A 56669-nucleotide genomic window follows, 5' to 3' on the forward strand; every position below is an offset into this window, starting at 1 on the left:
GGCAGCAATGTCATAGCCGAGTGATACTAATAATCCGTATAGCTTAGTGCACTTCCCCGGTAGCAATACCGGGGAGGAACAACCTAAAGCTCCATTAATTACTCCAAGTGTTTTCTTATATTTTTACTTTCCAAATATGTCAACTTATTAGGAGTAGGATCGATTAGATGCCTGCTCAACGATTTAAGGTGGTTATAGCAACGGGGCTCACCTCTTCCCATTCCGAACAGAGAAGTTAAGCCCGTTAGCGCAGATGGTACTGCATCCCGTGGGAGAGTATGTCGCCGCCTTTTTTTTAAAGCCTCTACAGCAATGTAGAGGCTTTTTTTATACCCTAAACTTTGGATCTGAAACCAAATCTCAGCTCCCCTTCCTTCCAGGGAGGGTGTCCGAAGGACGGGGAGGGTTTCTCGAAAATAGTCAACCTGAAAAGATCTCATTCTCCCTTTTACCTTATATAAACATACTGCCCGGTATTGGATATAAAAGCCGTATCGTCATCTTCTGTGATGGTTATATCCTCAGTAAAATCCAAAATCAAGGTGTTTTTTGTCAATTCAACAATGGTCATCTCTTTTTCCGATGCGACGGCATAAGCCCCTGGGGTTGAAGTTCCCTGAAAGTTGGTAATATCTATTGTCTTTCCCGATACTTTGTAATTTCCACTGGAAGTGTAACTTAGGCCTCTGTAAGGAATTGTCATTCCTTCGCCTTTCAGGATAACGTCATAAACTCCCTCTGATTCAAATGTTCCGTTTGAGTGAAAAGTTAAACTGGCATTGATGTTTTCTGCTATACCTTGGTAATCCGCCCGCATACTCATTCCATCAATATTGGATTCTGAGAATCCAGTATATTCAAATTCTGTTAGATTCCATTGACCTGTTAATGATCCTGAGGTTTCTCCATTTGTACCTTCATCTTTTGAGCAGGAAATTAGCGTCACAAAGAAAATTCCGAGTAAACTTAATCTGATTATATTCATCCTTTAAATATTTGGTGGTTACGCTATTAAAGGAAAGAATTGGTAGGGTGGTGACTGGAAGTCGCTATCTTTCTGAAAATAAGATAGTAAAAAGATTAAGCGGTAAAGTCTAACTTTTTATAAAATCGCTGAAATCGTTAAAAAACTCCTCCATGAGCGTCATTTTTTGATATAAAAAGTCTTTTACCAACGGCCAGTCCTTTTTATTGTAAATGCTCACCTTATCCTTTTGAGTATAAATACGAGATATGATTTTGCCTTCGGGGAGTTCATATTCCCGGTCAAAAATGGCCTCCGGTAAATATTCAGATTCCAAAATAGTCTTTAGAGATTCCAGTTTTTCAAAGTAGTATTCTCTTATCAAAGGATCTTCAGCAACTATATCTATAGATACCTGGGCATATTTGCGTTCAAAAGTAAATTTCAGCTGAATTTCTTTAACCCTGGTATTATAAAGCAACCATTTTTGTGGATACTCTTTTCCAAAGCTGGTCCAGAATTCCTGTCTTAATTTTTTCGCTTCTTCTTTACTAAACATGATTAAAGTAGATAAGCCAGAATTATTCCGCCAATTACCACTCCCAGTTTTGAAGCGTTAAAAGTATGATTCTTTGAAGCCTCAAAAAGTATGGTAGTTGAAACGTGAAGAAAGATCCCTATCACAACGGCATTAATGAAGATCGCGTATTCCTCAAGGAATTCAAAGTTATTATGCAACCAGCTCCCGAAAGGTGTCATGATCGCGAAAAGGGTTAAAAATAAAATGATCTTTGCTTTTCCTATTTTTGAGTGAAGCAGGAATGTAGAAAGTATTGCTGCGACAGGTATTTTATGGATCACTACGCCATGAAGGAGGTCTTCGTTTTGTGTCAAAGGGAATCCTTCCAAAAGTGAATGCAAAGAGAGACTCAGCAGTAAAAGTAACGGGAATTTTCCACTTTTTCCATGATGCATATGTCCGTGTTCCACACCTTTTGAAAGAAATTCAAGAAAGATCTGTATTAAAAGTCCGGCCATTATAAATAAACCGACTCTTTCATTTCCACCCGAATATACTTCGGGAAGCAATTCAAAGACAGTGACCGAAAGTAAAAAAGCCCCGCTAAAAGATAGTAGCAATTGAAACCCTGTAGAAGAAGATGGTTTTATATAAAGGGATATAACAAAACCGATTATAACAGCGAGTAAAGGAAGAAAGTAGATCATTAATTAAATACAAGGATTAATCGGTCAGAAGTGTGCTCATTAAATTCTTCGAGTTGATAATTTCCGAAGGTATGCAGTAAATTGATCCCGGCCTTCTCGAAATAAGCATGAAAGCCTTCCAAAGTCAACGCTTTTACTTTTTCAGTGTATGAAAATTCTTCTTCTTCGTCAAAGAAATTAATATCCTTTAAAATAAAACCATTCTGTACCCTTCTGGAAATATTAAAATCTATCCCTTTTACCGTCTTCACTTCTGAAGGAACCAGGTTTTTGATCACCTTTTTAACGTTCATAAAATCAATTACACCATAACCTCCAGGTAAGATCTCTTTTTTGATCGCCTGAATAGATCTTAAATTATCTTCTTCATGGTCAAAATACCCGAAGCTTGTAAAAAGATTGAAGACCGCATCAAATTGTTCATTTACCGGCTCACACATGCAATGCTCCCTGAACCGAAGTGTGGGATTTTCAAATTTTTTGGCGTAAGAAATACTGTTTTCCGAAAGGTCGACACCGGTAACATCAAATCCCAGTTCATTCAAAAATATTGAATGCCTTCCCTTTCCGCAGGCAAGATCCAGAATCTTCGATCCTTGCGGAAGCTTTAGGAAACCAACAAGATTTCGCATGAATTCACGCGCTTCAATATCATTGCGATCCTTGTACAAAATATGATAGTAGGGAGTATCAAACCAAGATGTAAACCAGTTGGGCTGTGCTAATTCCATATCGCCAAAATTAATGTATTTTTGCCTCTCACAGAAAATAACAAATGGGAAATAATTTTAAAATGGTGGCCAAGACCTTATTTGGCTTTGAACCTTTACTGGCAAAGGAATTAAGGAATCTTGGAGCGATGGATGTTAAGGAAGGAGTAAGGTCTGTTTCTTTTGTAGGCGATAAAGGATTCATGTACAAGGCGAATTTATCGCTGCGGACGGCTATTAAAGTTTTAAAACCCATCGAAACCTTCAAGGTTTTTTCTGAAGAAGATCTCTATAAGCAGATATATAAGATCGACTGGGAAAATTATTTAGACGCGCATGAAACTCTTGCAATTGATGCAACAGTTCATTCTGAAAAATTCACCCATTCCAAGTATGTAGCGTTAAAATCTAAAGATGCTATTGTTGACAGGTTTAGAGAGAAGTTTGGAAAGAGACCGGGTGTTGACCTGGATTACCCAACTTTACGCATCAATATTCATATTGAAAAGGAGAATTGTACGGTTTCCCTTGATAGTTCCGGTCAATCTCTGCATAAGAGAGGGTATAAAACGGCTACGAACATTGCACCTATAAACGAGGTTTTAGCAGCAGGTTTGTTACTTCATTCCGGATGGGACGGGCAATGTGATTTTCTTGATCCTATGTGTGGGAGTGGAACCATACTTATAGAAGCGGCAATGATCGCGTGCAACATTCCGCCGAACCTTAATAAAAAAGAATTCGGATTTGAGAGATGGAAGGATTGGGATGAAGATCTTTTCGAGATGATCGAAGCTTCGGTTTTAAAGAAGGTGAGGGATTTCCATTTTACGATAAAAGGTTATGACAAGGCTCCTTCCGCAGTGCATAAAGCCAAGGATAATATTGATAATGCCAATTTATCTGAATTTATCACGGTAGAGCACGAAGATTTCTTTAAGACCGAAAAACAAACTGAACGTCATCTTCATATGGTCTTTAACCCTCCTTATGGAGAAAGGTTGAATATTGATATGCCTGAATTCTATAAGTCAATTGGGGATACTCTGAAACAAAGTTACCCCGATACAGATGCCTGGTTCATCACTTCGAACCTGGAATCTATTAAACATGTAGGATTACGACCTTCCAGGAAGATCAAACTTTTCAACGGTTCCCTGGAATCGAAATTATTGAAATACGAGATCTACGCGGGTAGTAAAAAAGCAAAAAAGCAGTAGAATACTACTTCTTATAAATAGGGATCAAATAGGAAATAGAATAACCGTAACCCACTCCCCAGGTGCTTTCGTCGTACGTACGATTGAATCCGGGGATGAACAGGTTGTCGAAATTACCGGGTTTGGTATGGGAAACCCTTCTTTTCAACTGAAGGTGGGTTCCTAAAAAGACATTATTGAGCACTTCTACCTTTATCCCTAACTGAAGTTCTATCCAGCTTGCGGTCAGGTTGTTGAATTCTTGTGCATCAGTCCGAATATCGGGGTCAAAGTAGTTATCCTTGGTGTAAATGGAATACTCCTGAAGCTCTGAGGAAAACGTCGCAAATCCGTATCTAAGTCCTGCAAAGATCAGGTTTTCCATTCCTTTCCAATTCTCGTAAGCGTTGTAGTTGGCTCCCAGTTTTATATAGCTTCCCTTAGCCATGGCGGTAACATTGGCTTCAGAAATGGTATTTTTCTCATTCCCTATTTCTCCCGCTAAATAATAGTTTCGGTAAAGCCTGTAATCACCTTTTATCTCAAAGCCCTGGTATTCCTCTTCCAGCAATGTGCGAAGCGGCTTGGAAAGATCCACTCCGAGTCTTAACCCGTATTTTTCCTTGTATTCCAGGGAATCTGCCGGGATATCTTCCTGCGCGAAGATCACAGAAGGAAACAGAAGGGAAAGACTAATGAATAATAGAAATATGTGCTTCTGTTTCATTTTCTACGTTTTCTTGTAATACAATTTCTGAAAGGATCCAATTGTCTTCGTCCTGTTGGGTATTTACATCAATGTTGGTGAAATTGACCTTAAAACCACACGCACGATTCAAATATTCGGATTGAGGATCATAGCTGAAGCTAATAAGATCTTCGTTCTCTAAAGGGCTATTATTATTGGCTGTAAAGCTGTATTCGGTAACTCCCTCATCTGTCTTCAACGGAATACTTATAGAATTCGTTGTAACCGGCCCCAAAAACACTTCTTTTCCGGCTGCTTTTACCACTAAGTTCTGAACGGCTTTCAGTCGGGAAGGATCTTCCGCGTCATAAAACTCAATAACAAGTAGGGGAGTAGTCTCAGTTCCTTCCGGACAGATATCATCTTTTTGACATCCCAGAGTTAGGGCACTAAAGACTGCTAAAAAAAGCCATTTTTGGATCTGGTTCATTTATTTTCTTCTTTCTAAACATACCACGTTCTCCACGTGAAAAGTTTGAGGGAACATATCTACTGCCTGGGTTTTGGTCACCTTATAATGCTCATCCAAAAGGGCAAGATCCCTTGCCTGGGTAGCAGAATTACAGCTCACATAGACAATTCGTTCCGGCAAGATACCAATTATTTGTTCAACTACATCCTTGTGCATCCCATCCCGTGGCGGATCTGTAATGATCACATCCGGGTGCCCGTGTTGTTTTATAAATTCCTCGGTAAATACCTTTTTCATGTCTCCCGCGAAAAATTCGGTATTCTCGATGCCATTATTTCTGGCATTTTCTTTGGCATCGGCGATCGCTTCGGGAACAGCTTCCACACCTACCACTTTTTTAGCCTTGGCAGCTACGAACTGGGCAATGGTACCGGTTCCGGTATAAAGGTCATACACAAGTTCATTTCCGGTTAGGCCGGCAAAATCACGAGTGATCTTATAAAGCTCATATGCCTGGGCAGAATTTGTTTGGTAAAAGGACTTAGCGTTTATCTTGAATTTCAGGCCTTCCATTTCCTCGAAGATATGGTCGTTGCCTTTATAGCAGATCACTTCCTGGTCATAGATGGTGTCGTTCCCTTTGGAATTGATCACGTACTGAAGAGAAGTGATCGCTGGAAATTCTTCGGCTATATGATCCAGCAGTAACTCCCTTTTTTCTTTATCATCTTCAAAGAACTGAACCAATACCATGATCTCTCCGGTAGATGAAGTTCGGATCATAAGTGTTCTCAGCATGCCTTTTTGCTCTCTTGTATTGAAGAACGGAATTTCATTTTGAATAGCGAATTCCTTCACGCTGTTCCTAATTCCGTTACTGGGAGCCTGCTGTAAATGGCATTCTTTAATATCCAGGATCTTATCCCACATCCCGGGAATGTGAAAACCAAGTGCATTCCGGTCCTGGATGTCCTTACCACTCTGGATCTCCTCCTGGGTAAGCCAGCGACTGTCGCTAAACGAGAATTCCATTTTATTACGGTAGAAGTAGATCTCCTTACTTCCCAGGATAGGGGTAACTTCAGGAAGTTCAATCTTACCCAAACGGGTTAAATTATTGGTAACCTCCTTTTGTTTGTAAAATAGCTGGTGTTCATATCCCATGAACTGCCACTTACAGCCACCGCACACACTAAAGTGAATACAGGGCGGGTCTACCCGTTTATCTGAAAACTCATGGATCTTTGTTGCCGTACCTTCATAATAGGCTTTCTTTTTACGGGTAGTTTGTACATCGATCACATCTCCCGGAACAGCATTTCCAATAAATATTACTTTCCCGTCTGGTGCCTTTGCGATGCTCTTTCCTTTAGCACCTGCATCGATCACCTCTAGGTTCTTAAATTCCTTATTTCTATTCTTTCTTCCCATGCCGCAAAAATAGGATAAATGCTAAGATTATTGGGCTCAGGATTGAAAATTTCGGGAAACATTTAGTAATTTGCGACTTCTGAATTCAGGATGATTTCTCTCCTCAAATTACCGGTGAAACCGGTAATTCCGAAAAGCAGGAATTGAGTTTTAATAACAAGTAAAATTTTAAAAAATGTCGATTTCAGAAAAAATTTCTTCAGAAGAAGCAATCCAATTAGAAGACAGATATGGAGCCCATAATTACCACCCGTTGCCTGTAGTATTGGAAAAAGGTGAAGGTGTACATGTTTGGGATGTGGAAGGGAAGAAATATTATGATTTCTTATCTGCTTATTCCGCGGTTAACCAGGGTCATTGTCATCCAAAAATTGTAGGAGCCATGCATGAGCAGGCTCAAAAATTAACCTTGACCTCAAGGGCTTTCCACAATGATATTTTAGGAAAGTACGAGAAGTTCGCGACAGAATATTTCGGTTTTGATAAGCTGTTACCGATGAACACAGGTGCAGAAGCAGTTGAAACGGCCATTAAGATCGCCAGAAAATGGGCGTATGAGAAAAAAGGGGTTAAAGAAACCGAGGCAGAGATCATAGTTTGTGAGAATAACTTCCACGGAAGAACTACCACGATCATTTCATTCTCAAATGATGAGGGAGCTCGTAAAAACTTTGGACCATATACTCCAGGGTTCCACAAGATCCCTTATGATGATACCGAAGCATTGGAAGAGGCTTTAAAGAGCAATGATAATATCGCAGGTTTTCTGGTTGAACCTATCCAGGGGGAAGCTGGGGTATATGTTCCTTCGGAAGGATACCTGAAGCGTGCTAAAGCTTTGTGTGAAAAATATAATGTTCTTTTCATTGCCGATGAAGTACAGACAGGAATTGCCCGTACCGGAAAATTACTGGCAGTAGATCATGAAGAGGTTAAGCCTGATGTATTGATCCTTGGAAAAGCAATTTCCGGAGGTGTTTACCCGGTGTCAGCCGTTTTAGCGAATGATAACGTGATGAACGTTATTCAGCCCGGTCAACACGGTTCTACCTTTGGTGGGAACCCGGTTGCCTGTGCGGTGGCGATGGCAGCCCTTACAGTTATCAAAGATGAGAAACTTGCCGAAAATGCTGAAGAATTAGGTAACCTTTTCAGAAGAAAACTGAACGATTATATAAGAAGTTCAAATATCGTAAATCTTGTTAGAGGTAAAGGATTATTGAATGCGATCGTGATCAATGATTCAGAAGATAGTTCTACGGCCTGGGATATTTGTATGAAGCTGAGAGATAACGGGCTTCTTGCAAAGCCAACACATGGTAATATCATTCGTTTTGCACCGCCTTTGGTGATGAACGAAGAACAACTATTGGACTGTGTTGATATTATCTCTAAAACACTTAAGGAGTTCGAAAAATAGCATTTTTGCAATCCTTATAAAAAGAGGTTGTCCAATTTGGACAACCTCTTTTTTTTTGGACAGGGTAAAATCAATTCTTACAAGTGCCTCCTGGTGTTTAAGATCATTACTTTCTTCCTGATGACTGAATTATTCGAATCGGTTACCTTCACGATGTAAACTGCGTTCGAGAAATTCTGGGTGTTGATACTGACTGATCTGCGGTTACCAAAATTACTTCGGAAAAATATTCTTTTTCCCTGCAGATCAAAAATCCCTACAGAGCGAACCGAAGCCTGGTCGGTGCTCATAATCTCCAACTCCCCTAAATAATTATTCTGAAAAATAGAGAATTCAGTATGCTTTTCTTCAACCTCAGGCACCAACGCAATAGGCAGATCGATATCTGCCATTTTTTGGTTAAAGGTCAGATGGAATCTTCCGTTATAATTTCCCGGTTCCAGTACTATTTCAAAAGATTGGTACTTAATACTGTGGTAGGTGTTCTTTTCAGAATCTAAAATATAGATGTTATTCAGTTCGAAATTATCCCATCCGGAAAGGGTGATATTATAGGTCGCTTTGTGGTCTTCCACAATAACAGCTAAAGGAATTTCATCGGTTTCCTTAAACGGCCGAACATCGATCACATATAGGTCCTCATTTTGTAGCCATCCAATATCGGCATGTGCCCTGTCATATGCCATGGCATCCATCCCAATATCAATTTCTGAAGTAGCGGTAGGCCAAAAACCCAAACTGAGTCCTCTCACATATTCATCATTAATTATAACCTCCAGCTTTACTTTTGGTATTACCGTGGGTTCAAATGAAGAAGCTTTTTCAGCCATTTTCAAGCCATTTGTAGATTTGTCATTTCTGAATATGCGGTGAGAATTTTTAAATTCTACAACTCCGCCATTTGCACCCTGTACCATAAACCCCTGGCCAATTGGTAAAAACCTTCTGTCCTGATCTTTTCCTTTTTCACCGGTAGATCTATCCTTAGTGCCGTAAGATTTAAATATGGGCGGCTCATAAATTCCTGAGGTGCAAGGATCAATCGGACTAAAAGCTCCATAACCACCTATGTAATCCTCAAGATAATGAGAGCTTCCGTTTTCTACAGAGTCCCAAAAATATGCAATTCCGGTGGTGGTACTTTTTCTGTTAATAGTACCGTAGCAACCCGTATTTAAAGTTCCTTCTCCCGAGTTTTCCATTAGAAATAAACTTAGATATAAACTCGACGGGTATGGATTACCTACAAGGGCTATTTCATCAGGGTCAATTTGAATTTCGATAAGTCCGGAATTTGGTCTTCCTCTGAAATCATACCGCTGGGCGTTACCCTGGTTATTTGGTTGGGAATCCACGAGAGTTAGATCAGTTCCGTCCACACCTTTCATGCTGAATCCGTAGCCTGCAGGAATTTGGGTTGCTGAGCCCATATAGTGCCAGCCTAAATAATCAAAACCTGTAAAAGTGTATATCCACCGATTGGAGATACTAAGCGGATTTGAAGTACCGTTCAAACTACCGGTATTTGCTGCGGGGCTGCTGTAGGTTTCGGTCTTCGCGGCATACAACATAGTAATCCCAAAAAGGCCGTTTTTCCCGACACTATTTCCAACGGGAGCAGCCCAGTAGTCATAATCATATGCATTGCTGGTTCCGGTTTGAAATACCGAGATTAATCCGTTCCCGGTGTTAGCCGATTTCTGATTTTTTCCCTGGATAAGTTGAGCGCCGTTTCTAAGATAGATATTCGCTTCTGTTGCAGGCTGTATATTCTTGTTCAGGTGGATGTCTTCTGCGACATATAAAACAGTTTCCTTCGCGAAAATGTAATGATCTGTGTTGTTTTTGATAGAAGGACCAACAGATAATTGCGAAAAGGAGGTAATGCTCACAAATAATAAAGCCGTTAAAGAGTAAATTCTTTTCATTTTCCCGAAATTTGCCGCAGCAGTGAATACATCTATTGAAGATATTATATTTTTAAACATGTATGCATCTGATAAACAAATAATTATGAAGAAAAATAATTCTCAGCTAATAAATTTTCTGTTGATCGCCATAGGCGGTATTTTACTCATTTTTGAGATCTCAGGTGAAAAGGAGAACGTTTACTTTTTGATCATAGGGATCATACTTTTGATGTTCGGACTTTACAGGGCAACTAACCACTGGGTGTATACTAAAGATGATCACAAGTTGGATAAAGACGATCAAAAAGACCAAAACTCATAGGGATGTTTAGTCCGGGAGATAAAATAGCGGTTTTGGATGAGGACCTGGAAGGAAAGGTGATCTCTATAAACGGATCTGTAGTTGAAATAGAAACTACGGAAGGTTTCCACCTTCACTTTGATGAAAAGGAACTGATCAAGATAGGTTCGGGTTTACCAGATGTACTGCCCTATGATGTAGAAGATCTTTCCGAAGTGATCAAACAAAAAGAATCGTTTAAAAAACCGCGTTCCCGCAGGGTGAAACCGAAGGAACGAAATGTGCCGCCAATGGAGGTCGATCTCCATATTCATAAACTGGTGCCTAGGACAGGCGGACTCAGTAATTATGATATACTCACCATTCAAACGGATACCGCGAAAAGGCAATTAGAGTTTGCCATGAAAAAAAGGATCCAAAAAGTGGTTTTCATCCATGGAGTTGGGGAAGGAGTATTGAAAGCTGAGCTGGAGACCCTTTTTAACCGATATGAAAACCTGAAATTCTACGATGCCGACTATCAGAAGTACGGCCTCGGCGCTACAGAAGTCTATATTTTACAGAATTACTGACCTTCTTCTGAAGTTCCTGAAGGCTCAATAGTGATCTGCTCACTTGGGGAATCGTAATATCCCAGTTCATAATTTTCAAGTCTGATCTGTTCGCCGTCCCCGCCTTGTTTCGATAACGTAAGATTTTCTACAGTTACCAAATATCGGAAACCTCTGGAAATTATATTTTCCCTGCTTGTCGTCACCTCAAATGAATCTGTGATGGCAGGGTTCAGGTAATGAGCTAAACCATCTTCATTGCGATCATCAGCCGGATTGTTGTTTAAATTCCAGTCCTCATTTCGGGTTGGAGTATTGTCATTATCATCATCTGCGTCCAGGAAATCGGCGGTGCCATCATTGTCTGAATCGGGAAAGTTATTTACCGAATTATCTGCTGTTACTTCAATTTCCACACGGGTAAGAATGTTGTCCCCGTCATCATCAATATCCAAATAATCTGGAATTCCATCTTCGTCTGTATCTCTTTCCGAAGTTATCCCTTCCTGAGTAGAAAGTACCCCGTCTCCGTCATGGTCAGTATTGTTTAAAAGGGTAGTGGTGATAAGCACTTCTCCACCGCTGGTAGTGCGATACTCTTCCACCACTTTTGGGGAAACCGGAGGGATCGCGTTACAGAAATAAGAACTTTCAACTTCCCCGTCAAAAACCCTGTAAATGATCTGGTTTGCAGAAGAGAGAGGAATGGTAGTCTCACCTTCTTCAGTAGTTAAAAATTGAGCAGTTTCATTATTTAGTGTAAACCGGAAAGCGATCGCTTCATGAACCTGGTCATTGTTCAGGTTAAAAAGCACCTGTGAATCACTGTCTTCACACCATTGCAATTTTTTGTTGTCGAAATTGAAATCAGTCACGATCAGATCCCCGTCATCACACGAAATCAGTAAAAAGGCAACAAATACAAGGCAAAAAACATTTTTCATATTCCGGGTTTTCAGCAAAATTAAAAGTAATATATAATTTAAACAGAGTCTTCTTTAATTTTATTTTAAATCCTTTAATTTTGTAGACCATGAAACAAGTCTACTTTGATAATGCCGCTACTACTCAAATTAGGGAAGAAGTGGTGAACAGGATGGCAGAGGTGATGAAAAATGTGTACGGGAACCCGTCTTCTACACATGCCTTTGGCCGTTCAGCGAAAACACTTATTGAGCAAGCCCGTAAAACCGTGGCTAAAATTTTAAATGTAGCTCCTTCTGAGATCATTTTCACTTCTGGTGGGACCGAGGCAGATAACCTGGTCTTGAACAGTGCCGTGAGAGATCTTGGTGTAAAAAGGATCATCACTTCTAAGATCGAGCATCATGCAGTGCTTTACACGTTGAATAAGCTTCATGAGGTGTTTGATACAAAGTTTGATTACGTGAATCTTGATGACTGCGGAAGGGTGGATCTTAACCACCTGGAAGAATTGCTTTCTTCATCTGATGAGAAGACCTTGGTTAGCCTTATGCACGTAAACAACGAAGTAGGGAATCTTTTAGACATTAAGAAAGCAGGCGGGATCTGCAAGGCTCACAATGCCCTTTTTCATTCAGATATGGTTCAGTCTATTGGACATTATGATCTGGATCTTTCTGAGATTCCGGTTGATTTTACCGCGGTTAGTGCTCACAAATTTCACGGACCCAAGGGTGTCGGCTTCGCTTATATAAGAAAGAATAGTGGTTTACAGCCTTTGATCTTCGGGGGAGAGCAGGAGCGTGGTTTTAGGGCGGGAACCGAATCTGTTCACAATATCGTAGGACTTGAAGAAGCTTTGAAACTGGCCTATGAGCACCTGGATGAAGAGCAGGAATATATTTCTTCTCTTAAAACCTATTTTATAGAGCAGCTTAAAAAGGAGATCCCGGGAGCAAAATTCAATGGGGAATGCGATGATTTTGAGAACAGCACGTATACACTTATAAATGTTTGTTTACCTGTTTCTCCGGAAAAATCTTTAATGTTATTATTCCAGTTGGATCTAAACGGAATTGCCTGTTCAAAAGGAAGTGCCTGTCAAAGCGGATCTGACAAAGGATCTCACGTTCTCAGCGCATTTCTTTCTGAAGAAGACCTTAAAAAACCATCTTTGCGATTCTCTTTTTCCATGTACAATACAAAAGAGGAAGTTGATTACGTAGTGAAGGTTTTGAAGGAATTTATAGAGCAATAAAAATCAAGGTTAAAGCTTTAATCCAAGTTTCAGGTTGAAAACTCTTGGTGTAAGGTAGTTAGGGACCGCGTACTGGACCCTTGTGTAAACATCTCTTACGAAAGTATTTGTGATGGAGTTTTGGGTGTCAAAAATGTTGAAAATTTCAAATCCTACTGAAACCTCCTTAAAAGAACGGAACCATTTAAAACTTGTTTCAGAATTTCCATTTTTGAGAATGTAGGATAATCCAAGATCGGCCCGGCGGTAGTCGGGAAGTCGGGATTGGTAGAGGTAAGGATCAGCATAAGCAGGTGAGCCTCCGGGAAGGCCGGTATTGTAAACCAGGTTCAGATACATTTTCAAATCTGGCACTTTAGGTACATAATCCTGGAATAATAATCCGAATTTTAAACGCTGATCTGTTGGGCGGGCAATAAAGCCTTTTTCTTCTATGTTCTCTTCCGTTTTTAAATAACCAAAACTTAGCCAGCTTTCTGTTCCGGGAACAAATTCGCCATTCAGTCTCAGGTCAAGTCCGTAGGCGTAAGCTTCGGCATTATTTTCTGCAGCGTAACGTATTCTAACATTTTCCAGGGTGTATGGATTCACTTTCGAGATGTCTTTATAATAGATCTCTGAAGTGAGCTTAAAAGGCCTGGAATACATTCTGAAGCTGTAATCATGACCAAGGACAAGGTGCAAAGCTCGTTGTGCTTCGACTTCCGGATTGAGGTTTCCGTTGAAATCCCTGAATTCCCTGTAAAACGGTGGTTGGTGGTAAACCCCTCCTGAGATCCTGAAAACCATATCAGGTTTCCAATCGGGCTTGATCGCAAACTGCGCCCTGGGACTAAAAACGATCTCTGAATTTGTAGCAGGCGGAGCATCGAGGTTCCAGAAATTACTTCTTAGTCCCGCGTTGGTCCAGGTTTCATGATTTCCGATCTTTCCCCTTTTACTCCATTGTAAAAACGCCTGCACCCGATTGATCCGGGTTTCATTAAAGGCTCTTATAGAGCGATATGGCACAAGTGGAGCCTCAAAAGGTTCGTAGGGCTCATTCTTTTGAAAGTCGGGCAGGGGAGGCCTGATGGAAAACCCTGCGGAGTCAATGATCTCATATTCCCGAATGCGGTCCCTGATATCTTCATGAGTAAATTTGATGCCGTAGTCAAATTGGTGGGTGTTTATTTTGTAACTGCCTTTATGTTCCGCATTGAGGATCAAGGCATCCAATTTATTTCGGGCATGGGTAAGTTGACCTCCAACGGCTTCAGAATATTCCACATTTCCGAAATTCTCACCGGCCACGTCAGTATTTACCTCTCCCAGGCGATAGGCGGCAATTATATCAAAATATTCCTGCTCCAGGGTGTTGTATGCGGAAAGTATGAAATGGGTGGTGTAATTCTCATTCACCACGTAAGAGGCTTTTGTTGCCCCAAACCAGGTTCTGTAGCGATCTTCCTCCTGGCCGGTATAGTAGATCAGTAGAGCTTTAGGGTCCTGCACCGTACCAAAATTGGTTTGCCGGGTCTTAGGTTCGTAATCGTATACATTTAGAGAGATATTTCCTAAGAAGCTCAATTCCAGCTTGTCTGAGAACTGGTAGGTGAGATTTGTCTGGGCATCGGCAAAACGAGGACGAAAATTCGTTTCAGTCTGTTTTGCCTTTACAAAAAGGCTGTTGTCGCGGTATCTTAAACCGGTTAGGTAGGTGAATTTCTTATTTTTCGAGATCCCTTCCGAAGAAATATTTGCTCCTAAAAATCCCGCATCTATGGTGATTCCAAAATCTACAGGGCGCCTGTAAGTTATATCTAAAACTGATGAAAGCTTATCGCCGTATTTTGCCTGGAATCCTCCTGCGGAAAAGTGGACGTTTCTTACAAGGTCAGGATTGACAAAGCTAAGCCCCTCCTGTTGGCCAGACCTCACGAGAAATGGTCTGTAGACTTCAATACCGTTAACGTAAACCAGGTTCTCGTCATAATTACCACCCCGAACGGAATACTGCGTACTCAGCTCATTATTGGAACTCACCCCGGGAAGTGTTTTCAAGAGATTCTCCACTCCGGCGTTTGCTCCCGGAATATTCCGGATGGTTTCAGGTTGTAAAACAGTAATTCCTCTTACATTTTCAAGTTCTTCCGAAGAAATTATTACTTCCTCGATCTGCTCATTTCCCACTTTTAAAATGGGATTGAATTCGAGAGTTTCTCCCGGCGATAGTAATACCGCGAAAGTGATCTTGCCGTAACTTAGGTGGGAAAGGCTGATATTGATCTTCTTTCCTGCCGGAAGCTCAAGTCTGTAAAATCCATTTTTATTAGACCTGGTTCCAAGACCTTCATTAGTAAAAAGGTTAACATCTTCAACAGGTTCCTGCGACTCATTTAAGATCACTCCTTCGAGGATAGCGGTCTGGGGAAATAGATCACTCCAGAATAACAGGCCTAAAAAGAGAAATAAATGAGATGCTTTCAACCGGGGTTATTTTCTGAAAAACGTACTCTCAAATATAGTGGTATTTCCTACATTATCAATTACTTCTATTTTCAGATGATTTTCAGTCTCAGTAACTACCCCGTCAGAGAAATCATGGGTCAGCAAGTTCTTCTTATATTCATATTCCATCAGGATGAATTTTCCGTTCACCGTAGCCCTGTAACTTTTGATTCCTGAAAGGTCGTCGGTTATCTTCACTTTCAGGTCTTTATTGTTGGAGATCCACTGACCATCTTTAAAGTTCAGGGGAAGGATCTTGGGAGCTTCATTGTCCGTTGCCAAGGTAAAGGTTCCGAAGTTCCGGGTCTTGGTAGTGAATCTGTCCCCTTCTTTATAAGTGGTAGAATAGGAGGGTTTTCCTCGTTCGTTAAGATTTGCAATAAAGAGTCCCTGCCTGTCTTCGGGCTTGTATTTACTTACATCAAAACCAATAGTGACACTGTTTTGAAGGGGGACGATATCTTTGTGTAGCTGGATCTTCTCATCTTCAAAAACAATATCCAGGTGGGTGTCCTCGTACAAAGTATTTTTTGGGATAGACACGTCAATCCCTTTTTCCTCAAAATGAGATGCTTCGGAAGCCGGCGCGAAAAATGGTGTTTTCAGATCTTCTTTCGGACTAATGTTTTCGACCATTTTCCCTTCTACAGGAACTCTAACCACACATTCGTTCCCTTCAAAGTCTGTGATCTTGACCATATAATCGTAAGAAAGACTGTCTTTCACATTTAAGAAACCGTCATTGCTAAGATTGCTGTAAATACTAAGCGGATTGGTTGGCTCAACGAACAATTTCTGAATTCGGTTTTTATTTTGAGTGTAGTAACCGTAATCGATGAGTTTGTTGAGGTGACGGGTTTCGGCAAAAGAGAATTTTTCGAAATTCGCCTGAAACAACTGACTTCCGTTTGCTGCGGCCTCGATCCTGAAAACTCCGTTCTGGTTCCAGGCATCATCCTGCTGGTCAATGGTAGTGACTCCAAAACCTATTTCCCCGCAAGCGTTGATTTTTTCAGTTTTAAAAGTGCCGTCTCCAAGCGGGATAAGTTGTAGTTTTTGTCTTTTTGCAGATCCGTTTACGTGAGCTTCTTCTCCCATGGGATAGACGTATACGCCTTTTAAGATAGGTGATCTGGTGTCTTTTATCTTCACCCCAAACATTAATGGGTTCATAGGACGTTGCTGTTCATCACGTATCTCATAGTGCAGGTGAGGTCCACCGCTGCCACCTGTATTTCCGCTACTCGCGATGATCTCACCACGTTCTATTGGCAAGGTTTCGGGCGAAGGGAAAACCTCTACTTCGTAGCTTTCCTTTTGATACTGTTGTTCTTTAATGAATTTTTCGATCTTAGGAGAGAAATTCTTCAGGTGGGCATATACAGTTGTGTATCCGTTAGGATGTTGAATATAAAGAGCCTTTCCGTAGCCATAATGAGAAATATTGATGCGGCTTACATATCCTTCCGCAGCAGTTTGCACAGCAAGTCCTTCCCGCTGCTGTGTTTTGATATCGAGTCCACTATGAAAGTGATTTGAGCGTAATTCGCCAAAAGTTCCTGCAAGCACTAGGGGCACCTGGAGAGGATCATCAAAATAATCTTCCGGAAGGTTGTATTGAGCGTTAGAAAATAAGGGGAAAAGTAGGCATAAGGCGACATGGGTCCATTTCATGGTCAAAGAAAATTTTACTTTTTAATAGCGGTTAAATATAGTAAAACGTGATGAAAAAATTAAAGTCTTATTTTAGAGGGAGTTAAAATTATTTTAATTGGGCATATCAAAATAGAGTTCAAATTATTGGGATATTTCGGATGGTATGTTAACTTTGTAGAGGTAAGCAGCAGAGGAATAGCTTAAATGAGTGATTTAACAGAAATAGTTGATAACCTTGAAAATAGGATTGTAAAATTGCTCCGGAATTATAAAGTCCTGGAGCAAAGGCAAGAAAGTTTACAAGCGGAATTAGCGAATTTGAAGACTGAAAAAATGGAATTACAGAACAGTCTTCAGGCTTCTGAAAATCGAATAAAGACTCTTAAAGCTGCTAATGCGCTGCTTGGCAGTAATGATTATACTAAAGAAACCAAGCTGAAGATTAACGGCTTGATCAGAGAGATCGATCAATGTATTGTTCAACTTTCTGAATAGAACGATAATATGTCAAATCAGCTAAAGATCAAAATTTCTATTGCAGACCGGGTTTATCCCCTCACCATTCAACCTCAGCAGGAAGAAGGTTTAAGAAAAGCTGCCAAGAAAATAGAAGCCATGATCAAGCAATTTGAACAAAGTTATGCCGTTAGGGATAAGCAAGATGTGTTGGCAATGTGTGCTTTACAGTTTGCAGCCCAAACTGAGCAAAGTACAATTGATAACGAAAGCGAAATTCATTTGGCTGAAGATAAATTGAAAGCTTTGAATGCTTTGCTTGATAAGCATTTGGTATAACTGTTCTTTGAATTAAAAATATAAAGGTTACTGCCTGTATTAGTTATTTTTTTTGATAAACTCAACACCAATTCTTTAAAAAGGGTGAGTTTAAGTTGTAAAAGTGCGCCGTCTTTGAACGGATTCTTGATCAGCTTGTTAGCCCTAAACGTGATTTTAAAGAGTTTATACAAAACCACTACTAATACAGGCTTTTTTTTTACATAAAACGAACAAATGGAAACACTAATATCGGTTATTTTATCAGTGGTTGTTGGCCTGGCAATAGGTTATGGAATCGCTAAATTCCTGGAAAGGAAAAATGCTTCCAAAGTGATCCAAAGAGCTAAAAAATCTGCAGCCGGAATCCTTAAGGAGGCCAAGCAGGAAGCCGAAGGGATCAAAAAGGACAAAATACTTCAAGCAAAAGAAAAGTTCATTGAACTAAAATCTGAACATGAAAAAGTAATCCTTGCCCGTGATAAAAAGATCGCAGATGCCGAAAAGCGTACCAGAGATAAAGAATCTCAGGTTTCAAGCGAACTGGCAAAGAACAAGAATCTGAATAAGGATCTGGAAGAAAAGATTGCAGATTATGATCACCGCAACGAGATCCTTGAGAAAAAACAGGAAGAAGTTGATAAGCTTCACGCAAGTAAGGTGCAGCAGTTAGAGGTGATCTCAGGACTTTCTGCAGATGAGGCAAAGGCTCAACTGGTAGAATCTTTGAAAGAAACTGCAAAAGCCGATGCTATGGCCCTCGTGCAGGAGACCATTGAAGAAGCCAAGTTAACTGCACAACAGGAAGCCAAAAAGATCATTATTAACACCATTCAACGAATTGGGACCGAAGAGGCAGTTGATAACTGTGTTTCTGTGTTCAACCTGGAAAGTGATGATGTCAAAGGACGTATTATTGGTAGGGAAGGACGAAACATTCGTGCGATCGAAGCTGCAACAGGAGTTGAGATCATCGTGGATGATACTCCGGAAGCGATCATTCTTTCATGTTTTGACTCGGTTCGAAGAGAGGTAGCTCGTTTATCACTGCATAAATTGGTGACCGATGGTAGGATCCACCCTGCCAGAATTGAGGAAGTTGTGAAAAAGACGACCAAGCAAATTGAAGAAGAGATCATTGAAGTTGGTAAGAGAACGGTTATAGACCTTGGTATTCATGGATTGCACCCTGAATTGATCAGGATCGTTGGTAGAATGAAGTATCGTTCTTCTTACGGTCAAAACCTGTTACAGCACTCCAGAGAGGTAGCTAAATTATGCGGCGTGATGGCTGCGGAACTTGGATTGAATCCGAAACTTGCCAAACGTGCCGGACTGTTACACGATATAGGTAAAGTGCCAGATTCAGAAACTGAAGTTCCTCATGCGATCCTGGGGATGCAGTGGGCTGAAAAATACGGTGAAAAACCTGATGTTTGTAATGCCATTGGAGCTCACCATGACGAAATTGAAATGAACTCACTATTATCGCCAATCGTTCAGGTTTGTGATGCCATTAGTGGAGCAAGGCCTGGAGCGAGACGCCAGGTATTAGACTCATATATTCAAAGACTGAAAGATCTTGAGGATATCGCGTTTGGATTCAACGGAGTGAAGAAAGCTTACGCTATCCAGGCGGGTAGAGAGCTTCGTGTGATCGTTGAAAGTGAAAAGGTGAGTGATGATAAAGCTTCAAACCTTTCATTTGAGATCTCTCAAAAGATCCAGACAGATATGACTTACCCGGGACAAGTTAAGGTAACCGTGATCAGGGAGACCAGGGCGGTTAATATCGCAAAATAGAAACTGAAAATATAGATTTTAAAACTCCTGCCTTTGGCGGGAGTTTTTGTTTTAGAAAAATGACCTGGCTTTTTCGTAACTTTAAGAAGCTATGAATAAGAAAGTTGTAATAAGGTTCCTGGTAATATTGACCTTGATTTATCCCGCTTATATGCTATTTAGGGCAGATGAAATTCTTGGGGTATCGGCAATACAGGAGACTGAAAAGGCGATCCTGAATTACCAGGTTAGTATCTGGATTAACTGGGTGGTTCTGGCATCCTTTGCTGTTTATTTCAAATGGACTGAGAAAAGGAACACCTTTTTTAATTTCACCTACGGTTTTATTATCGTCACTTTCATTTTATACGGGTTCCTATACCAAAGTTACGTTACCGCCTATGATCTTCCTTCCTCCTTTAGCGACAATTATACCTTAGGAGTTCTTATGGCTGTACAAAATATTGTGGTTTCAGGAATTTTGACCGGAATTTTACAGGGTGCCGTATGGTGGTTTACCCGTAGATGGCATAGAAGATATACCTGATCGTCATTAATTACAGATATTCAGAATTTATAATTTTCCCACCCTTTTCCAGGATGTCTTTTTTGATATTCTCAAAATCTTCAGGATCCAGTGGAACTGCTCCGTCTTCTATAAGCGTGGCTGAAAAACCTAGTCTTAGAGCATCTAAAAGTGTATAATAGACACATATATCAGCAGCTAGTCCGCAAAAGTAAAGATCCTCAGTGCCTTTGTCTTTCAAATAACCTGCAAGTCCGGTACTTTTTCGGTGTCCGTTATCATAAAAGCCGCTGTAGCTGTCGATTTCCACATCCATTCCTTTTCGGAAAATTGCTTCCACGGGTTTTGCGTTTAATTCAGCATGAAATTCTGCGCCTGGTGACCCCTGAATACAATGTGGAGGCCAAAGCTTTTGTTCCAGTCCGTTAAGGTCAATTACCTCGAACTCTGATTTCCCCTGGTGGTTGATCGCAAAACTTTTGTGATCTTCCGGATGCCAATCCTGGGTAGCGACTACCAAATCAAATTTTGAAAGTATATTATTGATCACCGGAATTATCTGATCTCCGCCTTTTACTTCCAGGGCGCCTCCAGGCATAAAATCGATCTGCGCGTCAACAATTATTAAGGTTTTCATAGGATTATTTCATTTTATGTTCCTCGATCAATCGATCCCTTTCTTCCTTTAATTTTCTACTAAGTCCCACTTTATAAATATGCGGGTTAAAAAAGCGCTTGTATTCCTGAGGTAATTTCTTAAGTCTTTCATTGCTGTATTTTGCAATTTCTGATAGATCCAGGGCAGGAGAGAGGATCTCGCCGTTCTCCATCACAGGCTTTAATAGTGCTTCTTTCTCCTGTCCTTCTACGGATTTGAATTTTAGGGGATCGTAGGGATGAATCATCCAATCGATGTTTTCCTCATCAAACAAACAAATAACATCAGATCCAGTAAAATCTCCTTTTTCATCCAGCATCCTGTAAACCTGTTTTTTATGAGGTAGAGTAATTTTAGCTATGGTTTCCGAAAGTTTTATTCTGGGTTCATCCATGAAGTAAGCCAGTTTGTAAACACCATCTAAAGCGGCATCTGGTTGCCCGGTCACCAAACTGGTACCCACTCCAAAAATGTCGATAGGAGCACCTTGATCCAGTAAACTTTTGATCAAGTGTTCATCCAGTTGGTTTGAAGCCGCGATCTTAACGTAATCCAGGCCTGCGTTATCCAGCATTTCACGGGACTTTCTGGCCAAGTAGGCGAGATCCCCACTGTCCAGTCGAATTCCTTTTAATTTATGGCCACGGGTCTTCATTTCCTTTCCAACCTTTATCGCATTGGGAATACCACTTTTCAGGGTGTCATAAGTGTCTACGAGTAATACGGTATTATCGGGATGTGATTCGGAAAAATCGCGAAAGGCCGTAAGCTCGTCTTCATAACTTTGAATAAAGGAATGAGCCATGGTACCCGAAACGGGGATCCCAAAATCTCTTCCTGCACGGGTGTTGCTGGTAGCTTCAAATCCACCGATGATAGCTGCTCTGCTAGCGTAATACCCACCGGGACCTTGGGCACGTCTGAGTCCAAAATCTATCAGTTTTCCACCTTTTGCCTGTTCCTTCATTCGGCTGGCTTTGGTGGCAATAAGGGTTTGAAAATTCAGAATATTCAGCAGTAAAGTTTCGATGATCTGAGCTTCAATAATACTGGCTTCGATTCGTATAATGGGTTCTCCCGGAAATACTACTTCTCCTTCGCGAACACTATATACTTTTCCCGAAAATCGGAAATCCTTCAGATAATTTAAATACTCCGCATTGAGACCTATCTCTTTTAGGAAAGCAAGATCTTTTTCATTAAATCTCAGATCTTTCAGGGTTTCCAGTAAATTCTGTAATCCGGCAAAAATTGCGTATCCTCCGTTGAAAGGTGCTTTTCTGAAAAAATAATCGAAAATTGCCGTATGATGAGAATGGCCTTTTAAAAAGTAGACCTGTCCCATGGTAAGTTGGTATTGATCTGTATAGGTGCCAGTGATATCCAACATCTTATAAAAAATTTTAATTAAGGTCCTTTCGATTGTTCGAAGGACCACGTACTAATTTACAAATTAAAGTAATTGCCTATTTGGTAAGATCCTCGGCACGTTCCAGGAACTGGTCCTGCTTGTGCCAATCCAGCCTATATGATAAACCTAGAGAGACTTCCCAGCGGGAAGGAGTATCCTTAAAATTTAGCAAGCCTGAGAGATCGGCCTGCATATCATCATGGAAAAGATAAGCGACTCCTCCTCTTACTATTTCATCACTGTAGACATCACTTACAATTCCTTGAAATTCAGTAAAGGCAACAAATTTTGGATTAAAAGCATGTGTAAGGGTCGCAATACCCGAATAAGTAGGATAGGTTTGTCCAAGCTTATCTGCGATTATGTTGAGAACCAGTACCCAGGCACCCCAGTTATTTTGGGTGATCACAGCAAGACGTGGAGAAAAATTACCTTCGCCTTCATGAATGTACGGATTGTCTCCGAATGAAAAATTTATTCCCCCATAAACTGAAATGGCTGGAATAAGATCTGACCAGTAAAATTCAGGCGGTGCGTTCCAGCTGTAAAGATTAGGTTTCTTTTCCTTTGCATTTTTATACGGGTCATAAACCAAATATTTCGCACCTATGGCATTACTTTCAAAGTTTCGAAATTGCCGGGTCTCAGTTGTGGCACCGACTTCATAATTTACCGAACTGTCCAAGAAAGAACCCATTAGGTTGATCTCAAGTTCTTCAAACAGGATCCCGTAACGAACGGCATAATCAATTCCCCAGATATCCGACTCGGTTTGAAGAAGAATGTGTTTGCCTCCGCCAATCTTTCCGCCGGTCTCAAATTGAAGAACGCCCGGGCCAACCGCAAAAGCACCTTGTGAACCACCGGGGCGGTTAGTGTTGATGGTTTCGGTATATTGAGCCTGTGCGCCAAAGCATCCAAAAAAGAACAGTAGAAATAAGCTTTTAGAAATCTTCATAGCTGGTTGATTGGTGGAAACCAAATATAGATATTTTATCTTTTTTTACGGTCGCATGATGGTTTTCTTTAGGCAGAATAGTAATTTTACCAAAACTTGAATCATGTACGAAGCTTCATTTTCTGAAATGATCAGGGTGATATTAATTGTCCTTTTGATCTACTTCGGATTTAAACTTATTATCCGTTGGTTTGGCCCCCTACTTCTGAAGTATTTTCTCAGAAAGGTGGGTAAAAAATTTGAGCAGCAATTTGGTGGATTTGATCCTTCCGAAGCCAAAAAGAAAGAGGGGGAAATAAGTATCGAGAAGAACCCGAAAAAATCCCGGGGCGGAAAGAAAGATGTAGGAGAATACATCGATTATGAAGAAATTGATTAATTTCCACTGCAAAACTTACCATTTATGACCGGCTACCTGAAGAAGTCACTTCCTCACTTATTTGTTTTTCTAGGATTTATAATTATTTCGCTCGCCTACTTTTATCCCGTTCTTCAGGGAAAAGAGATCTTTCAAAGTGATATCGCACAGTATATTGGGATGGCCCGCCAGCAGAACGATTTCAGGGCTGAAACCGGGGAAGAGCCTTATTGGACCGATGCCGCCTTTGGTGGTATGCCTACTTATCAACTTGGGGCGAACTATCCGCACAATTATATAAAAGAACTTGACAGGACTTTACGCTTTTTGCCCCGCCCGGCAGATTATCTTTTCCTGTATTTCATAGGCCTGTATATACTTTTACTGGTCTTGAAAATAGATTATAAACTGGCATTTTTGGGAGCCCTGGCTTTTGGGTTCTCTACTTATCTTATCATCATTCTGGGCGTTGGTCATAATGCTAAAGCTCATGCCATTGCCTATATGCCGTGGGTTCTGGGAGGTATACTCCTTTGTTTCAATCGCAAATATCTCTGGGGGTTCCTCCTTTTAGCCTTCGGAATGGCGCTTGAAATAAGCGCTAATCACTTTCAGATGACCTATTACCTCCTGCTGCTGGTGATCGTACTTGGGCTGGTGCATCTTTATGATGCCTTCAAAAAGAAGGAGTTATCACATTATTTCAAAGCAATTGGCGTAATGCTGGTAGCCGTAATATTGGCCATTGGTACGAATGCTACTAATTTGCTGGCTACCAAACAGTATGCTGATTTCAGTACCAGAGGTGACACCGGATTAACTATTACTCCAAACGGTCCCGCCGAAAAAACGGAAGGCCTCGATTATAACTATATCACAGAATACAGCTATGGTATTTTGGAATCTTTCAATCTGTTTATTCCTCGCTTTATGGGCGGTTCCAGTGCAGAAGATGTAGGTGTAGAATCGAATATCTACAGTGAGCTTACCAAAATGGGAGCGCCTCCTGTTCAGGCCATGCAATTTACCGAGTCTGCACCAACTTATTGGGGTGATCAGCCTTTTGTAGGAGCACCCGCTTATATTGGCGCTACAGTTATTTTCCTTTTTGTAATGGCTTTGTATCTGGTAAAAGGACGTTTAAAATGGTGGCTGGTAGGAGGTTCAATTTTAGCCCTTTTACTTTCCTGGGGAAAGAACTTCGGACTCCTTACTGACTTCTTTATCGACTTTGTTCCATTATATAATAAGTTCAGAGCGGTTTCCTCGATCCAGGTAATTCTCGAATTATGCGTTCCTGTACTTGCTATTATTGGACTATCAAGATTTTTTACTTCGGAAAATAAAGAGGAAAAACTGAATGCTCTAAAATGGTCAACGATTATCGTAGGCGGACTGGCACTTATCTTTTTATTATTTAAGTCGGTGTTATTTGGTTTTTCAGGACCCAATGACGGGGTTATGATCAAACAGATAGGTCTGGATTTTGTAAGAGCTTTAAAGGAAGACAGGAAAGCTATTTTTACGGCAGACACGATACGTTCTCTGGTACTGGTATTGTTAGTAGCAGGTGTGCTCTGGATGTTCATTCAGAAGAAACTTCAAAAGAATACAGTGATCATTGCTCTTGGGGTTCTTATGCTGTTCGACCTGGTGGTGATTGACCAACGATATGTGAACAGTGAAGACTTTGTGAGATCCAGCGCAGTAAATACTCCTTTTCAGGCTACTCAGGCTGATAAGGAAATTATGAGGGATACAGATCATTATCGTGTCTATGATCTAAGCGGAAATCCTTTTAATACAGCGCGAACGTCTTTCTTTCATAATTCCATTGGTGGTTATCACGCTGCGAAACCCGGAAGGATGCAGGAACTGTATGAATTCTACCTTGCAGACAATAATTTGCAGGTGCTGAATATGCTTAACACGAAGTATTTTATTATTCCAACCCAGGAAGGGGTAATGACCCAACAGAATCCTGAAACCAATGGGAATGCGTGGTTTGTTGAAAATGTAAAATTCGTTAACGGCGCTAATGAGGAGATTTTGGCCCTGGATGGAATTAATACTAAAAAGACAGCTATTGTAGATGCGAAGTTTAAGGAGTTTGTACCGAAACAAAGCTTTTCGAAAGATTCAGCTTCTTCCATTCAGTTGGTTTCTTACCAGCCGAACGAATTAAAATATGAAACTTCCACTTCCCAAGATCAATTAGCGGTCTTTTCAGAAATTTATTATCCTCACGGATGGCAAGCGTATATTGATGGGGAAGAAGCGCCACATTTCAGGGCGAATTATGTTTTAAGAGCTATGATGTTGCCTGCCGGGGAGCACACTGTCACTTTTAAATTCGAGCCCGAAGTTGTACGGACCGGAAGTAGCATAGCCCTGGCAAGTTCATTGGTGCTGGGGATTTTGGTCGTTGGGGGACTGGCAGTCTATTTCAGAAGAAGATAATCAGGTCGAAGAAATTCAAGAAAGCCGGCTTATGAAAAAAGTGCTTATAGTGACTTATTACTGGCCTCCGGCGGGAGGTCCCGGAGTGCAGCGCTGGCTAAAATTTGTCAAATATCTTCGGGGATATGAGATTGATCCAATAGTATACATTCCCGAGAACGGGCATTATCCTTTAAAAGACAGTTCCCTTACTCACGAAATACCTCAGGATATAACAGTCCTTAAAAAGCCCATTTTTGAACCCTATAACTTTGCCGGATTTATCTCTAAAAAGAACACTCTAAAGATAAGCTCCGGAATTATTCCCGAAGAGCAAAATCAAGGGTTTCTTCAGAAGTTAATGTTGTTTATTCGGGGGAATCTCTTTATTCCCGACGCCAGAAAGTTCTGGGTAAAACCTTCGGTGAAATTTTTGTCCTCTTACATTAGGGAATATAATATTGATACGGTGATAACAACCGGACCTCCACATAGCCTGCATCTTATAGGGCTGGGACTTAAAAGGAAAATTGATTGTAACTGGATAGCAGATTTTCGGGATCCATGGACGCAGATAGGTTACCATAAAAAGCTAAAATTACTGAGCTTTGCAAAGAAAAAACATGAGCGTTTAGAGAGAGAAGTTCTTCAAACGGCCGATGAATTGATCACGACCAGTTTTACCACTCGCGATGAATTTCAGAAAATTACTTCCAAACCAATTTCGGTCATTACAAATGGTTATGATTATGAAAAGGTAGATGCGACGCCCCTGGACCAAAAATTCAGTCTGTCTCATATCGGTTCCCTTTTATCGGGCAGAAATCCGAAGAATCTTTGGAACGCGCTCGCTGAACTTATTTCTGAAAATCCGGATTTTGCCAATGATTTTCAGCTGAAACTGATCGGTGCCGTTGGTGATCCCGTGCTTGAGAGTATAAAAAAAGCAGGTTTGCAAGATCATTTGGTATTAAAGGGATATGTTTCACATACTGAAGCGCTTCAGCTTCAAAGAAGTTCTCAAGTGCTGCTTTTGATCGAGATAGATAGTGAAGATACCCGGGGAATTATTCCGGGCAAATTGTTTGAGTACATGGTGAGTAACCGCCTCATTTTAGCGGTGGGTCCTGAAAAAGCTGATATCGAGAAACTAATTTCTGAAACCAATACCGGAAAATTCTTTTTATACTCCCAGAAGGAGGAGATCAAGAATTTCATTTTTGAGAGATATAAAGAGTTTAAATCCGGAACATTGCAATCACATCCTATTGGTCTCCAAAAATACAGCCGTAAAGCCTTAACGGGAGAACTGGCCGAATTAATCAAAAACTTAGGATAAATGGGTGTGATCATTAATCAGTCGGCCAAGAATTTAGTCACGACCTACCTGGGTTTCGGAATAGGGGCGATCAATACCCTTTTTCTCTACACTAATTTCCTGACCCCTGAATATTACGGACTAGTGGGTTTCCTGCTGTCAGCGGCAAATTTGATCTGGCCGTTAATGGCTTTTGGCGTTCATAATACTCTCGTGAAATTCTATTCTTCTTATGATTCCCAGGAGCAGAAAGATAAGTTGCTTAGTGTGATCTTGTTTTTGCCGCTTGGTATTTCGGCTATCCTCGGGATAATTGGGTTTTTCGCTTATGGTTTTTTCCTGGATTATTTTTCTCAAAGCAACGAGCTTATAAAACCTTATATCTGGATGATCTTCCTGATCGCGGTTGCCACAGCTTATTTTGAGATATTTTTTTCCTGGTCTAAGATCAACTACCAAAGCGTTTTCGGGAATTTTATGAAAGAGGTTTTTCATCGGGCCTGTGTTTCTATTTTATTGATCTGTGTATATTTTGAGGTTTTAACGGTGGAAGGATTCGTGTATGCTTTGAGCGGCGTATTCGTTTTACGGACTATCGCCATGAAGCTTTATGCTTTTAGACTATATTTTCCGAAGATCACTTTGAGTTTTCCGCATAACAAGTCTTTTATCCTGAAGTATTCCGCTTTGATCCTGATCGCTGGCTCTGTAGCCATGGTGCTTTTAGATCTTGACAAGGTTATGATCGAAAGGTTTTTGCCTATCGAAATGGTAGCGGTCTACGGGATCGCGGTTTATATTTCCTCAGTGATCGCCGTTCCTTCACGTGCCATGCACCAGATCACTTACCCTATGACCGCGACCTTGCTGAATAAAAGGGATAAAAAAGGATTATTGGACCTTTACGAAAAGAGCTCTTTGAATTTATTGATTATAAGCGGATTGATTTTTCTGCTTATCGTTACTAACATCCGACAGTTATACGAATTGATCCCTGATGAATATCAGATAAGTTTCTCTATTGTTATTATCATAAGTAGTGTAAAGTTATATGATAACCTTTTGGGGAATAATAACAGCATCCTTTTCAATTCAGATTATTACAGGATCGTTTTGGGAATAGGAGTGCTGCTTGCCATACTTGCCTTTGTGTTAAACATTGTCTTTATTCCTGCATATGGGATCTTTGGTGCGGCCATGGCAACTTTTCTTGCCTTTGCCGTGTATAATACCTCGAAGCTGGTCATTGTTTACAGGAAATTTAGAATCCAGCCATTTACTATACAAACTCTCTACGGAATAATTCTGATCCTGGTTTGTAGTTTTAGCTTTTATTACTGGGATTTCCAGATCAATCCAGTGGTCAATATTCTTTTGAAATCTATCCTTATAGGGCTGATTTATGTTGGTGTTATTTATTACCTGAAGCTATCTAAGGATATTAATCAGCTTATTGAAAAAGTTCTGAGACTGAAATAAAAAAATCCCCGGTGTCCTAAGACTGACCGGAGATTTTAACTAACCAACCAAAAAAATCAATTATGATTTATCATTCTCTTCCACGATTACTTCTTGAGTTCCTGGAAGCGGAAGCCTCAGATTGTCTGGGCTTAGACTCTTTTCTTGTCGCACGTTCAGCTCTTTTCGAAGTGCGTTCTTTTTTTACTTCATTTCTTGTTGAGGCTTGACGTCTTTCACTTCGTGCGGGTCTTTTAGCCTCAGTACGCCTTTGCGTTTCTCTTTTATGTACCTGACGGCGATCTCTGTTTGCATGCTCTCGTTGTTGAGATACACTTCGGCGATCATTCTGTACACGCTCTCTTCTGCTGTTATTTTGTGCGCGTTCCTGTCTGTCTCTTCGGGTATTTATATGACTATCACGCGAATTAGGTCCGGTAGCTTGACGCACATTTCTATCATGTGATTTAGTGGCATAAACCTTTCTGTCTCTTCCCGTGTTCGCATTGCTTCTGGTTCTAACAGGCTCATCATAATAATGTCTTTCATTTCTCAGATCTCTTTTGTCAGACAATCTTCTTCCGCGTTGATAAGAAACTACGCGATCTCCCGGACTATAATATCTTCTTCGGAAGTCTTTCTTATGATGATGTTTTTTGTAATAATTCTTGTAGTGCCTGTATTTCATCCTGTTTGGATGGTAATGCGCCCTATAAGGTTGATTGAACACTATAGAAAGGTTAACACTTGGCCTTGAATAATGACGGTGCCATGGCCTGTAAACATAATATGGATTGTGCGAATTGATATATCCTGAATAGTGGGTATACCTGTTATAGTGGTTATAATGCAAGTGCAGGTGGCCAACTCTGGCCAGCATTCCAAAATGATTATAAGACATTCTCACATGTCCTGCCTGGATGATCCTTCCGTAGTAATCATAATAGATTGGAACATCCTCGATCTGGATTACCGCGCCATAATCATCATATTGCACGTAAGGGTCATAATTATATCCGGAATTATAACTGAAGTTTATGTGAGGCGTTGCCACATTCACATTATAACCGGTTCTTCGGGGATTGTAAAAAAAGTCGAACTGTCCGTCTGGATAAACGGCGAACTCAACACCACCTTCAACAAATATGAAGGCATCTCTATAGCCGTTGCGATAATCTTCTGAAGCATTAAATGCATGAGTAGAAAATCCAACCACAACCAGAGCGAAAAATAAATAAAGCTTTTTCATAATAAGGGGAATTATTAAGGGTTAAATAAACAGTGATTGGAATAGTTGTAGGAAAGAATACAAAGTACGTGCCAAAAAGTTGTTAATAAGAAAACCCCGATGCGAAGTTCGCAACGGGGTCTCCAAACTAACCAACCAAAAAATTATTAATTACAACTTAAATTCTTCTATCAATTTAATCTTGCAATAATGTTTTCATTATTTCAAAGGCTGTGCCAATTTTATTTTACCTGTTCTTTTTAATGTTAAAGTTCAGGTCGTTATCCATTCGATTTATAATTTTTCCTTTAAAAACGGAGCGGTGTAAGACTCCTTATTTTGAGCTACTTCCTCGGGTGTGCCGGTAGCAATAAGTTTTCCTCCGGTTTCACCACCATCCAGTCCCAGATCAATTACATGGTCTGCACATTTCACAAGATCCATATTGTGTTCGATCACGATCACCGAATGTCCTTTTGCCAATAAAGCATTGAAAGATTTAAGGAGTTTTTGAATATCATGGAAATGTAAACCGGTGGTAGGTTCATCAAAAATGAACAAGGCTTTTTCCTTGGTTGTTCCTTTTACGAGAAATGAAGCCAGTTTGATACGCTGAGCTTCCCCTCCTGAAAGAGTTGAAGAACTTTGACCTAATTGTACATATCCTAATCCAACGTCCTGCAAAGGCTTTAATTTCGACGTGATCTTATCTTCTCCATTTTCAGTAAAGAAAGCTACGGCATCGTCAATGGTCATATTAAGAATATCATCAATATTCTTATCTGCAAAGTTGACCTCTAAAATCTCTTTTTTGAATCGCTTCCCGTTGCAGGTTTCACAAACCAAATGAACATCGGCCATGAACTGCATCTCGATCGTAACTTCACCTTCCCCTTTGCAGGTTTCGCAACGCCCTCCATCTACATTAAAGGAAAAATGTTTGGGCTTATAGCCACGGATATCACTTAATTTCTGTTTTGAAAACAGGTTTCTTATATCATCATAAGCTTTAATATAGGTGACAGGATTTGACCTGGAAGATCTTCCAATAGGGTTTTGATCCACGAATTCTACGGAAGCGATATTGCTGAAGGATCCTTCTATTTTAGTGAATTGGCCGGCTTTCTCTCCATAACCGCCTACTTCTTTTAGCATCGCCGGATAAAGGATCTTTTTGACCAGCGTGCTTTTTCCACTTCCTGAAACCCCGGTTACAGCCGTAAAAACGCCAAGAGGAAACCGGACATCGATATTCTTAAGGTTGTTTTCCCGGGCTCCGATTACATCCACGAAATATTTAGAAGTTCTTCTTTTTTCCGGAACTTCAATACGCATTGAGTTGTTCAAATATCGTGCGGTGAGGGAATCTGAAAGCAGAATATCCTCAAAGGTTCCCGTGGCTACCACTTCCCCGCCATGAGTTCCTGCTTCAGGACCAATATCTATGATCTCATCTGCAGCCTTCATGATATCCTCATCGTGTTCAACCACAATTACCGTATTTCCAAGATCCCGCAAGGATTTTAATACACCAATCAATTTTTGGGTGTCACGGGGATGCAGTCCTATAGATGGCTCATCAAGAATATACATGGAACCTACGAGGCTGCTTCCCAGAGAAGTTGCCAGATTGATCCGTTGTGATTCCCCTCCGGACAGGGTATTTGATTTACGGTTTAAAGTGAGGTAATCAAGTCCTACTTGCGAAAGGAAATGTAACCTGTTCCTGATCTCTGTAAGAAGCCTTTTAGCGATGGCTGCATCGTGTTTGTTGAGTTCCAGGTTGTCAAAGAATGCAGATACTTTGTTGATGGGCATTTCAACCAGTTCGGTAATGGTAGCGCCGGCAATTTTCACATAATTTGCTTCGGGTCTAAGCCTCTTTCCTTTACAAACCGAGCACCTGGTCTTTCCTCTATACCTGGAAAGCATTACCCGGTTCTGTATTTTGTAAGCTTTAGATTCTAAAAAAGCGAAAAAGTCATTCAGGCCTTCAAAGTATTTATTTCCGGTCCAAATCAGGTCTTTCTGTTCCTGGGTGAGCTCAAAATAAGGTTTGTGAATGGGGAAATTGAATTTATGACTGTTGTTGACCAGTTGATCGCGATACCAGCTCATGCTGTCCCCACGCCATGGAAAAATGGCATTTTCATAAATGGATAATCCTGTGTTGGGGATCACCAGGTCCTCATCGATCCCGATCACGTCTCCATAGCCCTCACATTTAGGACAGGCCCCGTAAGGATTGTTAAAACTGAATAGATGGACATTCGGTTCCAAAAATGTCATTCCGTCCAATTCAAATTTGTTACTGAACTGACGAATTTTTTTATCGGAAAGAGTTTCAACAAAGAGTTCTCCTTTACCTTCAAAAAAAGCAGTTTGGGTGGCGTCTGCCAGCCTGTTTAAAAAGTCCTCATCATCTTTGAAAACGATACGGTCTACTACCAGAAAAAGGTCTTTTTTCCCTAATCCCGAAAGGTCGGCCTCATCAATTCTCAAAACTTCATCCTTTACCTTTATACGGCTGTATCCTTGTTGGAGTAATACGTTGAGCTTTTCTTCAGCCGTTCTGCTTTCTTCCACGTGGATGGGAGCGAGCAACAGCATTTTTGAGCCTTCCTCAAAAGACTTTACATAATCGATCACATCTGTGACCGTGTCCTTCTTTACTTCATTTCCTGAAACAGGGGAGTAGGTCCTGCCGACTCTCGCGAACAACAGTTTTAGATAATCATAGATTTCTGTAGAAGTACCTACGGTAGACCGTGGGTTGGTGGAATTCACCTTTTGCTCAATTGCGATTGCGGGAGCGATCCCCTTGATGGAGTCTACCTGAGGTTTATTTAACCTGCCTAAGAACTGCCGGGCATAGGAGGAGAGACTTTCAACATAGCGGCGCTGCCCTTCGGCATATAAAGTGTCAAAAGCAAGGGAAGATTTTCCTGAGCCCGATAACCCGGTAAGCACCACGAGTTTATTCCGCGGAATGATCGCGTTTATATTTTTGAGGTTATGAAGTTTAGCCCCTTTTATAATGATATTTTGCTTCGGATCTACCCCTGAAATGTCTACAGTCATATTCGCTTCAAATTATAAGAATGCAAAGATACTTAAAGTAAAAATTTTTGGACGCCTTCCGAAGCTATTCTAATTTATTGAGTGTTAATGCGTTAAAAATATTAACCTATTATTTGTATAAGTGAATTTTTTCCTGTTATATTTGTTATAAACGAACTCTAAAAACAATTGCCTATTGCATAAAGTTACTTTGAACTATTAACTAACCTACAGGCCGACCCCAACAGCCTGAAAAAGTAACTCTTATGGAACACAATGAGGCAAATGATGCTTTTCTGGTGAAAAGCTACATTGATGGAAATGAATACTCTCTTTCTATCTTAATCAACCGACACCAACACAGAATTTACAGTTTTATTTTTTCAAAAGTTTTTGATAAAGATATCGCTGAAGACATTTTTCAGGACACCTTTATCAAGGTGATCAGAACTTTGAAAAGAGGTAAATATAACGAGGAAGGTAAATTCCTTCCCTGGGTGATGCGTATTGCACACAATCTTGTGATCGATCATTTTCGAAAGAACAAAAGAATGCCAAAGTTCGAAAACAGCGGTGATTTCAATATTTTTTCGGTTTTGAGCGATACAGAACTTAATGCTGAAAAAAGGATCATAAAAGACCAGATAGAATCTGATGTGAAAGAATTGATCAAAGAATTACCCGAAGATCAATTAGAGGTTCTTGTTATGAGAATATATAAGGATATGAGTTTTAAGGAAATTTCTGAAAGGACCGGTGTAAGTATTAATACTGCATTGGGACGAATGAGATACGCTTTGATCAATCTTCGGAAAGTGATCGACAAGCACAATTTGCAGTTAACGAATTAATACAATATTCAAGCAATTAAGTCGTTATAAACTTGAATATTAAACAGTAGATAATGGCAAAACTTTACTCGAATTCACCCGAAAAAGTGAAAGAAATGGCCCCCAAAAAGGAAACAATTGAATTCCTTTTGAACTATTCTAAAGCTTTAGATGTAAGTACTTACAAAAAGCTTCAGTTCGAAAGTATTTTAAATTAAGGAAGAAGGTCTGTCTATCGACGGGCCTTTTTCTTTTGGTATTCTTCCAGGACTGTCTTTCTTCCGATGGTTCTGGTGATAATATCCTTTTCCAGGTCCCATCCACGAGCCGGAGAATATTCCCGGCCATACCAGATTATTTGTAAATGAAGCTCATTCCATAATTCTTTCGGAAAAAGCCTTTTTGCATCCTTTTCAGTTTGAACCACATTCTTTCCATTAGAAAGATTCCAACGGTACATTAGCCTGTGGATATGCGTGTCAACCGGAAACGAAGGCACATTAAAAGCCTGGGACATCACCACGCTGGCAGTCTTATGTCCCACGGCAGGTAATTTTTCAAGGGCTTCAATATCTGCGGGGACTTCGCCGTTGTGCTCTTCGATAAGGATCTTTGAGAGTCCGTGGATACCTTTAGATTTCATGGGAGAAAGACCAACCGGTTTAATGATCTCCCTGATCTCTTCTACTGAAAGGCGAACCATCGCGTGAGGATTATCTGCTTTCTCAAAAAGCAGTGGGGTGATCTGGTTAACCCGCACATCGGTGCTTTGAGCAGATAAAAGAACTGCAATTAAAAGTGTATAGGGGTCTTTATGATCTAAAGGAATGGGAATAGTAGGATAAATTTCCTGAAGTGTGTCAATAACAAATTGAACTTTTTCCTGCTTGTTCATTTATGCTTAAATTTGAGACAAAAGTAAACAATATGACGACATTAAAAGAAGGGGACAACGCGCCTCAATTTTCAGCTAAAGATCAGGATGGTAAGATCCATAAATTGGAAGATTATAAAGGGAAAAAGCTGGTAGTTTTCTTTTATCCCAAGGCCAGCACTCCTGGATGTACTGCTGAAGCTTGCAATTTAAGAGATAACTGGGAGCAGTTTAAAGCTCAGGGATACGAGATCCTTGGAGTAAGTGCCGATTCTGAAAAAAGACAGCAGAACTTTAAAAATAAATACGAGTTGCCTTTTCCGTTATTAGCTGATGAGGATAAGGAAGTGATCAATGCTTTTGGAGTATGGGGACCCAAGAAATTTATGGGTAAAGAGTATGATGGCATTCACCGAACTACTTTCGTGATCGATGAAAATGGAAAAATTTCAGAAGTGATCTCTAAAGTAAAAACCAAAGATCACGCTGCCCAGATATTATAAGGTTATTTGGTGATCTCCAATTTCTGAAGGGTGGCAATGCTGTCGCAATTCTCAAAAAATAACTCCAGATTGTGAGTTGGGCTTTGGCCGGTCACCATATAGGTTTTGCATGAATCAAGATCTGTATTGCTTCGGCCGAAGTCTACATCACCTTTTTTAAGCACGAGGGAAATATCAGCTGTGTCTACCTGGTAAAGTCTCATGTTTTCCAATGCCTCATCAGAATAAACCCGTTCCTTAATGCGGATATTTTTTAAAACCCGGGCATTTGGTGAATAATCACAGGACGTTTTCTTTCCGCTCAGAAAAAATGCGAGAATAACAAGACCAATGGAAAAGCCTCCAAGGTAAAAGCCTAATCGGTGAATAAATTTCATTGAGATCTAAAAAATTAGAAGATTGATATCCCGGTAGGAGAGATCAAACCAATCTGCAATAGATTTGTTGGTTAAAATTCCGTGGTAAAAGTACAAACCATTTCTTAAACCTTTATCAAATCGAAGCGTATTTTCAAGTCCGCCTTGTTCGGCAATATGTAACAGGTAGGGAGTGAAGATATTACTAATGGAAAGTGAAGCCGTGCGGGCATAACGTGACGGAATGTTAGGCACGCAATAATGAACCACCCCAGATTTCACAAAAGTGGGTTTTTCATGGGTAGTCACTTCGCTGGTTTCAAAACACCCGCCCATATCTATACTCACATCTATAATAACGGCTCCTTTCTTCATATGGTCTACCATAGATTCGGTCACCAGGATAGGGGAGCGGTTATTGCCTCGAACGGCGCCTATGGCAACATCGCATCTCTTTAAAGCCTTAATAAGGTTTTTAGGCTGGACCGTTGAGGTATGTAATGGTCTGCCTAAGTTTGCCTGGATGGTTCTTAACCTGTTCAGGGAATTATCAAAAACCTTGATATTAGCACCTAATCCCAAAGCAGAACGTGCTGCGAACTCGCCGACTGTACCGGCTCCTAAAATTACTACTTCAATAGGGGGGACACCACTGATATTTCCGAACATCAATCCGTTTCCCGCCGGGTTATTGCTCATTATTTCTGAAGCAATGAGAATGGAAGCGGTACCTGCAATTTCACTTAAAGCTCTTACAGCCGGATATGTGCCGTCGTCATCTTTGATAAATTCAAATGCAAGAGCTGTAATTCTTTTAGTAGCAAGCTTTTGAAAATAAGATTTTTGCTGGGTTTTTAATTGTAATGCAGAAATGATGGTAGATTGCGGATTGACAAGATCCAATTCCTCAAGAGTAGCAGGTTCAACCTTTAAAATAGTAGGACAGGAAAAAACTTTTTTGGTGTCGCCGGTGATCTCAGCTCCGGCTTCTGAATAATCCCGGTCACTGAACCTAGCCCCGTTTCCTGCACCGGCTTCTATGATCACCCGATGGCCGTGAGCGGTAAGTGCTGCCACTGCATCTGGGCTTAAACAAACTCTTTTCTCCTGGTAAGCGGTTTCCTTGGGAATACCTATGAATAACTGACCTTTCTGTTTATATACTTCCAGGGTTTCTTCCTGTGGTATCAACTGTTCCTTGGTAAAGGGAGATAATTGCTCGGTCATAATTTCTACTAACAAGGATTAAATTACGACTTTTTTAAAGAGAAAAACAAAATTATAGTTTCACGTAATAGTCTTCTCTTATCTCGTCTGAAGGATCTTCATCTCGAAAAGATTTGATCTCGTCGTATTCTTTGTCAGATAATTGTGAAAAGGGAGAGAGGTTATCACGTTCTAATTCTGTTAGATCAATCCCGTAAATACGATCAAAAATTTTTATTCTAATTAGGTAAACTATGGAAAGAATAATAATAAAAAAGGGAGCAAGATAGAGAAGTTGTCCAACATCCAACTGATCAGGGCCGTCAATATATGAATCTTCGTAAATGGCAGAGGCTAATTGATAGGAATACATTGTTATGGGTACTAATATCGAATGATACCACCAATGTTTGCAAGTGAGAAACCAAATAAGCAGTAAAAATAGTGGAGTGATCTTACCTAAATAGGTCCAGGCAGCAGTCATTACACTATTATAATATTTACTTTCATAGGTGAAAAAGGAATTTTCCCAAACGGAGCCATTTGGGAAAATTTCGTATAAATAAAATAAATAGGGTGAAAATGCTATGCAGATAGCTATAAGACTACCCAGCAGAAGGAATTTTGATTTTTGATCTGTCGACAGCTTGTTTTTGGATCTCATTTTTGTTGTCGTTGTCATTATTATGTGTTACAAATAAAGTGGCTCCAAAAATAGATACTGCGAATAAGATAGCTTTGATTTTCATGATTATGTTTTTGTAAGGTTATGTTTCGTTTTGTTTTCTGAAGCAAACCTATAAAAAACTAATCCGCTAATTTTTAATACATTATTCGTACTTTTGCGCCCTTTTTGAAAGAAAAATCTTTCTTTTCTTAAAATATTATATTTTTTTAAATATAGTTAAAAATTTTATTTATTCGATTTTTTATGCTACTTATCTCCTGTTTTTAGTGCCTAATTCCAATTATAGAAAGAAAATTCTGACAGCCATTTTCGGGAAAAACCTCGCTAATCCCATCTAAAATTAACAAAACTTTAACATTCTTTTTCCTTCACCTACTACTTCGATATCTAGTTTTTGATGCTCCTCCTCGATAAAATTTTCAATTTTTTGAGGCCATTCTATCAAATTCCAGGCATCTGAATCTAAATATTCCTCAAATCCCATATCCCAGGCTTCACTTTCATCCTTAATTCGGTAAAAATCGAAATGATTTACAGGCCCATTCTCAGTTTCATAAACATTTACCAATGAAAAAGTTGGGCTTGAACCAATATCCTCGGCGCCCAGTTCTTTGATGATGGATTTTATTAAGGTAGTTTTTCCCGCGCCCATTTCACCGTAAAACAAGAGGGTTTTACTTTTCGATCGTTTAATGACCTCTCGGGCAACTGACTCAATTTCAGATAGAAGGTAGGTTACTTCCATATATAGAAATAATTAGATTTGGGATCGTAAAGATACGTAAAATTAGATTACCTCGGTAAAAGCACGGTGAAAGGGATGATCATCTCCTCCATTGATACTCCACCATGTTGAAAAGTATTTCGATAATAACTTACATAGTGATTGTAATTATTTGGGTAAGCGAAGAACAAATCGCCTTTGGCGAATATAAAGGAGCTGCTCATATTGATAGCCGGTAAATGTATGGTCTTAGGGTTGGGTGCTGCCAGTACATCTTTTTCTTCGTAGGTTAAACTTTTTCCGGTCTTATATCGAAGGTTTAAACTCGTTTGTTTGTCTCCAATTACTTTAGATGGATTCTTTACATTTATGGTACCGTGGTCTGTGGTCAGGATCAATTTGAAGCCTAAATGTTGTGCCTGTTGAATTATTTCTAATAAAGGAGAGTTCTTGAACCAGCTGTGTGTTAAGGAGCGATATGATTTGTTAGTAGAAGCCAGTTCCTTAATGACTTCCATTTCAGTCTTAGAATGGGAGAGCATATCTACAAAATTATAAACCACTACCGTAAGATCATTATCCTTTTGGCTTCTGAAGTTTTCAACCAGTTTCTTTCCGGCCTTTAAACTGCTAATTTTATGGTATTCATATTTAATGTCCAGTCCCAATCTTTTTAATTGAGCTTGTAAGAATTCATTTTCATGTAAATTTTTTCCACCCTCATCAGTGTCATTCTTCCAGAGATCAGGATACAACTTTTCCATTTCACTGGGCATTAGGCCTGAGAAAATAGCGTTTCGGGCATACTGTGTAGCGGTAGGAAGGATACTGTAAAACGGCTCCTCCTGTTCCTTTTTATAATAGTTGTTGATCACGGGTTCAAAAGCTTTCCATTGATCATATCGCATATTATCGATAACCACTAATAGTGTCGGTTGGTCTTTGCTGATTTCGGGAATGACCTTTTCTTTAAACAAAGTGTGAGACATTACCGGTGCGTCTGCGTCTTTTTCAAACCAGGTAGGATAGGTCTTATCAATAAATTTACAGAACTGGGAATTTGCTTCAGATTTTTGGGATTCCAGAATTTCAAACATTCCGGAGTCCTCGATGTTTTCCAGTTCCAGTTCCCAGTAAATCAACTTTAAATAGAGTTCGGCCCATCCTTCATATGAATTGATCATCGCCATATCCATCGCGATCTTTCTGAATTCCTGCTGGTAGCTGGATGTGGTTTTTTCTGAAACTAACCGGGAGTGATCCAGGTTCTTTTTAATACTTAGCAGAATTTGGTTAGGGTTTACCGGTTTAATAAGATAGTCAGCGATCTTTGAGCCTATTGCTTCTTCCATTATATATTCTTCCTCACTCTTGGTGATCATCACCACCGGAATATTGGCCTGCTTTTCTTTAATCTCTGCGAGGGTTTCGAGACCGGTTAATCCTGGCATGTTTTCATCGAGAAATACGATGTCAAAATTCTCTTTCTCGATCTCCTCAAGTGCTTCGGTTCCACTTTGACAGGTTGAAACTTTGTAGTTCTTCCCTTCTAGAAATAATATATGTGGTTTTAGTAGATCAATCTCATCATCTACCCAGAGTATTTTGATATCATTCATATGCGTATCTTTGTTCAGATTAATTATTTAAAAGATTCGGCTTGACCTCAAGAAACAAACTCAAAATTCTTAATGATCCAATTTACGGATTTATAACTATTCCTAATGAGCTGTTGTTCGACATCATCGAACATAAATACTTTCAAAGATTACGCCGAATTTCACAAATGGGATTGTCCTATCTTGTGTATCCTGGGGCGCATCACACCCGTTTCCATCATGCATTAGGATGTATGCATCTCATGCAAAAAGCGGTGAGAGTCCTGCGTTTAAAAGGGGTTGAAATATCTGAAGATGAGGAGCAAGCCTTACAAATAGCTATATTGCTTCACGATATAGGGCATGGTCCTTTTTCTCATGCGATGGAGCATAGTATCGTTGAAGGGGTGAGTCATGAGGCGATTTCTTCCATGTTTATGGAGGAAATGAACGCAAAGTTTAACCAAAGATTAACTTTAGCAATTGAGATTTTCAGCGGGAAATACCATCGAAAGTTTCTTTGTCAGTTAATTTCCAGTCAGCTGGACATGGATCGGATGGATTACCTGAAAAGAGATAGTTTCTATACAGGGGTGGCTGAAGGTAATATTAACAGTGAACGCCTTATTAGTATGCTCACTGTTGTAGACAATGTCCTCATGGTTGAGGAAAAAGGAATCTATTCTGTAGAAAAATTCTTACTTGCCCGTCGTCTTATGTACTGGCAGGTGTACTTACATAAAACCGGTGTAGTAGCCGAGCAATTATTGATTCGGGTGTTAAAAAGAGCTAAGGAGCTGGTTAGTCAGGGAAGAACCCTATACGGAAGTTCAGCTCTTACTTATTTTTTGAAAAACCAAATCACTGCTGAGAACTTCACTTCTGAAACTCTCCATATTTTCTCACAATTGGATGATTACGATATCCTGTCGGCTATGAAGGAGTGGGTGCATGATGAGGATTTTGTATTGAGCAATCTCTGTAAAATGATAATCAACAGGGATCTTCTGAAAATTCGGTTAAAAAAGAATCCTGTTAAAAAAGAAAAGCTTTTCAGGCATATTGAAAAATTGAAGGAGCGCTATAATATTTCCGAAGAAGAAGCCCGCTATTTTGTGTTTTCAGGAGAGATTTCGAATCTCGCGTATAAGAAGGAAGATGAGAAAATATTCATCCTAAAAAAGACCGGTAAAATTACGGATGTGGTAAAAGCGTCAGATCATTTTAATTTAATGGCGTTGTCTAAACCGGTGACCAAGTTTTATATCTGCTATCCGAAACAGAAAGATTAACGCATTTTTTTTACTTTTGCCAGAATGAAATTTACAGCAGAGCAAATAGCAGGCATACTTGAAGGGAGCATTGAAGGAGATCCAAATGCAGAAGTAGATAAGCTTGCCAAGATAGAGGAAGGCACAGAGGGAGCAATTACCTTTCTAGCTAATCCTAAGTATACCTCATATATATATTCAACAAAAGCGACCATAACTATTGTGAGCGATACGTTTGTTGCAGAAGACGATCTGAGCACCACCCTTATTAAGGTAAAAGATCCATATAAAGCATTTTCCAAATTACTGGAGTTTTATAATCAGGTAAAGCTGAATAAAACAGGAATTGAACAGCCTAGTTTTATCTCTGACTCTGTTTCATATGGAGAAAATCTATATCTGGGAGCTTTCGCATACCTGGGAGATAATGTGAAGATTGGGGATAATGTCAAGATCTTTCCCAACTCCTTCATTGGGGACAATGTAGAAATAGGGAATAATGTTCTAATTTTTCCGGGAGCGAAAATCTATTCTGAAACCGTGATTGGCAATAACTGTGTCATTCATGGGGGAGCTATTGTTGGCGCTGATGGATTTGGTTTTTCTCCTAACAAGGATGGGGAATACTCAAAAGTGCCTCAGATTGGAAACGTTATTATTGAAGACAATGTGGATGTGGGGGCAGGAACCACCATTGACCGTGCTACTTTAGGGTCTACAATAATACGGAAAGGAGTAAAGCTGGATAACCAGATCCAGATCGCCCATAATGTTGAGGTTGGGGAGCATACTGCTATCGCGGCTCAAACGGGAGTTGCAGGTTCCTCAAAAATTGGAAAGAACTGCCTTATTGGAGGTCAGGTGGGAATTGCGGGGCATATTCAGATAGGAGACCGGGTTAAGATCCAGGCTCAATCAGGAATAGGAAGAAATATTAAGGATGATGAAGTAATTCAGGGGTCACCGGCAATCGGATACAATGAATACAATAAATCTTATGTTCATTTTAAAAATCTACCTAAAATAGAATACCGCTTAACACAACTAGAAAAAAACTTAAAGGATAATGGCTAAACAACGAACCATACGAAAAGAAGTTTCGTTAAAGGGAGTAGGACTTCATACAGGAAATGAGGTTACTCTTACATTTAAACCTGCCCCTAACAATACCGGTTACACTTTTGTGAGAACAGACCTTGAAGGGCATCCGGCAATTGAGGCAGAGGTTTCTTATGTGGTGAATACTCAGCGAGGGACAAACCTGGAGAAGGACGGGGTGACCATCCAAACTTCAGAACATGTTTTGGCCGCCTGTGTAGGTCTTGAGATCGATAACCTGATTATTGAGCTCGATGCTTCTGAGCCACCTATCATGGATGGATCTTCTAAGTTTTTTGTAGAAGCATTGGAAAAAGCCGGTATTGAAGATCAGGAATGTGACCGTGAAGAATATGTGGTGAAAGAGGTTATTAGTTATAAGGATGAAGAATCGGGAAGTGAGATCATCGTAATGCCTGCAGACGAATACCAGGTAACAACTATGGTTGACTTCGGAACTAAAGTCCTGGGTACCCAAAATGCATCTCTAAATAATCTTTCAGATTTTAAAACCGAAATTTCAGATTCCAGAACGTTTAGCTTTTTACATGAACTGGAAGCCTTGTTAGACCATGGACTTATTAAAGGAGGTGATCTTAATAATGCGATCGTGTATGTGGATAAGGAGTTAAGTCCTGAAACTATGGAGAAGTTACGTGGTGCTTTTAAGAAGGATAACATTTCAGTAAAACCTAACGGAATTTTGGATAACCTTACTCTGCATCATCCTAATGAGGCGGCACGCCACAAGTTACTTGATGTTATTGGGGATCTTGCCCTTATTGGAACAAGGATCCGTGGTAAAGTAATAGCTAACAAACCTGGGCATTATGTGAACACTGAGTTCGCTAAAAAGCTTTCTAAAATAATCAAGAACGAAAAGCGTAATAATATTCCCAAATATGATCTGGATCAAGAGCCTTTAATGGATGTGAACGAGATCATGAACATTTTACCGCATAGGTCTCCATTTCTTTTGGTTGACAAGATCATCGAGTTGACCGGTGAAACTGTTGTAGGTGTTAAAAATGTCACTATGAACGAACCTTTCTTTGTAGGACATTTTCCAGGTAAACCGGTAATGCCGGGAGTACTTCAGGTGGAAGCAATGGCTCAGACTGGCGGTATTCTTGCATTGAAATCTGTTCCCGATCCTGAGAACTATCTTACCTTTTTCATGAAGATAGACAATGTGAAATTTAAAAGACAAGTAGTTCCCGGAGACACATTGATCTTCAAACTTGAATTACTTGCACCTATAAGAAGAGGTATCTGCCAAATGCAGGCCTATGCCTATGCAAACGGAAAGTTAGTTTCCGAAGCCATATTAATGGCACAAATCGTAAAACAAAATTAAATACTATGAATCAACCCTTAGCATACGTACATCCCGGTGCCAAGATTGCAAAAAATGTGGTGATAGAGCCTTTTACCACAATCCATAACAATGTGGTGATAGGTGAGGGCACGTGGATTGGATCGAATGTTACCATTATGGAAGGGGCACGAATTGGAAAAAATTGTAATATTTTTCCGGGGGCCGTAATTTCAGCTGTACCACAGGATAAGAAATTTAATGATGAAGATACTACTACAGAGATCGGTGATAACACGACGATTCGTGAGTGTGTCACCATCAATCGTGGTACTACAGACCGTATGACTACTAAGATCGGGAAGAATTGCTGGATCATGGCTTACTGTCATATTGCGCATGATTGCGTAGTGGGCGACAACTGTATCTTCTCAAATAACAGTACTCTGGCGGGACACATTAACGTGGGAGATCACGTAGTCCTTGCAGGAATGGCAGCTATTCAGCAGTTTTGCAGCATTGGTAGCCATGCTTTCGTAACAGGTGGTTCCCTGGTGCGTAAAGATGTTCCTCCTTTTGTGAAAGCAGGTCGTGAACCACTTTCTTATGTTGGAGTGAACTCAATCGGACTTAGACGTAGAGGTTTTTCTACGGAAAAGATCCGCGAGATCCAGGATATTTACCGAATCCTTTACCAAAAGAATTATAACAATTCACAGGCGGTAGCTATCATTGAAGCTGAAATGGAAGCTACTCCCGAAAGAGACGATATTTTAGAATTTATCAAGAATTCCCAACGTGGAATCATGAAAGGATATTTTAGTTCAAATTAATTAGAAAAAGATGGCAAGTACTAGTGATATTAGAAATGGTTTATGCATTCGTTATAACCATGACATTTTCAAAATCATTGAATTTTTACACGTAAAGCCGGGAAAAGGTCCTGCTTTTGTGCGTACCAAACTTAAGAGTGTTACTACCGGAAAGGTGATCGACAACACTTTTTCTGCAGGTCATAAAATTGAGGATGTAAGAGTTGAGACTCACAAATTTCAGTTTCTTTACAATGATGGGGAATTCTATCATTTCATGAATACTGAGGATTACACCCAAATTAGACTTACTGAAAGTGCTTTGGACGCTCCTGGTCTTTTAAAAGAAGGTGAAGTGGTGACCATTTTGATCAATACTGAGGATCAAATGCCGCTTTCAGTAGAGATGCCTGCAAGTGTTATTCTTGAGGTAACTCATACCGAGCCTGGTGTTAAAGGAAACACGGCTACCAATGCCACTAAACCTGCAACAGTAGAGACCGGTGCTGAGGTGAATGTACCTTTATTCATTAATGAGGGAGACAAGATCAAGATCGAGACCGAAAAAGGTACTTATAAAGAAAGAATCAAAGAGTAGGGAAAGAGGCATTTTCAAATGCCTTTTTTCATACTTTATATTTTGCTGCGGTAAATGAAGTTTCCTCAAAAATATATGCTCGAGCAGATCGCTACCATTATTTCTTCGGAATTTGTAGGTGATGCCGATTTTCCCGTTTTGGGAATGAATGAGATCCATGTGGTTACCCCCGGGGATATCGTGTTCGTAGACCACCCGAAGTATTACGACAAAGCATTGAATTCTGCTGCCACTGTAATACTTATAAATAAGAAGGTGGAGTGTCCGGAAGGCAAAGCTTTGCTTATTTCTGATGATCCTTTTAGAGATTTTAATAAGCTTACAAAATATTTCAAACCGTTCGAAAATGCTTCCGCAGCAATAGCTCCTTCCGCGGAAATTGGAGAAGGCACCATACTTCAACCGAATGTTTTTGTTGGCAATAATGTGAAGATAGGGAAGAATTGCCTTATTCATTCCAATGTTAGTCTTTACGATAATACGGTGATTGGAGATAATGTGATCATCCATGCGGGAACTGTTCTTGGCGGCGACGCGTTTTATTATAAGAACCGTCCTGAAGGTTTTGATAAACTTATCTCAGGAGGTAGAGTAGTTATCAAGGATAATGTCGAGATCGGCGCTAATTGCACCATTGATAAAGGAGTTACAGGCGACACTACCATTGGTAAAGGAACTAAGCTGGATAATCTAATTCAGGTAGGCCATGATACCATAATAGGTGAGAAATGCCTAATAGCTTCACAGGCGGGAATTGCCGGTTGTGTGGTAATTGAAGATCAGGTCACCGTTTGGGGGCAGGTTGGAATGCGAAGTGGCATTACTGTGAAAAAAGGAGGTGTGATGATGGGACAGGCGGGCATAACCAAATCGACCAAAGAAAATACTATTTATTCAGGAAATCCAGCCATGGAATCAAGAGCTAAACTTAAAGAGTTGGCGCTTTTAAGACAATTGCCTAAATTGATCGAAAATTTAAAAGGTTGATATGAGCTTAGAATCGAAAGAATGTGTAGAGAAGTTTTATACCTCTGATTTTTACAAGAATCCTAAATCCATTAAAGAATTTCTTCATCCAGATGCGCAACTGTACTGGAACAGTAGTTCAGGTTTTCATAAACTAAAGTTTCAGGAGATTTGTGATATGACTAAAGAACTTACCAGGTCTTTTGATGCTTTACGGGCAGATATCAGTCATCTAATTAGTGAAAATAATACTGTAGCCATTAGATTCACTTACCATGTAAGAACGATTGAGAATCCAGAGGAAGAACTTCCAATGGCTCATTTTGTTGCTATTTGGGAAATGAAAGATGGCAAAATGTACAAAGGTCATCAAATAAGTCAGCAAGCTGATGACAGCCCTGAAAACCTCGAATCTTTCCTGCCAATTAATTAGAGAATACCTTTAGGTTTTCCTTTATAAAAACCTATTTTTGTAACACAAAATTAAAATCAACTATGAGCGTTTTAGTCAATAAAGATTCAAAAATAATTGTTCAAGGTTTTACCGGAAGTGAAGGTACTTTCCATGCCGGTCAAATGATTGAATATGGTACAAACGTAGTAGGTGGGGTGACACCTGGAAAAGGTGGTCAAAAGCACCTTGATAAGCCTGTTTTCAATACTGTTGAAGATGCGGTAAAAGAAACCGGAGCAGATGTGTCCATCATTTTTGTGCCACCAGCATTTGCTGCAGATGCTATCATGGAAGCTGCCAACGCCGGAATCAAAGTTATTATTACCATTACTGAAGGAATTCCAGTGGCCGATATGATCAAGGCTGCAGACTATATAAAAGATAAAGATTGCCGTTTGGTAGGACCTAACTGTCCTGGAGTAATTACTCCAGAAGAAGCTAAAGTTGGGATCATGCCAGGTTTCGTATTCAAAAAAGGAAAAGTTGGGATCGTTTCTAAATCAGGAACCCTTACTTACGAAGCTGCAGACCAGGTTGTAAAACAAGGATTAGGTATAACCACTGCTATTGGTATTGGTGGAGACCCAATCATTGGAACTACTACCAAAGAAGCGGTTGAGTTGTTGATGAATGATGATGAGACTGAATGTATCGTAATGATCGGTGAGATTGGTGGACAATTGGAAGCCGATGCTGCAAGGTGGATCAAAGACAACGGAAATAAAAAGCCGGTAGTTGGTTTCATCGCAGGTGAAACTGCTCCAAAAGGTAGAACTATGGGTCACGCTGGAGCTATCGTTGGTGGAAGCGAAGATACTGCTGAGGCTAAGAAAGCGATCATGCGCGAGTGTGGGATCCATGTAGTGGATTCTCCTGCCGAGATCGGTAAAAAAGTAAAAGAAGTTATGGGATAATTTTCCCTGAATAATATTTAAACCTCCGTGGTTTTCTGGTTCAAAAATCAGGAACTTCCGGAGGTTTTTTTATTGCAGAACGCTTGTTTTACTATATTTGAATTAAATACAAAACCTGACCAAGAAAACAGAATCATACAATATGAAATTATTAGAAGGAAAAAATGCTATTATCACCGGTGCCAGTAGAGGTATCGGGAAAGGAATTGCCGAAGTATTCGCGAAACATGGAGCCAATGTGGCGTTCACTTATAGCTCTTCTGTTGAAGCCGCCAATGAACTGGAAAAAGAGCTTCAGGGATTGGGAGTAAAGGCTAAAGGATATAAGTCTAATGCTGCTGATTTTGAGGAGGCACACGAGTTAGTGAAAAATGTTTCAGAAGACTTCGGAAGCATTGATATTTTGGTGAATAATGCCGGAATTACCAAAGACAATCTTTTGATGCGTATGAGCGAGGAAGATTTCGATAAAGTGATCGAGGTGAATTTGAAATCGGTGTTCAACATGACCAAGGCTGTACAGCGCACTATGCTGAAACAGCGCCACGGAAGCATTATCAATATGAGTAGTGTGGTAGGTGTGAAAGGAAATGCCGGACAGGCAAATTACGCAGCGTCAAAAGCAGGTATGATCGGTTTTTCTAAATCGATGGCACTTGAGCTTGGGTCTCGAAACATAAGAACCAATGTGATCGCTCCAGGATTCATTGAAACTGAAATGACCGGAAAACTGGATGAAAAAGTAGTTGAAGGATGGAGAGAAGCTATTCCATTGAAACGCGGTGGTACTCCTGAAGATATTGCAAATGCATGTGTCTTCCTTGGAAGTGATCTCAGTGCCTATGTTACGGGTCAGGTCCTTAACGTAGACGGAGGAATGCTTACCTAATATATTTAGCCCGCCTTTGAAATATCAGGGGCGGGATTTTTTTGCCTTTTCCCATTTTTAGTTCTTTTATTTATTCCAATGTCAACTACCCAGGTTTTACTGATCGTTCTAGCCCTGTTACTTGCCCTGGCAATAGCGGGATTTCAGTATTACTATAAATCCAAAGGTAGTCCCCGCCAAAAAGCACTTTTTGCAGGACTTCGTTTTCTTACATTCTTTGGACTCTTTCTTTTGTTGATCAATCCCAAGATCCGTAATGTGGTTTATTATACCGAAAAACCTGATTTGCTGCTGGCAGTGGATAATTCGGTTTCCATTAGCAATTTTGGAGAAGCACAGAATGTGAAAGACTTTGTTGCTCGTGTTTCTGAAGATCCTGACTTAACAGAAAGATTTGAGATCGAAACTTTTGCTTTCGGAAAAAATGTTACCCGTCAAAGTGATTTTGAATTTAAAGAGTCCCAAACTAATTTATCTGGTACCTTAAAGGAGCTGAATGAGCTTTATGAGAATTCTGTGGCTCCCACCATCTTAATTACTGATGGGAATCAAACCCTCGGAGAGGATTACACATTTACTGCCCAGAGGTTTGATAATACTCTTTTTCCTGTGGTAGTAGGTGATACAACTACCTACCGTGATCTCGCGATCACGCGAATTAATGTCAATAAATATGCCTTTTTAGACAATCGATTTCCGGTAGAAATAATGCTTCAATACTCGGGAGGTTCTGATGTGAATACACAGCTTGAAATTCGATCAGGTAACTTTATTGTATATACTAAAAAGGTCTCTTTTGATGGACAGAATAATTCTGTCGTACTTCAATTAGATCTTCCTGCCTCCTCAGTAGGAACGCGAGTATATTCTGCAAAACTTTTACCACTTTCAGAAGAGAAAAATCTGATCAATAACCAAAAGGAATTTGCGGTGGAAGTTATCGATGAAAGAACAAGAGTGTTGATCCTTCATGATCTTTTGCACCCGGATCTTGGTGCCCTTAAAAAATCAATCGAGTCTAACAGGCAGCGGGAAGCGGTGATTCAGCACATAGAGGAGACTTTTGACCCGGCCGCTTTTCAGTTGGTGATCCTGTATCAGCCAACAACTGTGTTTCAGCCTTTATTGGAAGTACTGCAAGAGAAGCAACAAAATTACTGGATAGTAGCAGGGCCGAAAACTGACTGGAGAATGTTGAACGGCCACCAGGAACTCTTTAGGCAGGAAATAACCGGTCAAACAGAAGAATTTTTTCCGGTCTATAATGAGAATTTTTCAGCATTTCAATTTGAGGACCTGAAGTTCGAAGATTTCCCCCCTTTAAAAGGGAATTTTGGCGATCTCGTGATCCAGTCCGAAAGTGAAAGTCTGTTATTTCGAAAACTTCAGGGAATTGTGACTACAGTTCCGCTTTTAAGTATTTCCGAAGAGAAAGAATGGAAAAGAGCATTTTTGTTTGGATCGGGTATATGGAGATGGAGGAGTCATGTTTTCCAGGAAACGAATTCTTTCCGGAGTTTTGATGAATTCATAGGGAAGTTGGTTCAGTTTCTTTCGTCTCAAAAGAAAAGGGAACGCTTAGATCTTACTTATGAACCCATTTACAGAGGAGGAGAATCACTTGTCATCAAAGCAGATTACTTTGATAAAAACTATGTTTTTGACCCCGATGCTTCTTTGACTTTAAGTTTAAAAAATGAGACTACCGAAAAATTACAGCAGGTTCCTCTTATCTTAAAAGGTAAAAGCTATAATGTTGATCTCAGTAATATCGAACCCGGAGAATATTCTTTTACAGTAAATGTGCAAGGTAAAAATGTGTCTCGGTCAGGTAAATTCAAACTGATCTCTTTTGATGTTGAGAAACAATTTTTTTCAGCAAATTATAAGGATCTTGATATTATCGCTTCTAAAAGAGGAGAGCGGGTGTATTTCCCTGATGACTTCGAAGAGCTAAAATCTAAGCTACTGAAAACCAAAAAATACCTGCCTATGCAGAAAACCCGCGAAAACAATGTACCTTTGATCGACTGGTATTATTTGCTGGGTATAATTATTCTTAGCTTAAGCCTGGAATGGTTTCTACGGAAATATTACGGTTACATATAAATATAAACACAAATTATCATGGACAGACTCCCCAAAATTGGATTACCAATTTTATTTTTAGGTATTATTCTCATTATTGTTATCGCAAAATCAACCATAACCATCGATTCCGGTGAAGCGGGTGTGCTTTACCAGACTTTCGGTGGAGGTGTGGTTACAGATGAGCCTCCTCTTGGAGAAGGATTTCATTTTGTTGCTCCCTGGAACAAGGTTTATGTATATGAAGTAAGACAGCAATCTTTAGATGAAAAGATGCAGGTACTTTCTTCTAACGGTCTTGAAATTAAGTTAGATGCTTCCATTTGGTACCAGCCCGATTATGAGGATCTTGGTGCTCTTCACAAAGAAAAAGGTGAAGCATATGTACAGCGGGTATTGCAACCGGCTGTAAGATCGGCAGCTCGTGCGGTAGTTGGACGTTATAATCCCGAACAGTTGTACGCCAGTAAAAGAGAGGCTATCCAAAAAGAGATTTTTGAAGAGACTCAATTATTGCTAAAAGATCAGTACGTTCAAATTAACGAGGTATTGGTGCGTGATGTTTCATTACCTTCAACTATTAAGGAAGCAATTGAGCGTAAATTAAGACAGGAACAGGAATCTTTGGAGTATGAGTTTAGGCTTACAAAAGCACAGCAGGAGGCAGAACGTCAGCGTATTGACGCTGAAGGGAAGGCGCGTGCAAACCAGATTCTTGCAGCTTCTTTGACCGAAAAAGTCCTTCAGGAAAAAGGAATTCAGGCTACAATAGAGTTGGCGAAATCTCCAAATGCTAAAGTAGTGGTTATAGGTTCAGGTCAGGAAGGAATGCCAATTATCCTTGGAGGTAATTAATAATTGCGCCAAAAAAGTTTATTAATTCTTTTATTTTACAATTTTATCTGTAGATTTGTATTCAATAAAATGAAAGCACAACAATTACATCATCATCATTCTCATATGTTCGCTCTTGCGAGGTGAGATTGATATGTGTATAAGTCATATATTTTTAAACCCGTTTGAGCAGCTCAAACGGGTTTTTTTATTTCCCATTAGGACTGCTCAACTAAACTATCCAAAACATGAAAAAATTACGAGTAGCGGTCCAAAAATCCGGCCGACTTAATGAAGATTCCCTGAAACTCCTTAAAGATGCTGGAATTTCTATAGATAACGGTAAGGAACAATTGAAAGCTGCATCGGCCAACTTCCCTTTAGAGGTTTTTTACCTAAGAAATGGAGATATTCCGCAATATCTAAGAGATGGCGTGGTAGATGTCGCTATTATTGGTGAGAATGTTCTCATTGAAAAAGGAGAGGATATAATTACTGCTGAAAAACTGGGATTTTCCAAATGCCGTGTTTCTTTGGCTGTCCCTAAATCGGTCAAATACAATGGTCTTCAGGATTTTGAAGGGAAAAAGATCGCGACTTCTTATCCTAATACCGTTCAGAATTACCTGGCTAAAAATGGCATTTCAGCAGACCTTCACATTATAAACGGTTCAGTTGAAATTGCTCCAAATATTGGGCTTGCCGACGCGATTTGTGATATTGTTTCCAGCGGGAGCACCCTCTTTAAGAATAACTTGAAAGAGGTGGAAGTAATGCTTCAAAGTGAAGCGGTTTTGGCGGTTTCTCCTCTTATTTCTTCGGAAAGAAAAGAAATTCTTTCAAAATTACAGTTTAGGATCCAGTCGGTTTTACGGGCTCGAAAGTCCAAGTATATTCTTATGAATGTTCCCAATTCAAAAATTGAAGACGTGGTCAAACTTCTTCCGGGAATGCGCAGTCCTACGGTTCTTCCCTTAGCTGAAGAAGGCTGGAGCTCTTTGCACACAGTTATTTCCGAAGAAAGATTCTGGGAAGTGATCGATGAACTGAAAAATAACGGAGCAGAAGGAATACTTGTTGCACCAATTGAAAAAATGGTCCTTTAAAAATTATTGCAATGAAAAAAGTTTATAATCCTGGAAAAACTGAATTAGCTGAGCTTCTTAAGCGCCCTTCTAAAAATATTGAGGATGTGGAAAGAACCGTAAACCAGATCTTTGGAGAGGTTAGTTATATGGGTGATGAGGCGGTTAAGAAATATACCAGCCTTTTTGACGGGGCGTATCCGGATAAAATAAAGGTAACTCCTGAGGAAATTCAAGCTGCGGAAGCTTTGGTATCTGAAGAACTTAAAGAAGCTATCCAACTGGCAAAATCCAATATTGAAAGTTTTCATGCTGCTCAAAAGACTGAAAAAGTTTCGGTGGAAACCGTCGCTGGGGTGGAATGCTGGCAGGAAAAGAGGCCTATTCAAAAGGTGGGACTATATATTCCTGGAGGGAGCGCTCCTTTATTTTCCACCATTCTAATGCTCGCGGTGCCTGCTCAAATTGCAGGTTGTAAAGAAATGGTCCTTTGTACACCACCTAATAAAGAAGGAAAGGTCAATCCTGTGATCCTTTATACTGCAAAACTTTGCGGAATTGATACCATTTTGAAAGTAGGAGGTATCCAGGCAATAGCCGGAATGACATTTGGTACTGAGAGTATTCCAAAAGTCTATAAGATATTTGGACCCGGAAACCAGTTCGTGACCGTGGCTAAGCAAATGGCGACCAAGTACAATGTTTCTATTGACATGCCTGCCGGTCCTTCAGAATTGCTTGTGGTGGCCGATGATTCCGCAGACGCTGTCTTTGTGGCTTCAGATCTTTTATCACAGGCAGAGCACGGTGGTGACAGTCAGGTGATCTTAATTTCTCTTTCTGAAGTCTTTTTGGAGAAGGTGGAAGCTGAAGTTCAAAAACAATTACAAGATCTTCCGAGGAAAGATATCGCTGCAGAGGCAATTGAGAATTCGAGACTTATATTTGTAAATGATCAAAAGGAGGCTCTGGCAATAATCAATGAATACGCTCCTGAACACTTTATAGTTTGTACTGAAGATTCTGACTTTTTTGTAAACGGAATTGAAAATGCAGGTTCGGTGTTCATTGGAAATAATACTCCTGAAAGTGCGGGAGATTATGCTTCAGGAACCAATCATACGCTCCCGACAAATGGCTATGCTAAACAATACAGCGGAGTAAATCTGGACAGTTTTTTGAAGACCATCAGTTTTCAGAAAATTTCAGAGGAAGGAATACAAAATATTGGTCCAGCAATTGAACTTATGGCTGATGCTGAAGGTTTGAAGGCGCACAAACGTGCAGTTTCTTTCAGGCTGAAGGCTCTAAAAAATAGTAGTGATGAGTAATTTTAGTCTCGAAAACCTGGTGAGGAGTAATGTCGCTAACATGAAACCTTATTCTTCGGCAAGGGATGAATACAAGGCAGACGGGCGAAAAATGACATTTTTGGATGCCAATGAAAATCCGTTCGAGAATGGTGTGAATCGGTATCCCGACCCTCAGCAAGGGAATTTAAAGTCTCAGCTGGCAGCTTTAAAAGGAGTTTCGCCTTCTAAAATTCTGTTGGGGAACGGAAGTGACGAAGTTCTGGACTTGATTTTCAGAGCTTTCTGCGAGCCCCGGAAAGATAATGTAATTAGCCTTCCGCCAACTTACGGGATGTATAAGGTATTGGCAGATTTAAATGAAATTGAGAACCGCGAAGTGCTGTTGACAACAGGTTTTCAGCCACAGGTGGAAGCAATTCTGGAGCGGGTTGATGCCTCCACGAAAATGATCTTTTTGTGCTCTCCTAATAATCCTACCGGGAATTCATTTTCTGAAGATGCAGTAGAAGAACTATTAAATAACTTTAATGGGCTGGTGATTGTTGATGAAGCATATATCGATTTTTCAAATGAATCAAGTTGGCTTCAGAAGTTAGAGAATTTTCCGAATTTGGTGATCACTCAAACCCTTTCTAAAGCTTATGGATTAGCGGGAATTCGTTTAGGGATTTGTTATGCTTCCGAAGAAATTATCAGTATTTTAAATAAGATCAAGCCTCCTTATAACGTGAATGAATTGACCCAGCAGAAAGCTGCGGAAAGACTTCGTGATAAAGAGAAGGTGGAGAAGGAGATCGAAAAGATCCTGGAGCAGCGGGAATTCCTGAAGAAGGAACTTCAAAAAGTGAATTTTGTAGAGGAAATTTTTCCTTCAGAGGCTAATTTTTTACTGGCCAGAGTAGATAATGCCGATTTACGATATGCTCAGCTCCTGGAAAAAGGGTTGGTTGTAAGAAACCGAAGTAATCAACCTCTTTGTGAAAATACCATACGTTTTACGGTGGGAACAAAAGAGGAAAATATAAGATTGATTAAAGCTTTAAATGAAATAGCAGCATGAAAAAAGTACTTTTTATAGACAGAGACGGAACGCTTGTCCTGGAACCAAATGATTACCAACTCGACAGTTTTGAAAAGCTGGAATTTTACCAAGGTTCATTTCAGTATCTGGCAAAAATCGCCCTGGAATTGAATTTTGAGCTGGTTATGGTTACTAATCAGGATGGTTTAGGAACAGACTCTTTTCCGGAAAATACTTTCTGGCCATTGCAAAATTTCATTTTAAAAGCTTTTGAAAATGAAGGAGTGAAATTCAGTGAAATAATCATTGATCGCACTTTTCCTGAAGAGAATGCAGAAACCAGAAAACCGGGAACGGGGCTGGTGAAGCATTATATGGATACTTCGGAATATGACATGGCTAATTCTTTTGTGATTGGAGATCGGCTAACCGACATGGAACTGGCAAAGAATCTAAAAGCTAACGGAATTTTTATCATCGGGCATGAGGACCTGGGAAGTGAAGAGCTGTCAGTTAAAAAAGAAGATCTTGATCAGGTAATCCAACTGGAAACGGACAGTTGGAAGGAGATCTATGAATTTTTGAAACGAGGAGAACGATCAGCCGAGGTCAAGAGAAAGACCAATGAAACAGATATTTTTATCAAGCTGAATTTAGACGGGACCGGAAAAAGTGATATTTCTACCGGGATTAAATTCTTTGATCATATGCTGGATCAGATCGCGCGACACGGGCAGATGGATCTGGAATTAAAGGTAGCCGGTGACCTTGAAGTGGACGAACACCACACTATTGAAGATACGGCCATCGCCCTGGGAGAAGTTTTTGCAAAAGCTTTAGGAAATAAAATAGGGATTGAGCGATATGGTTTTTGCCTTCCCATGGATGATTGCCTGGCCCAGGTGGCCATTGATTTTGGGGGCCGAAACTGGCTGGTGTGGGATGCCGAGTTTAATCGGGAAATGATAGGACAGATGCCGACCGAAATGTTTTATCATTTTTTCAAATCTTTCACTGACGGGGCGAAAGCAAACCTGAACATAAAAGCGGAAGGTAAGAACGAACACCACAAGATCGAAGCTATTTTTAAGAGTTTCGCGAAAGCGATCAAGGCTGCAGTCAAGCAGGATCCTGAAAAAATGATCCTTCCAAGTACAAAAGGAATGCTATAAAAACAAGAGAGGAGAGAATGAAAATAGTTATTATAGATTATGGTGCCGGGAATATTCAAAGTATAAAGTTCGCTCTGGAACGCCTGGGGTACGAAGGAATATTATCTAGTGACGCCCAGGAAATAAAAAATGCCGATAAGGTGATCTTTCCGGGGGTGGGAGAAGCCAGTTCTGCGATGCGGAAACTTAAAAGTACGGGTCTGGACACTTTAATTCCTAAATTGAATCAGCCGGTGCTGGGGATTTGCCTTGGGATGCAATTGATGTGCAATTGGACTGAAGAAGGCGACACCACCGGATTAGGTATTTTTGATGTAGATGTCGTTCATTTTGAAAAGAAATTGAAGGTGCCACATATTGGATGGAATAGAATAACAGATCTTAAAACTCCCCTTTTCAAGGATATTCAGGAAAATGAGTATGTATACCTGGTTCACAGCTTTTATGCTCCTGTTTGTAAAGAAACCATTGCGAAGTGTGATTATGGGGTAGAATATTCATCGGCCTTGAAAAAGGATAATTTCTATGGGGTTCAGTTTCACCCTGAAAAAAGTAGTGATGCAGGAGAGAGAATTTTAAAGAATTTTCTTGATTTATAACAACCTAAAAATATTAAAGTATGCGGATTATACCGGCAATAGATATAATAGATGGTAAATGTGTAAGGCTGTCACAAGGGGATTATAATTCAAAGAAAATCTACAATGAGAATCCGGTAGAGGTAGCTAAGGAGTTTCAGGATCATGGAATCGAGTTTTTACACCTGGTGGATCTTGACGGGGCTAAATCAAAACATATCGTCAATCACAAGATCCTGGAAAAGATCACTTCCGGAACCAGTTTAAAAGTTGATTTTGGCGGCGGATTAAAGTCAGATGATGATCTAAGG

General features: G+C 40.1%; 55 protein-coding genes, 1 rRNA gene and 1 other RNA gene (1 of these 57 running past the window's edge). 35 read left to right on the forward strand and 22 right to left on the reverse strand.

Annotation, left to right across the window (positions count from 1 at the left end; genetic code table 11):
* Window positions 1-184: 184 nt before the first annotated feature.
* Window positions 185-293 (forward strand): 5S ribosomal RNA (gene rrf / locus ACFQ1G_RS01505).
* Window positions 294-448: 155 nt separating this feature from the next.
* Here rrf and ACFQ1G_RS01510 read toward each other — a convergent pair.
* The 4 genes from ACFQ1G_RS01510 to ACFQ1G_RS01525 form a co-directional block, all read right to left on the reverse strand.
* Entirely contained in the window at window positions 449-985 is a 537-nt protein-coding gene (locus ACFQ1G_RS01510) for a hypothetical protein (RefSeq protein WP_380736472.1), read from the reverse strand.
* Window positions 986-1094: 109 nt separating this feature from the next.
* On the reverse strand, window positions 1095-1523 hold the full coding sequence (locus ACFQ1G_RS01515) for a DUF4268 domain-containing protein (RefSeq protein ID WP_380736473.1): 429 nt from the start codon (window positions 1521-1523) through the stop codon (window positions 1095-1097).
* A 2-nt stretch (window positions 1524-1525) separates the two neighbouring features.
* Window positions 1526-2191 carry a ZIP family metal transporter gene (locus tag ACFQ1G_RS01520; protein ID WP_380736475.1) on the reverse strand — a complete coding sequence of 222 codons (666 nt, stop codon included), beginning with the start codon at window positions 2189-2191 and terminating at the stop codon, window positions 1526-1528.
* On the reverse strand, window positions 2191-2922 hold the full coding sequence (locus ACFQ1G_RS01525; RefSeq protein WP_380736476.1) for a class I SAM-dependent methyltransferase: 732 nt from the start codon (window positions 2920-2922) through the stop codon (window positions 2191-2193). The genes ACFQ1G_RS01520 and ACFQ1G_RS01525 overlap by 1 nt, the downstream gene beginning before the upstream one ends.
* 44 nt (window positions 2923-2966) lie before the next feature.
* Between ACFQ1G_RS01525 and ACFQ1G_RS01530 the strand changes: the two genes are divergently transcribed.
* On the forward strand, window positions 2967-4121 hold the full coding sequence (locus ACFQ1G_RS01530) for a THUMP domain-containing class I SAM-dependent RNA methyltransferase (RefSeq protein ID WP_380736477.1): 1155 nt from the start codon (window positions 2967-2969) through the stop codon (window positions 4119-4121).
* Between the two features lie 4 nt (window positions 4122-4125).
* Here ACFQ1G_RS01530 and ACFQ1G_RS01535 read toward each other — a convergent pair whose 3' ends face one another.
* From ACFQ1G_RS01535 to rlmD, 3 genes are read right to left on the reverse strand one after another with little or no spacing between them, the layout of a single operon-like run.
* Window positions 4126-4827 carry a DUF6048 family protein gene (locus ACFQ1G_RS01535; RefSeq protein WP_380736478.1) on the reverse strand — a complete coding sequence of 234 codons (702 nt, stop codon included), beginning with the start codon at window positions 4825-4827 and terminating at the stop codon, window positions 4126-4128.
* Complete coding sequence (locus ACFQ1G_RS01540) at window positions 4793-5278, reverse strand: DUF6452 family protein (RefSeq protein ID WP_380736479.1); 486 nt, start codon at window positions 5276-5278, stop codon at window positions 4793-4795. The genes ACFQ1G_RS01535 and ACFQ1G_RS01540 overlap by 35 nt, the downstream gene beginning before the upstream one ends.
* Window positions 5279-6691 (reverse strand): 23S rRNA (uracil(1939)-C(5))-methyltransferase RlmD, encoded by a 1413-nt coding sequence (gene rlmD, locus ACFQ1G_RS01545; RefSeq protein ID WP_380736480.1) that lies wholly within the window; start codon window positions 6689-6691, stop codon window positions 5279-5281.
* Between the two features lie 175 nt (window positions 6692-6866).
* Here rlmD and rocD point away from each other — a divergent pair, with 175 nt between their 5' ends.
* Window positions 6867-8111, forward strand: a complete 1245-nt coding sequence (gene rocD / locus ACFQ1G_RS01550) for an ornithine--oxo-acid transaminase (RefSeq protein WP_380736481.1) — start codon at window positions 6867-6869, stop codon at window positions 8109-8111.
* A 77-nt stretch (window positions 8112-8188) separates the two neighbouring features.
* On the opposite strand, the gene ACFQ1G_RS01555 is transcribed toward rocD, so the two are convergent.
* On the reverse strand, window positions 8189-10039 hold the full coding sequence (locus tag ACFQ1G_RS01555) for a T9SS type A sorting domain-containing protein (protein ID WP_380736482.1): 1851 nt from the start codon (window positions 10037-10039) through the stop codon (window positions 8189-8191).
* Window positions 10040-10124: 85 nt separating this feature from the next.
* Between ACFQ1G_RS01555 and ACFQ1G_RS01560 the strand changes: the two genes are divergently transcribed.
* Both ACFQ1G_RS01560 and ACFQ1G_RS01565 read left to right on the forward strand, forming a co-directional pair.
* Complete coding sequence (locus tag ACFQ1G_RS01560) at window positions 10125-10343, forward strand: hypothetical protein (protein ID WP_380736483.1); 219 nt, start codon at window positions 10125-10127, stop codon at window positions 10341-10343.
* A gap of 2 nt (window positions 10344-10345) precedes the next feature.
* Window positions 10346-10894, forward strand: coding sequence for a Smr/MutS family protein (locus tag ACFQ1G_RS01565; RefSeq protein WP_380736484.1), 549 nt, complete (start codon window positions 10346-10348; stop codon window positions 10892-10894).
* Here ACFQ1G_RS01565 and ACFQ1G_RS01570 read toward each other — a convergent pair.
* Window positions 10888-11817 (reverse strand): hypothetical protein, encoded by a 930-nt coding sequence (locus ACFQ1G_RS01570; RefSeq protein WP_380736485.1) that lies wholly within the window; start codon window positions 11815-11817, stop codon window positions 10888-10890. The genes ACFQ1G_RS01565 and ACFQ1G_RS01570 overlap by 7 nt on opposite strands.
* Before the next feature lie 89 nt (window positions 11818-11906).
* Between ACFQ1G_RS01570 and ACFQ1G_RS01575 the strand changes: the two genes are divergently transcribed.
* The gene (locus tag ACFQ1G_RS01575; protein WP_380736486.1) at window positions 11907-13055 is read left to right on the forward strand and encodes a cysteine desulfurase family protein; all 1149 of its coding nucleotides are present in this window, start codon (window positions 11907-11909) and stop codon (window positions 13053-13055) included.
* A 9-nt stretch (window positions 13056-13064) separates the two neighbouring features.
* On the opposite strand, the gene ACFQ1G_RS01580 is transcribed toward ACFQ1G_RS01575, so the two are convergent.
* Complete coding sequence (locus ACFQ1G_RS01580) at window positions 13065-15524, reverse strand: TonB-dependent receptor plug domain-containing protein (protein WP_380736487.1); 2460 nt, start codon at window positions 15522-15524, stop codon at window positions 13065-13067.
* A 6-nt stretch (window positions 15525-15530) separates the two neighbouring features.
* Window positions 15531-17219, reverse strand: a complete 1689-nt coding sequence (locus ACFQ1G_RS01585; protein WP_380736488.1) for a M23 family metallopeptidase — start codon at window positions 17217-17219, stop codon at window positions 15531-15533.
* A 186-nt stretch (window positions 17220-17405) separates the two neighbouring features.
* Between ACFQ1G_RS01585 and ACFQ1G_RS01590 the strand changes: the two genes are divergently transcribed.
* From ACFQ1G_RS01590 to ACFQ1G_RS01610, 5 genes are all read left to right on the forward strand, one after another.
* The gene (locus tag ACFQ1G_RS01590) at window positions 17406-17696 is read left to right on the forward strand and encodes a hypothetical protein (protein WP_380736489.1); all 291 of its coding nucleotides are present in this window, start codon (window positions 17406-17408) and stop codon (window positions 17694-17696) included.
* A 9-nt stretch (window positions 17697-17705) separates the two neighbouring features.
* Window positions 17706-17996 (forward strand): cell division protein ZapA, encoded by a 291-nt coding sequence (locus ACFQ1G_RS01595; protein ID WP_380736490.1) that lies wholly within the window; start codon window positions 17706-17708, stop codon window positions 17994-17996.
* A gap of 59 nt (window positions 17997-18055) precedes the next feature.
* Window positions 18056-18163: non-coding RNA, 6S RNA (gene ssrS / locus ACFQ1G_RS01600), on the forward strand.
* A gap of 49 nt (window positions 18164-18212) precedes the next feature.
* Window positions 18213-19778 (forward strand): ribonuclease Y, encoded by a 1566-nt coding sequence (gene rny, locus ACFQ1G_RS01605; RefSeq protein WP_380736491.1) that lies wholly within the window; start codon window positions 18213-18215, stop codon window positions 19776-19778.
* Between the two features lie 91 nt (window positions 19779-19869).
* Complete coding sequence (locus tag ACFQ1G_RS01610) at window positions 19870-20304, forward strand: hypothetical protein (protein WP_380736492.1); 435 nt, start codon at window positions 19870-19872, stop codon at window positions 20302-20304.
* Window positions 20305-20314: 10 nt separating this feature from the next.
* Here ACFQ1G_RS01610 and pncA read toward each other — a convergent pair whose 3' ends face one another.
* The 3 genes from pncA to ACFQ1G_RS01625 all read right to left on the reverse strand — a co-directional run bounded on the left by pncA (window position 20315) and on the right by ACFQ1G_RS01625 (window position 23310).
* Window positions 20315-20920 (reverse strand): bifunctional nicotinamidase/pyrazinamidase, encoded by a 606-nt coding sequence (pncA, locus tag ACFQ1G_RS01615; RefSeq protein ID WP_380736493.1) that lies wholly within the window; start codon window positions 20918-20920, stop codon window positions 20315-20317.
* Between the two features lie 4 nt (window positions 20921-20924).
* On the reverse strand, window positions 20925-22331 hold the full coding sequence (locus tag ACFQ1G_RS01620) for a nicotinate phosphoribosyltransferase (protein ID WP_380736494.1): 1407 nt from the start codon (window positions 22329-22331) through the stop codon (window positions 20925-20927).
* Between the two features lie 76 nt (window positions 22332-22407).
* Window positions 22408-23310 carry a transporter gene (locus tag ACFQ1G_RS01625; RefSeq protein WP_380736496.1) on the reverse strand — a complete coding sequence of 301 codons (903 nt, stop codon included), beginning with the start codon at window positions 23308-23310 and terminating at the stop codon, window positions 22408-22410.
* A gap of 103 nt (window positions 23311-23413) precedes the next feature.
* Here ACFQ1G_RS01625 and ACFQ1G_RS01630 point away from each other — a divergent pair, with 103 nt between their 5' ends.
* From ACFQ1G_RS01630 to ACFQ1G_RS01645, 4 genes are read left to right on the forward strand one after another with little or no spacing between them, the layout of a single operon-like run.
* On the forward strand, window positions 23414-23689 hold the full coding sequence (locus tag ACFQ1G_RS01630; protein WP_380736497.1) for a DUF4834 domain-containing protein: 276 nt from the start codon (window positions 23414-23416) through the stop codon (window positions 23687-23689).
* Window positions 23690-23713: 24 nt separating this feature from the next.
* Window positions 23714-26128 (forward strand): YfhO family protein, encoded by a 2415-nt coding sequence (locus ACFQ1G_RS01635; protein ID WP_380736499.1) that lies wholly within the window; start codon window positions 23714-23716, stop codon window positions 26126-26128.
* A 31-nt stretch (window positions 26129-26159) separates the two neighbouring features.
* On the forward strand, window positions 26160-27446 hold the full coding sequence (locus ACFQ1G_RS01640; protein WP_380736501.1) for a glycosyltransferase family 4 protein: 1287 nt from the start codon (window positions 26160-26162) through the stop codon (window positions 27444-27446).
* Entirely contained in the window at window positions 27447-28904 is a 1458-nt protein-coding gene (locus ACFQ1G_RS01645; RefSeq protein ID WP_380736503.1) for an oligosaccharide flippase family protein, read from the forward strand.
* A gap of 70 nt (window positions 28905-28974) precedes the next feature.
* Here ACFQ1G_RS01645 and ACFQ1G_RS01650 read toward each other — a convergent pair whose 3' ends face one another.
* Together ACFQ1G_RS01650 and uvrA are read right to left on the reverse strand one after the other, a co-directional pair.
* Entirely contained in the window at window positions 28975-30132 is a 1158-nt protein-coding gene (locus ACFQ1G_RS01650; protein ID WP_380736504.1) for a cell envelope integrity protein TolA, read from the reverse strand.
* 273 nt (window positions 30133-30405) lie between these two features.
* Window positions 30406-33192 carry an excinuclease ABC subunit UvrA gene (gene uvrA / locus ACFQ1G_RS01655; protein WP_380736505.1) on the reverse strand — a complete coding sequence of 929 codons (2787 nt, stop codon included), beginning with the start codon at window positions 33190-33192 and terminating at the stop codon, window positions 30406-30408.
* Window positions 33193-33437: 245 nt separating this feature from the next.
* On the opposite strand from uvrA, the gene ACFQ1G_RS01660 reads away from it, so the two are divergent.
* Complete coding sequence (locus ACFQ1G_RS01660) at window positions 33438-34022, forward strand: RNA polymerase sigma factor (RefSeq protein ID WP_380736506.1); 585 nt, start codon at window positions 33438-33440, stop codon at window positions 34020-34022.
* A gap of 53 nt (window positions 34023-34075) precedes the next feature.
* On the forward strand, window positions 34076-34219 hold the full coding sequence (locus ACFQ1G_RS01665; RefSeq protein WP_380736507.1) for a hypothetical protein: 144 nt from the start codon (window positions 34076-34078) through the stop codon (window positions 34217-34219).
* 14 nt (window positions 34220-34233) lie between these two features.
* Here ACFQ1G_RS01665 and ACFQ1G_RS01670 read toward each other — a convergent pair whose 3' ends face one another.
* Window positions 34234-34896 carry an endonuclease III domain-containing protein gene (locus ACFQ1G_RS01670; protein WP_380736508.1) on the reverse strand — a complete coding sequence of 221 codons (663 nt, stop codon included), beginning with the start codon at window positions 34894-34896 and terminating at the stop codon, window positions 34234-34236.
* Window positions 34897-34928: 32 nt separating this feature from the next.
* On the opposite strand from ACFQ1G_RS01670, the gene bcp reads away from it, so the two are divergent.
* Complete coding sequence (gene bcp / locus ACFQ1G_RS01675) at window positions 34929-35378, forward strand: thioredoxin-dependent thiol peroxidase (protein ID WP_380736509.1); 450 nt, start codon at window positions 34929-34931, stop codon at window positions 35376-35378.
* A gap of 2 nt (window positions 35379-35380) precedes the next feature.
* Here bcp and ACFQ1G_RS01680 read toward each other — a convergent pair whose 3' ends face one another.
* The 5 genes from ACFQ1G_RS01680 to porX all read right to left on the reverse strand — a co-directional run bounded on the left by ACFQ1G_RS01680 (window position 35381) and on the right by porX (window position 39971).
* Complete coding sequence (locus ACFQ1G_RS01680; protein ID WP_380736510.1) at window positions 35381-35755, reverse strand: hypothetical protein; 375 nt, start codon at window positions 35753-35755, stop codon at window positions 35381-35383.
* 6 nt (window positions 35756-35761) lie between these two features.
* Window positions 35762-36961, reverse strand: coding sequence for an alanine dehydrogenase (locus tag ACFQ1G_RS01685; RefSeq protein WP_380736511.1), 1200 nt, complete (start codon window positions 36959-36961; stop codon window positions 35762-35764).
* A gap of 52 nt (window positions 36962-37013) precedes the next feature.
* Entirely contained in the window at window positions 37014-37604 is a 591-nt protein-coding gene (locus tag ACFQ1G_RS01690) for a hypothetical protein (protein ID WP_380736512.1), read from the reverse strand.
* Between the two features lie 364 nt (window positions 37605-37968).
* Window positions 37969-38373 (reverse strand): tRNA (adenosine(37)-N6)-threonylcarbamoyltransferase complex ATPase subunit type 1 TsaE, encoded by a 405-nt coding sequence (tsaE, locus tag ACFQ1G_RS01695; protein ID WP_380736513.1) that lies wholly within the window; start codon window positions 38371-38373, stop codon window positions 37969-37971.
* A 47-nt stretch (window positions 38374-38420) separates the two neighbouring features.
* Window positions 38421-39971 (reverse strand): T9SS response regulator signal transducer PorX, encoded by a 1551-nt coding sequence (porX, locus tag ACFQ1G_RS01700; protein ID WP_380736514.1) that lies wholly within the window; start codon window positions 39969-39971, stop codon window positions 38421-38423.
* Window positions 39972-40012: 41 nt separating this feature from the next.
* Here porX and ACFQ1G_RS01705 point away from each other — a divergent pair, with 41 nt between their 5' ends.
* The 17 genes from ACFQ1G_RS01705 to hisA all read left to right on the forward strand — a co-directional run.
* Window positions 40013-41242, forward strand: coding sequence for an HD domain-containing protein (locus ACFQ1G_RS01705; protein WP_380736515.1), 1230 nt, complete (start codon window positions 40013-40015; stop codon window positions 41240-41242).
* Between the two features lie 24 nt (window positions 41243-41266).
* Window positions 41267-42295 carry a UDP-3-O-(3-hydroxymyristoyl)glucosamine N-acyltransferase gene (lpxD, locus tag ACFQ1G_RS01710; RefSeq protein ID WP_380736516.1) on the forward strand — a complete coding sequence of 343 codons (1029 nt, stop codon included), beginning with the start codon at window positions 41267-41269 and terminating at the stop codon, window positions 42293-42295.
* A complete protein-coding gene (locus tag ACFQ1G_RS01715) occupies window positions 42288-43676 on the forward strand; it encodes a bifunctional UDP-3-O-[3-hydroxymyristoyl] N-acetylglucosamine deacetylase/3-hydroxyacyl-ACP dehydratase (protein ID WP_380736517.1) in 1389 nt (462 codons plus the stop codon). The genes lpxD and ACFQ1G_RS01715 overlap by 8 nt, the downstream gene beginning before the upstream one ends.
* Before the next feature lie 5 nt (window positions 43677-43681).
* Window positions 43682-44467, forward strand: a complete 786-nt coding sequence (gene lpxA / locus ACFQ1G_RS01720; protein ID WP_380736518.1) for an acyl-ACP--UDP-N-acetylglucosamine O-acyltransferase — start codon at window positions 43682-43684, stop codon at window positions 44465-44467.
* A gap of 10 nt (window positions 44468-44477) precedes the next feature.
* On the forward strand, window positions 44478-45044 hold the full coding sequence (gene efp / locus ACFQ1G_RS01725; RefSeq protein WP_380736519.1) for an elongation factor P: 567 nt from the start codon (window positions 44478-44480) through the stop codon (window positions 45042-45044).
* A 54-nt stretch (window positions 45045-45098) separates the two neighbouring features.
* Complete coding sequence (locus ACFQ1G_RS01730) at window positions 45099-46031, forward strand: UDP-3-O-(3-hydroxymyristoyl)glucosamine N-acyltransferase (RefSeq protein ID WP_380736520.1); 933 nt, start codon at window positions 45099-45101, stop codon at window positions 46029-46031.
* Window position 46032: 1 nt separating this feature from the next.
* Entirely contained in the window at window positions 46033-46443 is a 411-nt protein-coding gene (locus ACFQ1G_RS01735; RefSeq protein WP_380736521.1) for a nuclear transport factor 2 family protein, read from the forward strand.
* A 62-nt stretch (window positions 46444-46505) separates the two neighbouring features.
* Window positions 46506-47378 carry a succinate--CoA ligase subunit alpha gene (sucD, locus tag ACFQ1G_RS01740; RefSeq protein WP_380736522.1) on the forward strand — a complete coding sequence of 291 codons (873 nt, stop codon included), beginning with the start codon at window positions 46506-46508 and terminating at the stop codon, window positions 47376-47378.
* A gap of 142 nt (window positions 47379-47520) precedes the next feature.
* A complete protein-coding gene (gene fabG / locus ACFQ1G_RS01745) occupies window positions 47521-48267 on the forward strand; it encodes a 3-oxoacyl-[acyl-carrier-protein] reductase (RefSeq protein ID WP_380736523.1) in 747 nt (248 codons plus the stop codon).
* Window positions 48268-48345: 78 nt separating this feature from the next.
* Window positions 48346-50376, forward strand: coding sequence for a vWA domain-containing protein (locus ACFQ1G_RS01750; RefSeq protein WP_380736524.1), 2031 nt, complete (start codon window positions 48346-48348; stop codon window positions 50374-50376).
* A gap of 18 nt (window positions 50377-50394) precedes the next feature.
* Complete coding sequence (locus ACFQ1G_RS01755) at window positions 50395-51210, forward strand: prohibitin family protein (RefSeq protein ID WP_380736525.1); 816 nt, start codon at window positions 50395-50397, stop codon at window positions 51208-51210.
* A gap of 227 nt (window positions 51211-51437) precedes the next feature.
* Complete coding sequence (gene hisG, locus ACFQ1G_RS01760) at window positions 51438-52295, forward strand: ATP phosphoribosyltransferase (protein ID WP_380736526.1); 858 nt, start codon at window positions 51438-51440, stop codon at window positions 52293-52295.
* Between the two features lie 11 nt (window positions 52296-52306).
* Window positions 52307-53605: a histidinol dehydrogenase gene (gene hisD, locus ACFQ1G_RS01765; RefSeq protein ID WP_380736527.1), complete on the forward strand. Its 1299-nt coding sequence runs from the start codon at window positions 52307-52309 to the stop codon at window positions 53603-53605.
* Complete coding sequence (gene hisC, locus ACFQ1G_RS01770; protein WP_380736528.1) at window positions 53598-54647, forward strand: histidinol-phosphate transaminase; 1050 nt, start codon at window positions 53598-53600, stop codon at window positions 54645-54647. The genes hisD and hisC overlap by 8 nt, the downstream gene beginning before the upstream one ends.
* A complete protein-coding gene (gene hisB, locus ACFQ1G_RS01775) occupies window positions 54644-55780 on the forward strand; it encodes a bifunctional histidinol-phosphatase/imidazoleglycerol-phosphate dehydratase HisB (protein ID WP_380736529.1) in 1137 nt (378 codons plus the stop codon). Before hisC ends, hisB begins: the two co-directional genes overlap by 4 nt.
* Before the next feature lie 17 nt (window positions 55781-55797).
* Window positions 55798-56379: an imidazole glycerol phosphate synthase subunit HisH gene (gene hisH, locus ACFQ1G_RS01780; protein ID WP_380736530.1), complete on the forward strand. Its 582-nt coding sequence runs from the start codon at window positions 55798-55800 to the stop codon at window positions 56377-56379.
* Window positions 56380-56399: 20 nt separating this feature from the next.
* Window positions 56400-56669, forward strand: partial view of a 1-(5-phosphoribosyl)-5-[(5-phosphoribosylamino)methylideneamino]imidazole-4-carboxamide isomerase gene (gene hisA, locus ACFQ1G_RS01785; protein ID WP_380736531.1) — the start only. Its footprint extends 456 nt past the window's final position; 270 of the gene's 726 nt are visible here — the first part of the coding sequence; it begins with the start codon at window positions 56400-56402; the stop codon falls past the right edge of the window.

Origin of the sequence: Salinimicrobium gaetbulicola, from assembly GCF_042676025.1 — a bacterium.
Classification (GTDB): domain Bacteria; phylum Bacteroidota; class Bacteroidia; order Flavobacteriales; family Flavobacteriaceae; genus Salinimicrobium; species Salinimicrobium gaetbulicola.

Excerpts from the sequence above, each read along its gene's own strand:
- ACFQ1G_RS01510 (WP_380736472.1), bottom strand. The coding sequence starts at position 985 with ATGAATATAATCAGATTAAGTTTACTCGGAATTTTCTTTGTGACGCTA.
- ACFQ1G_RS01515 (WP_380736473.1), bottom strand. The coding sequence starts at position 1,523 with ATGTTTAGTAAAGAAGAAGCGAAAAAATTAAGACAGGAATTCTGGACC.
- ACFQ1G_RS01520 (WP_380736475.1), bottom strand. The coding sequence starts at position 2,191 with ATGATCTACTTTCTTCCTTTACTCGCTGTTATAATCGGTTTTGTTATA.
- ACFQ1G_RS01525 (WP_380736476.1), bottom strand. The coding sequence starts at position 2,922 with ATGGAATTAGCACAGCCCAACTGGTTTACATCTTGGTTTGATACTCCC.
- ACFQ1G_RS01530 (WP_380736477.1), top strand. The coding sequence starts at position 2,967 with ATGGGAAATAATTTTAAAATGGTGGCCAAGACCTTATTTGGCTTTGAA.
- ACFQ1G_RS01535 (WP_380736478.1), bottom strand. The coding sequence starts at position 4,827 with ATGAAACAGAAGCACATATTTCTATTATTCATTAGTCTTTCCCTTCTG.
- ACFQ1G_RS01540 (WP_380736479.1), bottom strand. The coding sequence starts at position 5,278 with ATGAACCAGATCCAAAAATGGCTTTTTTTAGCAGTCTTTAGTGCCCTA.
- rlmD (WP_380736480.1), bottom strand. The coding sequence starts at position 6,691 with ATGGGAAGAAAGAATAGAAATAAGGAATTTAAGAACCTAGAGGTGATC.
- rocD (WP_380736481.1), top strand. The coding sequence starts at position 6,867 with ATGTCGATTTCAGAAAAAATTTCTTCAGAAGAAGCAATCCAATTAGAA.
- ACFQ1G_RS01555 (WP_380736482.1), bottom strand. The coding sequence starts at position 10,039 with ATGAAAAGAATTTACTCTTTAACGGCTTTATTATTTGTGAGCATTACC.
- ACFQ1G_RS01560 (WP_380736483.1), top strand. The coding sequence starts at position 10,125 with ATGAAGAAAAATAATTCTCAGCTAATAAATTTTCTGTTGATCGCCATA.
- ACFQ1G_RS01565 (WP_380736484.1), top strand. The coding sequence starts at position 10,346 with ATGTTTAGTCCGGGAGATAAAATAGCGGTTTTGGATGAGGACCTGGAA.
- ACFQ1G_RS01570 (WP_380736485.1), bottom strand. The coding sequence starts at position 11,817 with ATGAAAAATGTTTTTTGCCTTGTATTTGTTGCCTTTTTACTGATTTCG.
- ACFQ1G_RS01575 (WP_380736486.1), top strand. The coding sequence starts at position 11,907 with ATGAAACAAGTCTACTTTGATAATGCCGCTACTACTCAAATTAGGGAA.
- ACFQ1G_RS01585 (WP_380736488.1), bottom strand. The coding sequence starts at position 17,219 with ATGAAATGGACCCATGTCGCCTTATGCCTACTTTTCCCCTTATTTTCT.
- ACFQ1G_RS01590 (WP_380736489.1), top strand. The coding sequence starts at position 17,406 with ATGAGTGATTTAACAGAAATAGTTGATAACCTTGAAAATAGGATTGTA.
- ACFQ1G_RS01595 (WP_380736490.1), top strand. The coding sequence starts at position 17,706 with ATGTCAAATCAGCTAAAGATCAAAATTTCTATTGCAGACCGGGTTTAT.
- rny (WP_380736491.1), top strand. The coding sequence starts at position 18,213 with ATGGAAACACTAATATCGGTTATTTTATCAGTGGTTGTTGGCCTGGCA.
- ACFQ1G_RS01610 (WP_380736492.1), top strand. The coding sequence starts at position 19,870 with ATGAATAAGAAAGTTGTAATAAGGTTCCTGGTAATATTGACCTTGATT.
- pncA (WP_380736493.1), bottom strand. The coding sequence starts at position 20,920 with ATGAAAACCTTAATAATTGTTGACGCGCAGATCGATTTTATGCCTGGA.
- ACFQ1G_RS01620 (WP_380736494.1), bottom strand. The coding sequence starts at position 22,331 with ATGTTGGATATCACTGGCACCTATACAGATCAATACCAACTTACCATG.
- ACFQ1G_RS01625 (WP_380736496.1), bottom strand. The coding sequence starts at position 23,310 with ATGAAGATTTCTAAAAGCTTATTTCTACTGTTCTTTTTTGGATGCTTT.
- ACFQ1G_RS01630 (WP_380736497.1), top strand. The coding sequence starts at position 23,414 with ATGTACGAAGCTTCATTTTCTGAAATGATCAGGGTGATATTAATTGTC.
- ACFQ1G_RS01635 (WP_380736499.1), top strand. The coding sequence starts at position 23,714 with ATGACCGGCTACCTGAAGAAGTCACTTCCTCACTTATTTGTTTTTCTA.
- ACFQ1G_RS01640 (WP_380736501.1), top strand. The coding sequence starts at position 26,160 with ATGAAAAAAGTGCTTATAGTGACTTATTACTGGCCTCCGGCGGGAGGT.
- ACFQ1G_RS01645 (WP_380736503.1), top strand. The coding sequence starts at position 27,447 with ATGGGTGTGATCATTAATCAGTCGGCCAAGAATTTAGTCACGACCTAC.
- ACFQ1G_RS01650 (WP_380736504.1), bottom strand. The coding sequence starts at position 30,132 with ATGAAAAAGCTTTATTTATTTTTCGCTCTGGTTGTGGTTGGATTTTCT.
- uvrA (WP_380736505.1), bottom strand. The coding sequence starts at position 33,192 with ATGACTGTAGACATTTCAGGGGTAGATCCGAAGCAAAATATCATTATA.
- ACFQ1G_RS01660 (WP_380736506.1), top strand. The coding sequence starts at position 33,438 with ATGGAACACAATGAGGCAAATGATGCTTTTCTGGTGAAAAGCTACATT.
- ACFQ1G_RS01665 (WP_380736507.1), top strand. The coding sequence starts at position 34,076 with ATGGCAAAACTTTACTCGAATTCACCCGAAAAAGTGAAAGAAATGGCC.
- ACFQ1G_RS01670 (WP_380736508.1), bottom strand. The coding sequence starts at position 34,896 with ATGAACAAGCAGGAAAAAGTTCAATTTGTTATTGACACACTTCAGGAA.
- bcp (WP_380736509.1), top strand. The coding sequence starts at position 34,929 with ATGACGACATTAAAAGAAGGGGACAACGCGCCTCAATTTTCAGCTAAA.
- ACFQ1G_RS01680 (WP_380736510.1), bottom strand. The coding sequence starts at position 35,755 with ATGAAATTTATTCACCGATTAGGCTTTTACCTTGGAGGCTTTTCCATT.
- ACFQ1G_RS01685 (WP_380736511.1), bottom strand. The coding sequence starts at position 36,961 with ATGACCGAGCAATTATCTCCCTTTACCAAGGAACAGTTGATACCACAG.
- ACFQ1G_RS01690 (WP_380736512.1), bottom strand. The coding sequence starts at position 37,604 with ATGAGATCCAAAAACAAGCTGTCGACAGATCAAAAATCAAAATTCCTT.
- tsaE (WP_380736513.1), bottom strand. The coding sequence starts at position 38,373 with ATGGAAGTAACCTACCTTCTATCTGAAATTGAGTCAGTTGCCCGAGAG.
- porX (WP_380736514.1), bottom strand. The coding sequence starts at position 39,971 with ATGAATGATATCAAAATACTCTGGGTAGATGATGAGATTGATCTACTA.
- lpxD (WP_380736516.1), top strand. The coding sequence starts at position 41,267 with ATGAAATTTACAGCAGAGCAAATAGCAGGCATACTTGAAGGGAGCATT.
- ACFQ1G_RS01715 (WP_380736517.1), top strand. The coding sequence starts at position 42,288 with ATGGCTAAACAACGAACCATACGAAAAGAAGTTTCGTTAAAGGGAGTA.
- lpxA (WP_380736518.1), top strand. The coding sequence starts at position 43,682 with ATGAATCAACCCTTAGCATACGTACATCCCGGTGCCAAGATTGCAAAA.
- efp (WP_380736519.1), top strand. The coding sequence starts at position 44,478 with ATGGCAAGTACTAGTGATATTAGAAATGGTTTATGCATTCGTTATAAC.
- ACFQ1G_RS01730 (WP_380736520.1), top strand. The coding sequence starts at position 45,099 with ATGAAGTTTCCTCAAAAATATATGCTCGAGCAGATCGCTACCATTATT.
- ACFQ1G_RS01735 (WP_380736521.1), top strand. The coding sequence starts at position 46,033 with ATGAGCTTAGAATCGAAAGAATGTGTAGAGAAGTTTTATACCTCTGAT.
- sucD (WP_380736522.1), top strand. The coding sequence starts at position 46,506 with ATGAGCGTTTTAGTCAATAAAGATTCAAAAATAATTGTTCAAGGTTTT.
- fabG (WP_380736523.1), top strand. The coding sequence starts at position 47,521 with ATGAAATTATTAGAAGGAAAAAATGCTATTATCACCGGTGCCAGTAGA.
- ACFQ1G_RS01750 (WP_380736524.1), top strand. The coding sequence starts at position 48,346 with ATGTCAACTACCCAGGTTTTACTGATCGTTCTAGCCCTGTTACTTGCC.
- ACFQ1G_RS01755 (WP_380736525.1), top strand. The coding sequence starts at position 50,395 with ATGGACAGACTCCCCAAAATTGGATTACCAATTTTATTTTTAGGTATT.
- hisG (WP_380736526.1), top strand. The coding sequence starts at position 51,438 with ATGAAAAAATTACGAGTAGCGGTCCAAAAATCCGGCCGACTTAATGAA.
- hisD (WP_380736527.1), top strand. The coding sequence starts at position 52,307 with ATGAAAAAAGTTTATAATCCTGGAAAAACTGAATTAGCTGAGCTTCTT.
- hisC (WP_380736528.1), top strand. The coding sequence starts at position 53,598 with ATGAGTAATTTTAGTCTCGAAAACCTGGTGAGGAGTAATGTCGCTAAC.
- hisB (WP_380736529.1), top strand. The coding sequence starts at position 54,644 with ATGAAAAAAGTACTTTTTATAGACAGAGACGGAACGCTTGTCCTGGAA.
- hisH (WP_380736530.1), top strand. The coding sequence starts at position 55,798 with ATGAAAATAGTTATTATAGATTATGGTGCCGGGAATATTCAAAGTATA.